General features: G+C 72.0%; 51 protein-coding genes (2 of these 51 only partly in view). 24 read left to right on the top strand and 27 right to left on the bottom strand.

The features are described 5' to 3' along the window. From Val02_RS24175 to Val02_RS24195, 5 genes are all read left to right on the top strand, one after another. On the top strand, positions 1-702 hold the 3' portion of the coding sequence (locus tag Val02_RS24175; RefSeq protein ID WP_203901464.1) for an ABC transporter ATP-binding protein. Its footprint begins 183 nt before the window's first position; 702 of the gene's 885 nt are visible here — the last part of the coding sequence; its start codon lies beyond the left edge, outside the window; the stop codon is at positions 700-702. Continuing rightward, on the top strand, positions 699-1,448 hold the full coding sequence (locus tag Val02_RS24180) for a hypothetical protein (protein WP_203901465.1): 750 nt from the start codon (positions 699-701) through the stop codon (positions 1,446-1,448). Before Val02_RS24175 ends, Val02_RS24180 begins: the two co-directional genes overlap by 4 nt. 31 nt (positions 1,449-1,479) lie before the next feature. Next, entirely contained in the window at positions 1,480-3,156 is a 1,677-nt protein-coding gene (locus Val02_RS24185; RefSeq protein WP_203901537.1) for a sensor histidine kinase, read from the top strand. Between the two features lie 33 nt (positions 3,157-3,189). Then, positions 3,190-3,834 (top strand): response regulator, encoded by a 645-nt coding sequence (locus Val02_RS24190; RefSeq protein WP_203901466.1) that lies wholly within the window; start codon positions 3,190-3,192, stop codon positions 3,832-3,834. Positions 3,835-3,973: 139 nt separating this feature from the next. Then, the gene (locus Val02_RS24195; protein ID WP_203901467.1) at positions 3,974-4,471 is read left to right on the top strand and encodes a CAP domain-containing protein; all 498 of its coding nucleotides are present in this window, start codon (positions 3,974-3,976) and stop codon (positions 4,469-4,471) included. 83 nt (positions 4,472-4,554) lie between these two features. On the opposite strand, the gene Val02_RS24200 is transcribed toward Val02_RS24195, so the two are convergent. Beyond that, positions 4,555-4,770: a TM2 domain-containing protein gene (locus Val02_RS24200; RefSeq protein ID WP_239153307.1), complete on the bottom strand. Its 216-nt coding sequence runs from the start codon at positions 4,768-4,770 to the stop codon at positions 4,555-4,557. 261 nt (positions 4,771-5,031) lie between these two features. Here Val02_RS24200 and Val02_RS24205 point away from each other — a divergent pair, with 261 nt between their 5' ends. Beyond that, entirely contained in the window at positions 5,032-6,336 is a 1,305-nt protein-coding gene (locus Val02_RS24205; protein ID WP_203901468.1) for a multidrug effflux MFS transporter, read from the top strand. Positions 6,337-6,353: 17 nt separating this feature from the next. Here Val02_RS24205 and Val02_RS24210 read toward each other — a convergent pair whose 3' ends face one another. After that, positions 6,354-7,568: a PP2C family protein-serine/threonine phosphatase gene (locus Val02_RS24210; RefSeq protein ID WP_203901469.1), complete on the bottom strand. Its 1,215-nt coding sequence runs from the start codon at positions 7,566-7,568 to the stop codon at positions 6,354-6,356. 24 nt (positions 7,569-7,592) lie between these two features. Further along, positions 7,593-7,907, bottom strand: coding sequence for an STAS domain-containing protein (locus Val02_RS24215; protein ID WP_203901470.1), 315 nt, complete (start codon positions 7,905-7,907; stop codon positions 7,593-7,595). 117 nt (positions 7,908-8,024) lie between these two features. On the opposite strand from Val02_RS24215, the gene Val02_RS24220 reads away from it, so the two are divergent. Beyond that, entirely contained in the window at positions 8,025-8,450 is a 426-nt protein-coding gene (locus Val02_RS24220) for an ATP-binding protein (protein WP_203901471.1), read from the top strand. Between the two features lie 6 nt (positions 8,451-8,456). On the opposite strand, the gene Val02_RS24225 is transcribed toward Val02_RS24220, so the two are convergent. Beyond that, positions 8,457-9,617, bottom strand: a complete 1,161-nt coding sequence (locus Val02_RS24225; protein ID WP_203901472.1) for an FAD-dependent oxidoreductase — start codon at positions 9,615-9,617, stop codon at positions 8,457-8,459. A gap of 98 nt (positions 9,618-9,715) precedes the next feature. Beyond that, a complete protein-coding gene (locus Val02_RS24230) occupies positions 9,716-10,426 on the bottom strand; it encodes an HAD family hydrolase (RefSeq protein WP_203901473.1) in 711 nt (236 codons plus the stop codon). Positions 10,427-10,518: 92 nt separating this feature from the next. Here Val02_RS24230 and Val02_RS24235 point away from each other — a divergent pair, with 92 nt between their 5' ends. The 3 genes from Val02_RS24235 (at position 10,519) to Val02_RS24245 (ending at position 12,758) form a co-directional block, all read left to right on the top strand. Beyond that, positions 10,519-11,481: an alpha/beta fold hydrolase gene (locus tag Val02_RS24235; RefSeq protein ID WP_203901474.1), complete on the top strand. Its 963-nt coding sequence runs from the start codon at positions 10,519-10,521 to the stop codon at positions 11,479-11,481. 112 nt (positions 11,482-11,593) lie between these two features. After that, complete coding sequence (locus Val02_RS24240; protein WP_203901475.1) at positions 11,594-12,247, top strand: GNAT family N-acetyltransferase; 654 nt, start codon at positions 11,594-11,596, stop codon at positions 12,245-12,247. Positions 12,248-12,383: 136 nt separating this feature from the next. Beyond that, positions 12,384-12,758, top strand: a complete 375-nt coding sequence (locus Val02_RS24245) for a hypothetical protein (protein ID WP_239153299.1) — start codon at positions 12,384-12,386, stop codon at positions 12,756-12,758. A 75-nt stretch (positions 12,759-12,833) separates the two neighbouring features. Here the strand turns inward: Val02_RS24245 and Val02_RS47560 are convergent, their stop codons facing one another. Then, complete coding sequence (locus Val02_RS47560; protein ID WP_239153300.1) at positions 12,834-13,931, bottom strand: hypothetical protein; 1,098 nt, start codon at positions 13,929-13,931, stop codon at positions 12,834-12,836. A gap of 174 nt (positions 13,932-14,105) precedes the next feature. On the opposite strand from Val02_RS47560, the gene Val02_RS24250 reads away from it, so the two are divergent. Further along, positions 14,106-17,153 carry a glycoside hydrolase family 9 protein gene (locus Val02_RS24250; RefSeq protein WP_275415606.1) on the top strand — a complete coding sequence of 1,016 codons (3,048 nt, stop codon included), beginning with the start codon at positions 14,106-14,108 and terminating at the stop codon, positions 17,151-17,153. 6 nt (positions 17,154-17,159) lie between these two features. On the opposite strand, the gene Val02_RS24255 is transcribed toward Val02_RS24250, so the two are convergent. The 3 genes from Val02_RS24255 to Val02_RS24265 all read right to left on the bottom strand — a co-directional run bounded on the left by Val02_RS24255 (position 17,160) and on the right by Val02_RS24265 (position 19,645). Next, the gene (locus Val02_RS24255; protein WP_203901477.1) at positions 17,160-18,479 is read right to left on the bottom strand and encodes a WD40 repeat domain-containing protein; all 1,320 of its coding nucleotides are present in this window, start codon (positions 18,477-18,479) and stop codon (positions 17,160-17,162) included. Beyond that, positions 18,476-18,988, bottom strand: a complete 513-nt coding sequence (locus Val02_RS24260) for a SigE family RNA polymerase sigma factor (protein ID WP_203901478.1) — start codon at positions 18,986-18,988, stop codon at positions 18,476-18,478. Before Val02_RS24260 ends, Val02_RS24255 begins: the two co-directional genes overlap by 4 nt. 216 nt (positions 18,989-19,204) lie before the next feature. Further along, the gene (locus tag Val02_RS24265; RefSeq protein ID WP_203901479.1) at positions 19,205-19,645 is read right to left on the bottom strand and encodes an SRPBCC family protein; all 441 of its coding nucleotides are present in this window, start codon (positions 19,643-19,645) and stop codon (positions 19,205-19,207) included. Between the two features lie 88 nt (positions 19,646-19,733). Between Val02_RS24265 and Val02_RS24270 the strand changes: the two genes are divergently transcribed. Further along, positions 19,734-20,696, top strand: coding sequence for a hypothetical protein (locus tag Val02_RS24270; RefSeq protein WP_203901480.1), 963 nt, complete (start codon positions 19,734-19,736; stop codon positions 20,694-20,696). Here the strand turns inward: Val02_RS24270 and Val02_RS24275 are convergent. Continuing rightward, positions 20,693-21,451: a hypothetical protein gene (locus tag Val02_RS24275; RefSeq protein WP_203901481.1), complete on the bottom strand. Its 759-nt coding sequence runs from the start codon at positions 21,449-21,451 to the stop codon at positions 20,693-20,695. The two genes, Val02_RS24270 and Val02_RS24275, sit on opposite strands and share 4 nt — an antisense overlap. A gap of 301 nt (positions 21,452-21,752) precedes the next feature. Then, positions 21,753-22,097, bottom strand: a complete 345-nt coding sequence (locus tag Val02_RS24285; RefSeq protein ID WP_203901482.1) for a winged helix-turn-helix transcriptional regulator — start codon at positions 22,095-22,097, stop codon at positions 21,753-21,755. 87 nt (positions 22,098-22,184) lie between these two features. On the opposite strand from Val02_RS24285, the gene Val02_RS24290 reads away from it, so the two are divergent. Both Val02_RS24290 and Val02_RS24295 read left to right on the top strand, forming a co-directional pair. Continuing rightward, entirely contained in the window at positions 22,185-23,075 is an 891-nt protein-coding gene (locus Val02_RS24290) for a pirin family protein (RefSeq protein WP_203901483.1), read from the top strand. A gap of 19 nt (positions 23,076-23,094) precedes the next feature. Beyond that, complete coding sequence (locus Val02_RS24295; protein ID WP_203901484.1) at positions 23,095-24,033, top strand: NmrA family NAD(P)-binding protein; 939 nt, start codon at positions 23,095-23,097, stop codon at positions 24,031-24,033. A 16-nt stretch (positions 24,034-24,049) separates the two neighbouring features. Here the strand turns inward: Val02_RS24295 and Val02_RS24300 are convergent, their stop codons facing one another. Then, positions 24,050-24,640: a TetR/AcrR family transcriptional regulator gene (locus Val02_RS24300; protein WP_239153308.1), complete on the bottom strand. Its 591-nt coding sequence runs from the start codon at positions 24,638-24,640 to the stop codon at positions 24,050-24,052. A gap of 74 nt (positions 24,641-24,714) precedes the next feature. On the opposite strand from Val02_RS24300, the gene Val02_RS24305 reads away from it, so the two are divergent. Together Val02_RS24305 and Val02_RS24310 are read left to right on the top strand one after the other, a co-directional pair. After that, positions 24,715-25,071, top strand: coding sequence for a cupin domain-containing protein (locus tag Val02_RS24305; RefSeq protein ID WP_203901486.1), 357 nt, complete (start codon positions 24,715-24,717; stop codon positions 25,069-25,071). Between the two features lie 161 nt (positions 25,072-25,232). Then, the gene (locus Val02_RS24310) at positions 25,233-26,216 is read left to right on the top strand and encodes an endonuclease/exonuclease/phosphatase family protein (RefSeq protein WP_203901487.1); all 984 of its coding nucleotides are present in this window, start codon (positions 25,233-25,235) and stop codon (positions 26,214-26,216) included. 26 nt (positions 26,217-26,242) lie between these two features. On the opposite strand, the gene Val02_RS24315 is transcribed toward Val02_RS24310, so the two are convergent. Beyond that, positions 26,243-27,142 (bottom strand): helix-turn-helix domain-containing protein, encoded by a 900-nt coding sequence (locus Val02_RS24315; RefSeq protein ID WP_203901488.1) that lies wholly within the window; start codon positions 27,140-27,142, stop codon positions 26,243-26,245. Between the two features lie 128 nt (positions 27,143-27,270). Here Val02_RS24315 and Val02_RS24320 point away from each other — a divergent pair, with 128 nt between their 5' ends. Next, on the top strand, positions 27,271-27,786 hold the full coding sequence (locus tag Val02_RS24320; protein ID WP_203901489.1) for a hypothetical protein: 516 nt from the start codon (positions 27,271-27,273) through the stop codon (positions 27,784-27,786). Here Val02_RS24320 and Val02_RS24325 read toward each other — a convergent pair. The 8 genes from Val02_RS24325 to Val02_RS24360 all read right to left on the bottom strand — a co-directional run bounded on the left by Val02_RS24325 (position 27,775) and on the right by Val02_RS24360 (position 40,266). Beyond that, on the bottom strand, positions 27,775-28,254 hold the full coding sequence (locus Val02_RS24325; protein ID WP_203901490.1) for a hypothetical protein: 480 nt from the start codon (positions 28,252-28,254) through the stop codon (positions 27,775-27,777). The two genes, Val02_RS24320 and Val02_RS24325, sit on opposite strands and share 12 nt — an antisense overlap. Before the next feature lie 60 nt (positions 28,255-28,314). After that, positions 28,315-30,234 carry a hybrid sensor histidine kinase/response regulator gene (locus Val02_RS24330; protein ID WP_203901491.1) on the bottom strand — a complete coding sequence of 640 codons (1,920 nt, stop codon included), beginning with the start codon at positions 30,232-30,234 and terminating at the stop codon, positions 28,315-28,317. 4 nt (positions 30,235-30,238) lie between these two features. Further along, on the bottom strand, positions 30,239-30,682 hold the full coding sequence (locus Val02_RS24335; RefSeq protein ID WP_203901492.1) for a response regulator: 444 nt from the start codon (positions 30,680-30,682) through the stop codon (positions 30,239-30,241). After that, complete coding sequence (locus Val02_RS24340) at positions 30,679-32,088, bottom strand: sensor histidine kinase (RefSeq protein WP_203901493.1); 1,410 nt, start codon at positions 32,086-32,088, stop codon at positions 30,679-30,681. The genes Val02_RS24335 and Val02_RS24340 overlap by 4 nt, the downstream gene beginning before the upstream one ends. 73 nt (positions 32,089-32,161) lie before the next feature. Further along, the gene (locus Val02_RS24345; protein WP_203901494.1) at positions 32,162-33,430 is read right to left on the bottom strand and encodes an ATP-grasp domain-containing protein; all 1,269 of its coding nucleotides are present in this window, start codon (positions 33,428-33,430) and stop codon (positions 32,162-32,164) included. Then, positions 33,427-36,507: an amino acid adenylation domain-containing protein gene (locus Val02_RS24350; RefSeq protein ID WP_203901495.1), complete on the bottom strand. Its 3,081-nt coding sequence runs from the start codon at positions 36,505-36,507 to the stop codon at positions 33,427-33,429. Before Val02_RS24350 ends, Val02_RS24345 begins: the two co-directional genes overlap by 4 nt. 153 nt (positions 36,508-36,660) lie before the next feature. Beyond that, complete coding sequence (locus Val02_RS24355; RefSeq protein WP_203901496.1) at positions 36,661-37,209, bottom strand: hypothetical protein; 549 nt, start codon at positions 37,207-37,209, stop codon at positions 36,661-36,663. A 105-nt stretch (positions 37,210-37,314) separates the two neighbouring features. After that, on the bottom strand, positions 37,315-40,266 hold the full coding sequence (locus tag Val02_RS24360) for an AfsR/SARP family transcriptional regulator (protein WP_203901497.1): 2,952 nt from the start codon (positions 40,264-40,266) through the stop codon (positions 37,315-37,317). A gap of 161 nt (positions 40,267-40,427) precedes the next feature. Here Val02_RS24360 and Val02_RS24365 point away from each other — a divergent pair, with 161 nt between their 5' ends. Both Val02_RS24365 and Val02_RS24370 read left to right on the top strand, forming a co-directional pair. Further along, positions 40,428-41,645, top strand: a complete 1,218-nt coding sequence (locus Val02_RS24365) for a NucA/NucB deoxyribonuclease domain-containing protein (RefSeq protein ID WP_203901498.1) — start codon at positions 40,428-40,430, stop codon at positions 41,643-41,645. 150 nt (positions 41,646-41,795) lie between these two features. Then, positions 41,796-42,770 (top strand): hypothetical protein, encoded by a 975-nt coding sequence (locus tag Val02_RS24370; RefSeq protein WP_203901499.1) that lies wholly within the window; start codon positions 41,796-41,798, stop codon positions 42,768-42,770. A gap of 105 nt (positions 42,771-42,875) precedes the next feature. Here the strand turns inward: Val02_RS24370 and Val02_RS24375 are convergent, their stop codons facing one another. Next, the gene (locus Val02_RS24375; protein WP_203901500.1) at positions 42,876-44,042 is read right to left on the bottom strand and encodes an outer membrane protein assembly factor BamB family protein; all 1,167 of its coding nucleotides are present in this window, start codon (positions 44,040-44,042) and stop codon (positions 42,876-42,878) included. Positions 44,043-44,205: 163 nt separating this feature from the next. After that, on the bottom strand, positions 44,206-44,571 hold the full coding sequence (locus Val02_RS24380) for a MerR family DNA-binding transcriptional regulator (protein WP_308440020.1): 366 nt from the start codon (positions 44,569-44,571) through the stop codon (positions 44,206-44,208). Between the two features lie 83 nt (positions 44,572-44,654). Here Val02_RS24380 and Val02_RS24385 point away from each other — a divergent pair, with 83 nt between their 5' ends. Further along, positions 44,655-45,398 (top strand): NADPH-dependent F420 reductase, encoded by a 744-nt coding sequence (locus Val02_RS24385; protein ID WP_203901501.1) that lies wholly within the window; start codon positions 44,655-44,657, stop codon positions 45,396-45,398. Between the two features lie 70 nt (positions 45,399-45,468). On the opposite strand, the gene Val02_RS24390 is transcribed toward Val02_RS24385, so the two are convergent. Beyond that, positions 45,469-46,383 carry a hypothetical protein gene (locus Val02_RS24390; protein WP_203901502.1) on the bottom strand — a complete coding sequence of 305 codons (915 nt, stop codon included), beginning with the start codon at positions 46,381-46,383 and terminating at the stop codon, positions 45,469-45,471. Between the two features lie 290 nt (positions 46,384-46,673). Between Val02_RS24390 and Val02_RS24395 the strand changes: the two genes are divergently transcribed. From Val02_RS24395 to Val02_RS24410, 4 genes are all read left to right on the top strand, one after another. After that, entirely contained in the window at positions 46,674-48,410 is a 1,737-nt protein-coding gene (locus Val02_RS24395) for a fibronectin type III domain-containing protein (RefSeq protein ID WP_203901503.1), read from the top strand. 15 nt (positions 48,411-48,425) lie between these two features. Next, positions 48,426-48,989 (top strand): hypothetical protein, encoded by a 564-nt coding sequence (locus Val02_RS24400; RefSeq protein ID WP_203901504.1) that lies wholly within the window; start codon positions 48,426-48,428, stop codon positions 48,987-48,989. A 428-nt stretch (positions 48,990-49,417) separates the two neighbouring features. Further along, positions 49,418-50,926, top strand: a complete 1,509-nt coding sequence (locus tag Val02_RS24405) for a S9 family peptidase (RefSeq protein ID WP_239153301.1) — start codon at positions 49,418-49,420, stop codon at positions 50,924-50,926. 139 nt (positions 50,927-51,065) lie between these two features. Then, positions 51,066-52,571 (top strand): hypothetical protein, encoded by a 1,506-nt coding sequence (locus Val02_RS24410; RefSeq protein ID WP_203901506.1) that lies wholly within the window; start codon positions 51,066-51,068, stop codon positions 52,569-52,571. A 67-nt stretch (positions 52,572-52,638) separates the two neighbouring features. On the opposite strand, the gene Val02_RS24415 is transcribed toward Val02_RS24410, so the two are convergent. The 3 genes in view from Val02_RS24415 to Val02_RS24425 are tightly spaced (at most 43 nt apart) and all read right to left on the bottom strand, a layout consistent with a single transcriptional unit that may run on beyond the window. Further along, positions 52,639-53,658 (bottom strand): hypothetical protein, encoded by a 1,020-nt coding sequence (locus Val02_RS24415; protein WP_203901507.1) that lies wholly within the window; start codon positions 53,656-53,658, stop codon positions 52,639-52,641. A gap of 43 nt (positions 53,659-53,701) precedes the next feature. Further along, a complete protein-coding gene (locus Val02_RS24420; protein WP_203901508.1) occupies positions 53,702-56,194 on the bottom strand; it encodes an ABC transporter permease in 2,493 nt (830 codons plus the stop codon). Then, positions 56,191-56,694: the 3' portion of an ABC transporter ATP-binding protein gene (locus tag Val02_RS24425; protein WP_203901509.1), read on the bottom strand. It continues 258 nt past the right edge of the window; only the last 504 of its 762 coding nucleotides appear in the window; its start codon lies beyond the right edge, outside the window; its stop codon occupies positions 56,191-56,193. The genes Val02_RS24420 and Val02_RS24425 overlap by 4 nt, the downstream gene beginning before the upstream one ends.

A 56,694-nucleotide genomic window follows, 5' to 3' on the forward strand; every position in this document is an offset into this window, starting at 1 on the left:
GGTGTTCCGGTCGAACGGCTCGGCCGGCTCGGCGGCCTCGTCGCGGCCTCGCTCGACGCCGCCACCCTGCCGGCGCAGTGGAGCGCGCACACGGCCGTCACGGTCGCCGCCGGCCTCTCCGGCCTGCCCGTGGCCCGCGCCCGCGAGGTGCTGGAACTGTTCGGCCTCACCGCCGCCGCGCACAAGCGGGTCGGGGCGTTCTCGATGGGGATGCGGCAGCGGCTCGCCATCGCCCTCGCGCTCATCGGCCGGCCGAAGGTGCTGATCCTCGACGAGCCCACCAACGCGCTCGACCCCGACATCGCCCACGAACTGCGCACCTGGATCGCCGCGCACGCCGAGGCGGGCAACGCCGTCCTGATCTCCAGCCACAACCTGCCGGAGATCGAACAGGTCGCGGACCGGATCGTGGTGCTGCACCAGGGCGTCGTCGTGCGCGACGAACCGACGCGGGCGCTGCTGGCGGGCGGCACGGTGCTGATCCGGGTGGACCGCCCCGACGTGCTGGTCGAGCAGCTGTGGCACCGGGGGAGCAAGGCCGAGCACCTGGCCGACGGCACGCTGCGGGTCACCGCCGCGACGACCGACGAGGTGGGCGAACTGGCGGCCGCCGGCGGCCTGGTCGTTCGCGAACTGGTCGGCGAACGGCAGCGGCTCACCGACGCCTACCGGCGGCTCACGGCGGACGGGAACTCCCGATGACGGCCCCGGCCGCGCCATGGCTGCGCCCCGTGCCGTTCACCCGGCTGGCGGGCGTGCAGCTGCGGATCTGGCGCGCGCACCGGTTCGTGGCGGTGGCCGCGGTGCTGTCGGTCGCCGCGGGCGCCGGTGCCGCCGCGCTCGGCGTGGGCCTGCCCGGCGGGCGGCTCACCGGCGGGGTGGTCGCCGAGCGGTTCGCGCTGGCGGAGGCGCTGTACGGGCTGTTCTGGCCGGTGATCGGCGCGGTCGGGGCGGCATCGGCGTTCACCGGCGGGTGGGCCGTGCTCGTGCTGGGCGTCGCGCCCCGGCGGGGGCGCTGGCTGCTGGCCGCGTCGGCGACGTTCCTGCTGGTGGCGGCCGTGGCGACGGCGGCGTTCGTGGCGCTGGGCTGGCTCGCCGTGGTGCTCGCCGGGGCGGGGGCCGACGCGGCGGGGGCCGTGCCGCGGCGGTTCCTGCCGGTGCTGGGCGTGACGCTGCTGCGCGCGGCGGCCGGGTTCCTGCTGGGGGCGGCGCTGCGCAACGTGGCCGTGGCCCTGGTCCTGCTCTACGTGGTGCGGTGGGCGCTGCCGTTGCTGGTCGTCCGATCGGTCGACATCGGGGTCTGGCTGGACCTGGACACCGCGACCGCCGCGCTGGCCACCGGCGACGCCGGCCGGCACCACGGGCTGCCGGTGGTGACGGCGTTGCTGCTGTGGATCGTGGTACCGGCGGCGACGGCCTGGGCGCGGTTACGGTCGTCAGCACAGTGAGCACCCGTTCCGGCCCCGCGGAGGCGTCGTGATGCAGCGTCCGATCACCGCCGCCGGTGTGGCGCGGGCGCTGCGGCTCGCCGAGCGGGGCCGGTGGGTGTCGGTGTGGCGGCTGGGCCTGCCGGCGACGGTGTTCGCGCTCAGCCTCCTCGACGTGCGCGCCCACCCGTTCGACCCGGTGCTCGGGCTGGCCGTCGCCGGGGCGCTGCTGTGCCGGTTCCGCTGGCCGGGCGCCGCGCTCGTCGGGGGCGTGCTCGTCGCGGCGCTCGCCACCGTGGGCGACACCGCCGTGCCCGCGCTGCTCGGGCTGCCGTCGACGGTCTTCCTCTCCTACGCCGCCGGTAGACGGGTGAACGACCGGCGGCGGGCGCTCCTGGTCGCCGCCGCGGCCGTCGCGATCAGCACGGTGCGCGACGTGTTCCTCGGGCTGCGCCAGCCGGAGTGGACGGGCACGGTCGTCGTCGGCGGGGTGCTGTCGCTGGTGCTGATCCTGCTGCCGTTCGCCGTGGGTGTCATCGTCGGCGAACGCGCCCGCACCCTCGAGGCGCTGCACGAGCGCAACGCCCTCCTGGAACGCGCGAACCGCCTCGCCGACCAGCGCGCCCGCATGCAGGAACGGGCCCGCATCGCCGGCGAGATGCACGACCTGATCGGCCACCGGCTCAGCCTCATCACGTTGCACGCCGGCGCCCTCGAACTGCGCACCCGCGACCAGTCACCGGAGATCAGCAAGCAGGCCGACCTGCTGCGCACCACCTCCCGCACGGCCCTTTCGGAACTGCGCGCCGTCCTCGGGATCCTGCGCCTCGACGCCGGCGCACCCGACGACGGCACCGATCAGGTCGGCAGCCGGGCCGACATCGTGGGACTGGTCGCCGAGTCCCGCGCGGCCGGCCTGCCCGTCGACCTGTCGTGGCACGGCACCGACCTGACCGAGGCGGCCGTGCCGCTGCGCCGCGCGGTCCACCGGATCGTGCGCGAGTCCCTGACGAACGTGCACCGCCACGCCCCCGCCGCACCGACGAAACTGTCGGTGGAAATCCGCTCCGGCCACGTTCACCTGGAGATACGCAACGCCCGACGCGGCCCGGGCGCCCCGACCGCCGGCACCGGCCTCGGCCTGACCGGCCTGCGCGAACGGGCCCGGCTGGCCGGCGGCACCCTCACCGCCGGGACCGACGGCGGCACCGGTGACTTCGTGGTCCGCGCGTCGCTGCCGCTGGATCCGGCCGTGGGTCGATCGGACCGGACGGATCTCTCTTTCGACCACGACGACGTGGCGGACCGGCAGATGCCCGCGACCGGTGCCGCGGCGCAGGCTCGTAACTCCGACGGAACCTATCCGAGGAGTGCGCAAGCCATGTCGAAGACAGTCAAGACGTCGATGATCGTCATCGCGGTGCTGGTCCTGCTCGCCTGCGGCGGGATCGGCTACGGCATCTACTACATCGTCAACGTCATGGACGATTCGATCACCGCCGAGACGTACCAGAAGGTGCAGGCCGGTGACAGCCGCGAGCACGTGCGCGACCTCATCAACGGCGACCAGGACCTGGCCCGGGAGTCGGTGAAGGGCACCGAGCCGGCCGCCCCGGAGGGCACCAGCTGCGACTACGCGCTGGCACGGTCGGCGGAGTCGGTCTACCGGTTCTGCTTCAAGGACGGCAGGCTCGTGCACAAGGACGAGATCCCGGTGCCGAAGAAGTAGCCTGGCTGATCACGTGAGCGAAGGGTGCGATCGATGATCCGGGTCCTGGTGGCCGACGACGAGGCACTGATCCGCGCGGGTATCCGCATGGTGCTCGAGACGGCCGACGACATCGAGATCGTCGCCGAGGCCGGCAACGGCGTCGAGGCCGTCGACCTGGCCCGCCGGCACCGGGCCGATGTCGCGCTGCTGGACATCCGGATGCCCGCCCTCGACGGGCTCGCCGCCGCCGCGCAGCTGGCCACGCTGGTGCCGCGGACCCGGGTCGTGATGCTGACGACGTTCGGCGAGGAGGAGTACGTGGCCCGGGCGCTGCGCGGTGGGGCGGCGGGGTTCCTGCTCAAGGACACCCCGCCGGACGATCTCATCGGCGCCGTCCGGGTCGCCGCGGCGGGCGAGGCGATCCTGTCGCCCCGGATCACCCGGCACGTCATCGAGCGGTACGTCGGTCGGGAACAGACCCGCGGGGACGACGCCCGCCGCCGCCTCGACGCGCTGACCGGGCGGGAACGCGACGTTCTCGCCCTCGTCGCCGACGGCGCGTCCAACGCGGAGATCGCCAGGTCGCTGCACATCAGCGAGGGAACGGCCAAGGCGCACGTGAGCCGCATCCTGACGGCGCTCGGCTGCACCAATCGCGTGCAGGCCGCGATCGTGGCGCACGACGCGGCGATGTAGGAGCGCGTGTCCGGACGGGTGCCGTTCGGTTTCGGGGCCGGCCGCGCGCGTGTGCGAGCCTCGGTAGCGGGTCGGTTCCGTCGCGGTGCCAACGGGTGCTACTCCTCGATGGCCGGCGGGTGCGTCCGACGTGTCGGGCATGACTTCACTCGTTCGTCGTATCGGTGCCATCGCCACGCTGTCCGCCGCCCTCTTCGGCGGGCTCGCCCTCGCCGCCGGCACGGCCCAGGCCGCCACCACCCCGGTACCCGACACGACCCTCGAAGCGACCGTCATCAAGCTGACCAACGACGCCCGTCTCAAGAACGGCTGCGCCGCCCTGCGCACCGACGCCAAACTCACCCTCGCCGCCCGCGCGCACAGCGCCGACATGGTCAAGCTCAACTACTTCTCGCACACCTCCAAGACCGACGGCGCGAACTTCGTCACCCGCGCCAAGCGGGCCGGCTACACCGGCGCCATCGGCGAGAACATCGCCTGGGGCTACCGCACCGCCGAAACCGTCACCAAGGGCTGGCTCGACAGCCCCGGCCACCGCGCCAACATCCTCAACTGCAAGGCCAAGGCCGTCGGCGTCGGCCTGGCCCGCAAGGCCGACGGCACCCCGTACTGGACCCAGGTCTTCGGCAGCATCTGAAGCGGCGTCCGGGGCGAACACCGGCCCCGGACACGACGCGGGGCCGGCCGGATCGTCCGGTCGGCCCCGCGCTGCGGGTGGAACTAGCGGGCCAGCGCCAGGCCCTGCTTGTCCTTGAAGCTGCCGACCAGAATCATGATGAAGTCGATCAGGACCCAGATCCCGAGCCCGCCGAACGTCACGATCTGCAGGATCCCGGTGCCGATCTTGCCGACGTAGAAGCGGTGCACGCCGAGCATGCCCAGGAAGAAGCAGAGCAGGGTGGTGACGAGCCAGCTCTTCTGCCCGGTCGCGGTCATGGTGCTCACAATTGTCCTCCATCGATTTTTTGCGCTGATCCGAGAAAATCGGAGCCTAATCTCAGCGGAATCATTGGCAATCCGATTTTTTGCGGGACCCGTCCCGTGAAATCGCCCAACGGATCCTCGGCGTCGAGGAGGCTAGCCACAATCGACGTGACCCGCTACCCGACGCCGACATAGCTAGTGGATTTCCCAGTGATCAGGCGGCCCTCCCGCGTGTGATCACCCTTACCCGCGCGGCGCGGGCGGAAGAACCCGATGCGCCGGCGACTTGTCGAAGGGGTGGCCGACACTCACACCGCGACCGACCCTGCCCGGAACATCTCACCCGGAGAACTGCTCCCGATCGGACGCCGGTTCCGCATCGTTCTGGTCCTCGGCTTTCTCGCCGCCCTGGGGCCGCTGACGATCGACATGTACCTGCCGTCGCTGCCCACGATCACCGCCGACCTGCACGCGAGCGCCGCCGCCGTGCAGCTGACCCTCACCGGAACGCTCGCCGGCCTGGCGTTCGGGCAGCTGCTGATCGGCCCGCTCTCCGACGCCGTCGGCCGGCGGCTGCCGCTCCTGGCCGGGATCGCGGTGCACGTGCTCGCCTCGGTCCTGTGCGTGTTCGCGCCGAACCTGACGGTGCTCGGCACGCTGCGCGTGCTGCAGGGGCTGGGCGCCGCCGCGGCCGCGGTGATCGCCATGGCGATGGTGCGCGACCTCTTCGACGGGAACGCCGCCGCCCGCCTCTTCTCCCGCCTCGTTCTCGTCATCGGGGTGGCCCCGATCCTGGCGCCCACGGTCGGCGGCCTGGTCCTGGGCCGGACGTCCTGGCGGGGAGTGTTCGTGGTGCTGGCCGGCGCCGGCGTCGCGATCATGGTGGCCGCCGCGCTGGTCCTGCCGGAGACGCTGCCGCGGGCCGCCCGCCGCAACGAGGGTGTGCGGGGGACCGCCCGCGACTACGGCCGGCTGTTCACCGACCGGGTGTACGTGGGCCTCGTGCTCGTGGCGGGGCTGGCGATGGCGGCGCTGTTCGCCTACGTGAGCGGCTCCTCCTACGTCTTCCAGGACGAGTACGGGCTGAGCGAACAGCAGTTCGCGCTGGTCTTCGCCGGTGGCGCGGTCGGGCTGATCGGGGCCACGCAGTTCAATGTGCGGCTGCTGCGCCGGTGGACGCCGCAGCGGATCCTGGGGCGCTCGCTCCTGGCCGGCCTCGGGTTCGGGCTGGTGCTGCTGGCGACGGCCGCCACCGGATTCGGCGGGCTGGCCGGCGTCCTGGTGCCGCTGTGGCTCGTGCTCACGACCGTCGGCCTGGCCATGCCGAACGCCCCCGCGCTCGCGCTGTCCCGCCACGGCGAGGCGGCCGGCACCGCGGCGGCGCTGCTCGGCGCGGTGCAGTTCGGCGTGGGCGCGGCGGCGGCGCCGGTGGTGGGGATGCTGGGTGTGGGCGCGCTGGCGATGGCCGTCGTGGTGTTCGGCGGGATGCTGGCGGCCACCGTGGTCTGCTTCGTGGTGGTCCGGCCGCACCGCCTGCCCGTCGAACCGCCCGAGCCGGCCGTCGCCCTGGCGCATTAGCCGCGGGCGTCGCGGCGCTACCCGATGGTGCGCACGGCGAGCACGGCGACGTCGTCGGTGGCCGTGTGCCCGTGCAGGAGCGCCGCCATCGCGGAGGCGCACATCTCGTCCGAGGGCACCGGGCGCAGCGCGGCGAGCAGTGCCTCGATGCCGACCGACAGCAGGCGGGCGCGGCGTTCGACGAGGCCGTCGGTGTAGAGGAACAGCCCGGTGCCGGCGGTGATGCCGGTGGTGACCACGCGGCGCGGCCGGGCGGGGTCGACGCCGAGCGGCAGGTCCGGCCGGATCGCCAGCGGGGCGGCGGGGCGGTCCGGGTGAACCAGGAGCGGCGGGAGGTGCCCGGCGCTGGAGACGTTCAGCACCGCGCGGGCCGGATCGAGGACCGCGTAGACGGCGGTGGCCATCGCGTCGGGTTCGAACAGGCGGACCTTGCGGTCGAGGCGGGTGAGCACATCGCCCGGGTCGAGGGTCTCCAGGGCGTAGGCGCGCAGGGCGCTGCGGATGCGCCCCATCACGACGGCGGCGTGCAGGCCGCTGCCGGCGACGTCGCCGATGGCGATGCCGACGTGCCCGGACGGCAGGGCGAACAGGTCGTACCAGTCGCCGCCGACGCCGACCTCGGCACCGGGTACGTAGCGGGCGGCGATGTCCAGCCCGGCGACGGACGGCAGCCGGTCCGGGAGCAGGCTGCGCTGCAGGGCGACGGCGGTGGCGCGGTCGAGGCGCGACGTGCGTGCCTGGGCGGCGAGGCCGGCCCGGTCGGCGACCAGTCGCAGGAGTTCGATGTCCTCCGGGCCGAACCGGCGGGTCGTCCGGGTGCCGACGTGCAGCACGCCCACGAGTCGACCGGTGCTGATCATCGGCACGCCGAGCATCGAGGCGAGTCCCTTGGCGCGCAGCACGGGACTGACGACATCGGTCGGATGGAGACGTTCGACCGCGACGGGCTCGGCGCGGGCGGCGACCGTCCCGGCGAAGCCCTGCCCGACCGGTACCCGAATGCCCTGACGGACCTCCTCCTCGAGCCCCTTCGCGGCGGTCACCACCAGCTCGGTGCCGCTGGAGTCGAGCAGCAGGACGGCGGCGGTGTCGGCGCGCAGCAGGTCGCAGGTGCGCTCCAGCAGTTCGGCGAGCAGGTCCTCGACACCCAGGTGGGACAGCGCGGCGTCGGTGATGGCCTGCAGCCGGCGCAGGTGCGTACCGGCGTCGGTGTGCAGCACGTCGTCCGTCATCGTCGGGGTCCTACCGAACCGTCGTCACCGCTCGTGTCCGCTGAGGAGGTCCCAGACGCCGGTCATCTCCAGCACCTGCCGCACGAGCGGCCGCGTGCCGCTGATCCGGAACGCCTGGCCGTGTGACTGCGCGCCGCGCTGCCCCTTCAGCAGCGCGTTGATGCCGGCCGAGTCGACGAATTCCACCTCGGTGAGGTCGACCACGACGGTGGCCGCCGAGCCGCCGGTCTGCCCGGCGAACGCGTCCTCCAGTTGGGCGGCGGTGCGCAGGTCGATGTCGCCGCTCACGCAGACGGTGATCGTGTCGCCGCCGTGTCGCAGCGACAGTCCGAGTGACACGACGCCTCCCTGAACGGGTGGGGACCATTGTTGCCTTCGGGCATCCTAGGCGCCGGACCGGCCGTTCGCTGCCGGCGGGAAGCGATTGCGCGCAGCGGGCACGGGTACTATCCGGCCGTGGACGCAGGAGCGGCCGACCCGGCGCGAGGAGGGCGAGAGCCTGCCCGCGAGACGACCCGGGTCACTGTCGCCGACATCGGGGAGCTGCGTCGCCGCCTCATCGCGGCGGCGTGCGCGGCCGGCATGGGACGCGAGCGCGCCGACCTGTTCACCGTCGCGGTCAACGAGATCGTCATCAACGCGGTGCAGTACGGCGGGGGAGCCGCCGACGTCACCATCACCGATCGGGGCGACCGGATCGTGGTCGACGTTCGCGATCAGGGCGGGCTGGCCGCCGTCGTCGTGCCGGCGGCGTTGCCGCCCGCCGACCAGATCCACGGGCGCGGACTGTGGCTGGCCCGGCGGCTGTGCGACGAGGTCACCGTCACGCCCTCAGCCGTGGGAACGCACGTGACGCTGACCGCTGCGCTGCCCGACGGCTGAGCGGCGTCACACCCCGGTGCGTGCGCCGGACACGGTCGGTTCGTAGTCGTACAGGTAGCCCTGAGCCCGTTCGTAGAACGGCAGGACCAGGCGCATCTTCACCGCGTCCAGGTGTCGCTTCACGGCGCCGGGCTTCTTGCCGTCGCGCGCGCCGTCGGCCTGCTTGAGGAGCTTCGCGATGCGCGGACGGCGTTCGGCGTCATAGGCCTCCAGCGCCGCGCGAACCGTCGGCGCGCTCCGCAGCGCCGCGGCGAGCACCAGCGCCCCCTCGACGGACATCGAGGCGCCCTGCCCGACGCCGACCGGGTGGGCGGCGTCGCCGATCAGGACGACGCGTCCGCTGTGCCACGTGCGGACCGGGTCGCAGACGTGCATGTAGGCGGCCGCGAGAACCTTCGTCGTGCCGGCGAGCACGGCCGACGGCACGGCCTCCGGGAACAGCCCGGGCAGGCGCCGCCGCCACTGCGCCTCGTCGACGCCGCGCAGCTGCGGCGCGACCGGATCGGCGATCTGGGCCGCCCACCACGCGGTCCGTTCGTCGACGGTGCTGTGGACGAAGACGCCGTTGCGGCCGAAGGTGAGGTTCCAGACGCCGACCTCCGGATCCTCCAGCGTGGCGATGCCGGCGACCCCGTAGAGCCCCGCGTACCGGGCGCGCGGCGCGGACGGGTCCAGCAGTCCGCGCACCGTGGAGTGGATGCCGTCGGCGCCCACGAGCAGATCGGCGGTGTCGTGCCGGCCGGAGTCGAATTCGGCCGTCACCCCGTCGGGTGTCTCGCGCATGCCGACCAGGCGTTCGCCGGTGACGACCCGCGCGCCGGCGTCGAGGGCCGCCCGCCGCAGGGTGGCCACGAGCCGGCCGCGCATGATGGTGACGCTGCGCAGGGGATCGGCGTCGCGGCGCAGGCGGGGCACGTCGCCCAGCCGGCGTCCGCTCCCGGTGTGGAAACGCATCCGCGCGATGTCGTATCCGGCCGCCTGGACCTCGCGTAGGCAACCGAGCTTCTCCAGCCCGCGCAGGCCGTTGACCGCGAGGCTGAGGTGGCCGCCGACGTCCCCGGCCGGGTCCTCGTAAGCCTCGTAGACGGTCACCTCGTGGCCGTCCTGCCGCAGTGCGAGCGCGGCGGCGGCTCCGGCGATCCCGCCTCCGATCACGATCGTCCGCATGATGTCCTCCCTGGGAGCACCGTGGAAAGGTTTGTATTACCAACTACCTCCATAGTGGTTGGTAATACAAACAATGTCAAGCGGCGCGGACCTCGGGCTCAGGGCCGCGAGTGGGCCGTGGGCACGGCGGCCAGGAGGGCGGGCAGGTCGGCCATGTCGGTGAAGGTGTGGGTGGCCCCGGCGTCCAGCAGCACCTGCGGGGGGTTGTGGGACGGGCTGTCCGGAGGGCAGTAGCCGAAGACCGTGGCGCCGGCGGCCGCTCCGGCGCGGACGCCGGTCGCGGTGTCCTCGATGACGGCGGCGCGGGTCGGATCGACGCCGAGGGCGGCCGCCGCGGCCAGGTAGACGTCCGGGGCGGGCTTGCTGAGCGGTGTCTCCATCCCGCTGAAGATCTTGCCGGCGAAAACGGCGTCCAGGCCGATCTTGGCGAGCTGCAGTTCGACCTTGTGCCGGTCGGCGCCGCTGGCGCAGGCGAGCTTGCCGCGGTACCGGCGGTCGATCTCCCGGACGGCGCCGATCGCGCCGGGGATCGGCAGCAGGCCGAGGGTCAGGGCCTCGTTGCGGCGAACGCGGAAGTTCTCGAGCCACTCGTCGGTCACGGCGAAGCCGGTGTTGGTGGTGATCAGAGCGGTCTCGTCGCGCAGCGCACGGCCGACGAAGAGCCGGAAGCAGTCGGCCTCGGAGACCTGCCAGCCGAGTTCGTGCAGCATCGTGCGCAGCACGGTGTTCGTGATGCGTTCGGAGTCGACGAGCACCCCGTCGCAGTCGAACAGCACGGCGTCGAACGGGCGCTCAGCGGGTTCCACCATGGCGGTGACCATAAAGGTCCGGTCGAGATTCGCGTCGCGGGGCCGCCGCCAAGCGGTCAGGGGGTGACCTGTTCGGTCGGCACGATGGCGGCATGACCGCATCGAACGCACCGTTCAGTCCGACCGACTTTCCCGCGCCCACCCTGGTTTCCGTCAACGGTGTGCGACTCGAGGTCTTCGAGGCCGGCCGGGAGAACGCCGGAAAGCCGATCGTGCTCTGCCACGGCTGGCCCGAGCACGCGTTCTCCTGGCGGTATCAGGTGCCGGCCCTCGTCGCGGCGGGCTACCACGTCATCGCCCCGAACCAGCGGGGCTACGGAAACTCGTCACGTCCCGCCGACGTGACGGACTACGACATCGCGCACCTGTCGGGCGACCTCGTCGCACTCCTCGATCATTACGGCTACGCGGATGCCACCTTCGTCGGCCACGACTGGGGCGCATTCGTCGTCTGGGGGCTGACCCTGCTGCACCCCGACCGGGTCAACGGCGTGGTGGCGCTCAGCCTGCCCTACCAGGAGCGCGGAACGATGCCCTGGATCGAGTTCATGGAGGCCGCGCTCGGCGCCGACTTCTACTTCGTCCACTTCAACCGGCGGCCGGGCGTGGCGGACGCCGTGCTCGACGCGCACCCGGCCCGGTTCCTGCGCAACCTGTTCCGCCGGAACGTGCCCCCGACACCGCCCCGGCCGGGCATGGCGATGATCGATCTCGCCAGGGCGGAGAAACCCCTCGGCGAGCCCGTCATGAGCGACAGCGAACTGGCCGTCTTCGTCTCCGCGTTCGAGTCGACCGGCTTCACGGGCAGCATCAACTGGTACCGGAACCTCGACCGCAACTGGCACCTGCTGGCCGACGTGGACCCGATCGTCCGGCAGCCCGCACTCATGATCTACGGCGACCGGGACACCGTCGTGCGGGCCGAACGGCTGACCGAGTACGTGCCCGGCGTGGAGGTGGTCAGCCTGGACTGCGGGCACTGGATCCAGCAGGAGCAGCCGGACGAGACGAACCGGGCCATCCTGAAGTGGCTGTACCAGCGGGCCGCCCGGTAGAACGAATTCCCTAGTAGGCCCGCCAGAACTCGTTCGCGCGGCCGCTTCAGTGCTGGCGACCGGGGCGCGGGGTCGAGCAGTATGGGCGGCCGCACCAGTTCGAGGGGGAAGAATGCCGTCACCGTGGCCACTGGCTGACCTGCGTATCACCGTCGGCAAGTGGGAGCTGCGCCTGCCGGACGACCGGGAACTCGGCGAGTTCGCCCTGACCGTGGCCGACGAGTACAACATCTCGGTGCCGGCGATGGCGAATCCCAAGGACACCCCGGCGGAACGCACCCGCCGGTTCATGCAGGACCACTGGCGGACGCGGGCGGAGTGGCAGCCGGAGTCGTGGGCGCTCGACCTGTTCGCCTTCGAGGACGGCCGGCCGATCGGGCAGCAGCGGCTCAGGGGCGACCAGTTCGCACTGCTGCGCGAGGTGGTCACCGGATCCGTGGTGCGGCCCGATCGGCGCGGAGCGGGTGTGGGCACGGCGATGCGCGCCGCGGTGCTGCACCTGGCGTTCGAAGGGCTGGGAGCGGAGTTCGCGCAGTCCGGTGCAGTGGCCGACAACGCGGCATCGCTGACCGTCACGTCGAAGTACAGCTACGAGCCCAACGGGATACGCCGCGCGGCCCTCTTCGGCTCGGTGCTGGAGGTGAACATGTTCCGGCTCTCCGCCGCGCAATGGCGGTCGTCGGAGTCCCGGCCGGTCGTCGAGGTGACCGGCCTGGACGGCCTCGAGTCCCTGTTCGGCACCGGCGACCGGGAAGCCGCGAGCTGAGCGGCCACGCGCCGGGCGGGCGCCGAGCGCTGGAACAATCTCGGGGTGGATGTAGCAGGCATGCTCGCCCGAGCCGCGGCCATGGTGCCGGTCGAGGTCGTCAACGAGGCCGGCTTTGATCAACACCGCCGAATGCATGTGGCGCACCGATGTCGCCGCGTGGTGCCACTGGGGTCGCGGGGAGAGCGTCCACGGAGTTTTCCGCGCGGAGTTGCGGCTGCACGCGCCGGCCGACGGAGGGCGGCGGGTGCCGGTGCCGGGCCGGGGCGTTCTGCGGCCGTTGTGGCATCTCGGCGGCCGCACGCCCGCGGGCGATCCCGACCTGCTGGTGGCACGCGTCTGGGTGGAGTCGGCACCGGAGCTGCCGCCGGGGTCGACCGGGTCGGTCCGGTTGAGCCCGCTGTCCCCGATGCTGTGGCGGCACCTGCGCCCGGGCATGACCATCACCATGCACGAGGGCCGGCCCGCGGTGGCGACGGCGACCGTCATCGAGGCGTCGCACCCGGGCTGACGCCGGTGCCGCCCGGCGACCGTCCACTGTGGTCGGTCGCGGGTCGTCAGGGAAATTTTCGAACCGGTCTCGGGCTCAGAGCAGGCCGCGTTCCCGCAAGCGGGCGAGCCGGTCCGGCGGCAGGCACTCGGCGAGGTTGCGCTCCAGGTCGACCACCTCCAGGTCGACCGCGTACACCACGAAGTCGTCGGTGACCGGCAGCGCGTGCGACCAGTTGTGAGCGTTGAGCCGGGCGGCGACGGCGCACAGCAGGCGCCGCCCGGCCTCCGATCCGGCGCAGGCGTCGTAGTCGTTCCCGTCGAGGAGGGTGAGTTCCTGCCGCACCGTGCGCAGCGGCTCCGGTTCGTCGAGGTCGAGGTCCGTCGCGTTGTCGAACTCCGCCGGAGCCCACGCGGCCGTGGCGTCGACCGCGCGCAGCGCGGCCTGTTCGTCCGCTCCGACGATGACGACCTCGAACGACAGTTCCCTCGCCTGGCGGTAGGCGAGTGCGACACCCGCGACGGGGCCGTCGGCCGGCAGCTGCGCCACGGCGGCCAGGGCCGACTCCACGAACCGGCCCTCCAGGTGCCGGCAGGCCGCGTCGAGGTCGAAGCCGTCCGCCGGCCGTTCGTAGCGCACCCATCGGCCCCGGCCCGCGGACTCGACGAGACGAACCAGCCCGCGATCGTCGTGTTCGGCGCTCAGCACGGAACGCGGCAGGCCGTCGTGTTCGACCTCGACCCGACTGATCCGATCGCCGTCGTACGTGTACGACTCCCGGCCCGAACCGGCCCGCGCGACGGCGGCGGCCGTGCGCATCAGACCGCCCTCGTAGGCGTACTCGTGCAGATAGATCGGGCCGGAACGGTCGAAGTGCGCAGCCTCGACGACGTCCTCGCCGTAGCGCAGGAACGTCTCGTAGTACAGCCTGCCGCGCAGGAAGCCGCTGTACTCCTCGACCATCACGAAGCGACCCTCGGCGTCGAACCCGATGCGCAGCACGTCCCGGTCCACCGGCGGACGCGCCCCCAGCCGGCGGCCGGGCCTGAGCAGGTCCCGTTCGAAATGCAGGGGGCGCAGGTCGAGACCGGGCCAGGTGTACCAGTCCCGGCGCGCGACGAGCGCGGTGGCCGCCGCCTTTCGCGCGTCGTACTCCGCGGCGAGCCGGCCGAAACGCGCGGCGAGATCGGGCATGCGCGGGATCGTACGGCGCACGATGATCGTTTTCAGCCGCTTTCACCGTCCCGACGCCGGTCGGCAGGGACTGCGCGCGTCATCGGTCGCGGTGGATTGACGGTGCGGCGCCGGCCTTGCCAGCATCCGGCTGTCCGCCGATCGGCGTGGCATCCTGCCAGGGGAAGGACCGCCGTGACCGGATCTGTCACATGGCGCCGGCGCGTGGCGGCCGTGATCGCCGCCCTGCTGCCGCTCGCCGCCCTGCCGTTCGCCGGCTCCGCCGCGTGGGCGGCACCGACCGAGCACATCGCGAACGGCACCTTCACCGACGGGACGGACCCGTGGTGGGCGAGCGGCACCACGCTGTCCGTTCGGGACGGCAGGCTCTGTGCCGAGGTCCCGGCCGGTGCGGCGAACCCCTGGGACGTCAGCGTCGGACACAACGCCGTGCCGCTGGTCGACGGCGCCCGGTACACGCTGCGGTTCACCGCGCTGGCCAGCAGTCCGGTGACGGTGAAGGCCAACGTGCAGCTCAACGAGGAGCCGTGGACCACCGTCGCCAGCCGCGACGTGGCCCTGACCGCCGAGCCGGGCACCCGCACCTACGAGTTCACCGGCAGCGTCGACTCGGCCAACGGCACGCTCACCTTCCAGCTCGGCGGCGCGGCCGTCGCGTACACGTTCTGCCTCGACGACGTGTCGCTGACCAGCGAGCCGGGCGAGGACCCCGGCGAGGGGCCGGAGCAGATCGACAACGGCGGATTCGACGAGGGCACGCAGGGGTGGTACTCCTACGGCACCACGACCACCGGGGTGACCGACGGCGCGCTGTGCGCCACCGTGCCGGGCGGCCTGGCCAACCCGTGGGACGCCGGCGTCGGCCAGAACGACGTGCCGCTGGTCGCCGGCGCCACGTACACGCTGAGCTTCCGCGCCAGGGGGAGCACGGCGGCGTCGGTCCGCGCCGCGGTGCAACTCGGCGAGGATCCTTACACCACAAGCCTTTCCCAGACGCTGACGCTCGACACCGCGTGGCGGAGCTACTCCTACACGTTCACCGGCGCCGGGGACACCGCCAAGGGGCAGGTCGCGTTCCAGCTCGGCGGCGGCGCCACCGACCTCACGTTCTGCCTCGACGACGTGTCGCTCACCGGTGGCCAGGCCGAGGAGCCGTACGTCCCCGACACCGGACCGCGGGTGCGCGTCAACCAGGTCGGATACCTGCCCGCCGGGCCCAAGGCCGCGACCGTCGTCACCGCCCGCACCGAGGCGTTGCCGTGGCAGCTGCGGAACTCCGCCGGAGCGGTCGTCGCGTCGGGTACGTCCACGCCGCGCGGGGTGGACGCCGCCTCCGGGCAGAACGTGCACACCGTCGACTTCGGCGGCTTCACCCGCACCGGCACCGGCTACACGCTCGTCGCCGACGGCGAGACCAGCCACCCGTTCGACATCTCCGGGGAGCTGTACCGGCAGCTGCGCTCCGACGCGCTGCAGTTCTTCTACATCCAGCGCAGCGGCGTCGCGATCGACGGCGGACTGGTCGGCGCGCAGTACGCCCGGCCCGCCGGACACCTGGGCGTCGCGCCGAACCGTGGCGACACCGACGTGCCGTGCCAGCCCGGCGTCTGCGGCTACCGGCTGGACGTGCGCGGCGGCTGGTACGACGCCGGCGACCACGGCAAGTACGTCGTCAACGGCGGCATCGCCACCGCGCAGCTGCTGAGCACGTACGAACGCACGAAGACCGCGTCGACCGCCCGGTTCGGCGCGGCCCTGGGCGACGGGTCGCTGCGGGTGCCGGAACGGGGCAACCGCGTCCCGGACGTGCTCGACGAGGCGCGGTGGGAACTGGACTTCCTGATGCGCATGCAGGTACCCGCCGGTCAGCCGCTCGCCGGCATGGCCCATCACAAGGTGCACGACCAGGCGTGGACCGGCATCCCGATGCAGCCCCAGGACGACCCGCAGGTGCGCGAACTGCACCCGCCCTCGACCGCGGCGACACTGAACCTGGCCGCGACGACGGCGCAGTGCGCCCGCCTGTTCGCCCCGTACGACACCGCGTACGCCCGCCGCTGCCTGAACGCCGCCCGCACGGCCTATGCGGCGGCCAAGGCGCACCCGGCGGTGTACGCCGACCCCAACGACGGCAACGGCGGCGGCTCCTACGCCGACGGCGACGTCAGCGACGAGTTCTACTGGGCCGCCGCGGAGCTGTACCTCACCACCGGGGAGGCCGGCTACCTCGGCGACGTGAACGCCTCCCGGCACCACACCGCCGACGTCTTCGACCGGACCGGCTTCGGGTGGGGTTCCACCGCCGCGCTCGGCCGGCTCGACCTCGCCACCGTCCCCAGTGGACTGTCCACTGTGGAACGTGACCGGATCCGGCAGTCCGTGCTCGACGCGGCCGGCCGGTACCTGAGCACGCTGCGCGGGCAGGCGTACGGACTGCCGATGCCCGGCGACGCGGGGGCCTACTTCTGGGGCGGCAACAGCAACATCCTCAACAACGCGGTGGTGCTGGCGACCGCGTTCGACCTGAGCGGCCGGGCCGAGTTCCGCGACGGCGCCGTGCAGGCGGTGGACTACATCTTCGGCCGCAACGCCCTCAACCAGTCCTACGTGACCGGATGGGGCGAGCACGCGTCGCGGAACCAGCACAGCAGGATCTTCGCCAACCAGGCCGACGCGCGGCTGCCGCACCCGCCGGCCGGCTCGATCGCCGGCGGCGCCAACGCGGGGCTCGACGACCCCTACGCGGCGCAGCTCCTGCGCGGCTGCAAGCCGATGTTCTGCTACGTCGACCACATCGAGTCCTATGCGACCAACGAGGTGGCCGTCAACTGGAACTCCGCGCTGGCGTGGATGGCGTCGTTCCTCGACGACCAGGGAACTGCGGCGCCGGCCGCGGCCGCCTGCACCGTGCGCTACATCGACTACGGGCGCTGGGCGGACGGCTCCGGCTTCACCGGCCAGGTCGAGATCACCAACACCGGAGGCACCCCGATCGACGGCTGGACCCTCCGGTTCGCCTGGGCCACCGATCCGGTGCTGCGCGAGGCGTGGCTGGGCAAGGCGACCCAGGAGGGCGCGACGGTGACGGTGACGAACGAGTCCTACAACCGGCGCATCCAACCGGGAGCGACGGTGCTGTTCGGGTTCAACGCCACCACCGCGCTCGGGCTCGCCAAGCCGCCGCCGGCGCTGTTCACGCTCAACGGCGCGGTCTGCGGCTGAGCGGCCTCACGCGTTCCTCCGGCGGTAGCGGCGCACCGCGTACAGCGCCGCACCCGCCGCCATGAGGAGCACGAGCGCGCCGGTGTGCGAAGCGAGCCAGTCGAGCAGGCGTTCCCGAAGGGAGGCGGGGGCGGCGCCGAAGCGGTCGAGGAACCCGCGCGCCACCTCCACCCGGTCGGCGCCGGCGGGCACGCGCACGAGCACCGTGCCGGGTCCGTCGGGGCGCAGCGCCACCACCTCCGGCTGCCCGCCGGGGGGTGCGGTCACGTCGGCGCGCCGGCCCGTCGGCGGCGTGAAGGAGGTGCCGCTGTCGCGGAACCGCACCGCCACGGCGTCGCCGTCGCGTTGCCAGCCGAGCAGCCGGGCGCCGGCCACACCCGCCAGCCGCAGGGCGGGTCCGGTGGCCGGCGCGCCGGTGTCCGCGTCGATGTAGGTGAGCGTCAGCGCGACCTGCGGTACGCCGGAGCACGCCGGGGTGCACTCCCAGACGGCGACGCGTCCGTGGCCGTCCCAGGCGCCGGGGCCGGCGAGGGTGTGGCGTTCGTCGAGGGTGGCCATTGTGCGGGTCTGTCCGGTGGTGAGGTCGAGGACGGTCAACGACGACCCGTCCTGGACGACGGCGTGGCGGCCGTCCGGTGCCAGGGCGACGTTCGCCGTCTCGTGGCGCAGACCGAGGTCGTCCACGGCGCCGGTGTCGAGGTGCAGGACCCGCAGGGTCCCTGCGGAGGTGAGCAGCCGGGTGCCGTCCGGGAACCACGCCACCGGTGCGCCCGCCCCGTACCTGCGCAGGTGGCCGGTCGTCAGGTCCAGCACCGTGGTGGCCGCCGCGCCGAGTCCCTCCTGCCAGCTGCTTTCCATGCCCCAGTCACCGGCGACGCGCCGGCCGTCCGGGGACAGGAGCACCGACTCGCCGGCGTCGAACCCGTTGAGGTGCCGCACCGTCCGGTAGGAGCCGTTGGTGCCGACCACGATCGCGCGGTCCTCGTAGCCGCCGCCGAAGAGCCCGCTCGCGCCGAAGCCGCCCGGGCCGGTCACGATGACGGACGCGCCGCCGGGGGGCGAGCTTGTCGCCGTTCCCACGAAAGGAAATGGCGAGTCGATCCGGGACGGGACCGCGGGCCTGCCGTCGGCGGGCGTCTCGGGTCCCGGTCGGGACACGAGAAGCAACGGAAGCGCGAGCGCGAGGGCGGCCAGTGCGGCGGTCACCTGTCGCCGCCGCCGGCGGCGCATCCCGCGCGACCACAGGTCCGCCGGCAGCCGGGCCGGACGCGCCTCGTCGGCGACCGCCGCCAACACCGTTGCGATGGAACGTCCGTCCGCGCTCACGGCGCCACCTCCTGCGTCAGATCACCGGTGAACGTCCGCAGCCGCGCCAGCCCGTCACGTGCCTGGCTCTTCACGGTCCCCACGGAGATGCCGAGGATCTCCGCCGTCTGCGCCTCGGTCAGATCCTCGAAATAGCGCAGCACCAGTACGGCTCGCTGGCGCGGGGCGAGCCTGGCCAGCGCCCGCCGCACCGCCACGGTGTGCACGACGGCGTCGCTGGGATCGGGCGCCGACGTGGCTTCCCCGTCCTGCGGAACCTCGACGGTGCCGCGGCGGCGCTTCCACCAGTCGATGTGCTGGTGGTAGAGCACCCGCCGGACGTACGCGTCCGGGTCGCCGGCCGCCGCCACCCGTTTCCATCGGCCGACCACCCGCATGAGGGTCTGTTGCACCAGGTCCTCGGCGAGATGGTGGTCGCCGGTCAGGAGGTAGGCGATGCGCGACAGGGCGGCGTTGCGGGCGTGCACGTACGCCTCGAACGACACCTGCGGGCCCTGGTCTCGCGACATACCTCAGTACACCTGTCGAAGGGTCGGTTCCGAGGGGTGCGTCGCCGAGAATCGGAAACGTCGGCGCGGGTCCACTGCCGTCGGCGCGACCGGCACCGACGACGCCAGCCCGTCCTGGTCCAACTGCGTGCCCGATCCGTTCGTGGCACCGCACGTGGCCGGTGGCGCGGCCCTGTACCTGGCCGCACACCGATTTTCGCCCGTCGGCCCGTCCGGTCACGCGCCCTGGCTCGTCGCGTACCGGTCCAGTGCGGCGGCCCACATCCGCGCGAACAGCCGGTTCGGGAGGGCGTGCAACAGGAACAGCAGGGCCTTCTGCCGTCGCGGTTCGGTGTTGGCCCATTCGGCGTGGACCCGGCTGCCCCCGCCGTCCCGTGGCGTGATCCGCACGACGCCGGTGCCGCCCCCGCCGTAGCTGCTGTCGACGACCGTCCAGCGAACGACCGACGGGTCGGACCAGTCGTAGCGCGCGACGACCCAGAACGGCGATCGGCGTGAGCTTTCCCGCGCGACGGCCCAGGTGGGTCCCTGTTCACGGACCTCGTACGTCTTCGGATCGAGGGAGCGGTTCCAGGTGCGAAGCCGTTCCTGGCTGAAGTCCGTCAGGGCGCGGTGCACCTGCTCCGGGGACGCCTTGGTCTCGATGTCGAACCGCATGGTGCATCCGATCACCGGCACGACGCGTTCGCAAGCAGGTCCCTCGCGCGGGGTGATTCCCGGCCGGCGTGCTACTACCCTCCGTGGCATGGCCGAGGATCGTGTGTACGGGGTGCGCCTGTTCGTCCCGGGAACTGCGGCGACGACAGCTCAGTGGCAGGGCTCGCTCGCACGCGCCGGCCTGACGCTGGACGGCCGGGTGCTCACCGCGGACAGCCTCGGCTTCGACGCGCTGGTGGAGTGGGTCGAGAACGACGGCTCGTTCGGCCAGGCTTTCGGTTACGGCACCATGTCGCCCGCGGAGCAGCACGCCGTTGCCGGGGCCGGTAGCGCCCTGGTGCTGGACCTGCCGGTGTATCTCGGTGCCGCGGCGGCGGACGTGGCGACACTGATCGCCGCGCTGGGCGACGCCGGGGCGTTGGGCGTGCGGCTCGAGCAGTCGAAGCTCGGCTGGCCCGTCGAGGAGTGGATCCGGGCTCTCCAGGGCGATGACCCGCGGATGCTCTACCGCTGTGCGGTCGTGGTGCTACAGGATCGCGACGGGTTGCGGTCGTGCGGCATGCACGCGTTCGGGTTGCCGGACGCTCAGGTCGAGGCGTCGCCGCTCGAGGCGAACCGGCTCCTCGGCTCGCTCAACGTGTATCAGTTGGCGGAGGATCCCGTGTTGGTCAGCGGCGATTCCTTCACGCCCGACCGGGAGACCCCGCGCCGCCGCCTGGAGCGATGGCCGGACGACGGATACCCGTCGGACAGCGTCTGCCACAACCCTTTCGGGGTCTGGCGTCTGGGCGCCGAAGGCGGTGCGGCGGACTCGCGTGGCGACCTCCGGCCGGTGTTCGTTCCGGCGCTGGTCGCCGTGCTGGCCGCCGCCGAGGAGAAGGCCGGCCGGGCACTTCGCCGCGACGAGGTGGAGCGACTCACCGGCGAGGGCAGCTGCATGATGATGACGCACGCCGACGCGAAGAGCCTCGAACGCGGCCGCGGCTATGCGGACCTCGAACCCGAACTCGCCTGGGCACAGTGGCAGGTCGTGCGCGCATCCCGGGATTAGCCGCCCGGGCAGTTCTCGCTGTCGGTGCGGTTGCACCCGCCCGGCCGGTGCGGTGTCGGGCTCGGCGTCGCGCCGGCGTCGAAGTAGGTCAGGTCCGCGACGACCAGAGCGAAGAGCGGATACCGGGCCCGCGCCGCCTCGACGGCCGCCTCGTCGATCGGGGTCTCCGCGCGAACGGATTCGACGTCGAACGAGGGCGCTCCCGCCAGGGCGGCGGCTTTGAGGGCGACCATCGCGGGATCCACCCAGATGACATCCAGTCCTACGCCGCCGCTCTTCTCGTAGTGTCGGTCCAACGGCTGTGCGGTGGCGAACGGTTCCTCATCGCTACGCGGGGGATGGCCGCGCAGCGCCGTGTCCCATTCGGTCGCGCGGTCGTCGGCCGCACCGTCGACGGCGAGGATCCGCATGGCGGACCGCACACACGTCACCGGCGCATACGGGGCGAACACTCCGAAGCCCGCGCTGCTGCCGCAGGTGTCCTTCAGGCCCGCCGTGACGGGGATGAGCCACGGAGCCAGATTCACCGCATCCGTCACCGCACTGTCGACGGCGACACCCGCCGGCCGAGCCGCACGCGCGACAGCGGCCGAACGGGCGACCTCCGCCGCGTCCGGTGGTGAACTCGCGCGGTTCAACGAGTAGGCGAACCAGCCGCACGCGGCGAGCGCGGCGACCGCGGCGGTCGCGAGCACGATGGCGACCACCTTGAACGCGGCCCCGAGGTGCCCACCGTCACTTCGTGCACCGCCCATGTTGCTGAAGGCTACGAAGGCGCGCGATCGCTTCGGCCGCGGCGCGGTCAACGTTCGGCATCGATCGGTCCTGTTGCGGGAGCAGCGTGACCGCGCCGCCGCCATGGTGACGGCCATGGTGTTGAACGTCGGTGCGGGCACCGGCTCCTACGAACCACCCGACCGGGACGTCACGGCGGTGGAGCCGTCGGCGGTCATGCGGGCGCAACCGGGACGTTCTCGCCCTCGACGCGGCCGGACTCGGCCTCCGTCTGCTCGTCGCCTGAAACCGGCGTGACACGCACACCGGATCGGACGCGGCTCAGGCGTTGCGGTGCCGGAGGTTCCGGCCGCTCCAGTCCGCCAACGGCTGGAGGGCGGCGATCAGCTCCTCGCCGTCGGGCGTGAGGGCGTAGGTGATCCGGACCGGTGTGCTGGGAACGACGGTGCGCGCGATGAGCCCGCGTTCCTGGAGCTGTTTGAGCCGCAGCGTCAACTGCGGGTCCGAGATGCCGGGGACGAGAGCCCGGTACTCCTTGAACCGGCGGGCGCCGCGGGCACCGGCGAGCAGGATCGGCCCGGTCCAGCGGATGCCGATGATGGCGATGGCACGCAGGATGCGGTGGCAGTCGTCCTCGTCGACGGCGGTACTCACGGCTTCGGTCACTTCTCAAAAGTAAGTAGCTTTGGTGGGCTTTGGCAACCTCGGCCGGTCGGCGTGACGCTTCTCCCGACTGAGGAGAGGCAGAGCATCATGACCGCACAGACCCCGCCGGTCGCCCGCCGCGTGAGCCGCGTCGTCGATCCGGTGGAACTGGGCCCGACGCCCATGTCGGCGCGCAGCACACTGATCATCGCGCCCGGCGACGACGCCTGGACCGACCCGTTCCTGCTGATGGGGGAGGAACTGGTCAACCAGCCGGGGTTCGACTGGCATCCGCACCGGGGACTGGAGACGGTGACCCTGATCCTGGACGGCGCCCTGGAGCACGGCGACAGCCTGGGCAACGCCGGTGTGCTCGGGCCGGGAGACGTGCAGTGGATGACCGCCGGACGGGGCGTCATCCACCGCGAGGTCGCCGCCCGCGCCGAGCACGCCCGCGTCATCCAGCTGTGGCTGAACCTGCCGTCGCGTCTCAAGTTCGTCGCCACCGGCTATCAGGACCTGCGGGCCGGCAAGCACGCCGTGCACACCGAACCGGGCGTGCTCGTTCAGGTGATCTCGGGCGAGACAGGGGCGGCACGCGGCCCCGCGGTCAACCACTGGCCGGTCCTCGGCGTGGTGATCACCCTCGACCCCCGAACCGAGTACCGGCAGGTGATCGACGGTGCCGAACGCGCCTTCGCGTACGTCATCGCGGGCAGCGTGCGCGTCGCGGGCCGCACCCTGAGCGCCGGCCGGACCGCCTGGTCCGATCCGGTGTCCGGCCAGGGCGAGCCGAGCACGCTGGCATTGGCCACCGGCGACGCGGACGAACGGACCACGGTGCTGCTGTTCGCGGGGCGGCCGATCGGCGAATCCGTCGTCGCCGCCGGCCCGTTCGTGATGAACACCCGGGCCGAGATCGAACAGGCCTTCCGCGACTTCCACTCGGGGAGATTCGGCAGCATCCCCCGGCACACGCGCCTGCCCGCAGGCGCCTGAGACCGACGAGGAACAGACAATGACGACAGTTCTGGTAGCGGGTTCCACCGGCAGCCTGGGCAGCCTGATCGTGCGGAACCTGCTGGATCGGGGCGCCGATGTCCGGGCGCTGGTGCGGAAGTCCTCGGTGCACAAGCTGCCGACGCATCCCCGCCTGGTGCCGCGCATCGGTGACCTGACCGACGGTGTCGACGCGCTCCGGCCGCACGTCGACGGCGTCGAGGTCGTGGTCTCCGCGGTCCAGGGCGGTCCGGAGATCATCATCGACGGGCAACGGGACCTGCTGCGGGCCGCGGAGCGCGCCGGAGTGCACCGGATGATTCCGTCGGACTTCTCGATCAACCTCTACGGGTACGGCTACGGCGTGAACGTGCTGTCCGACCTGCGCCGCACGTTCGCCGACGAATTCGCCGCGTCGACCGTCGCGCGCACGTCGGTGGCGGTCGGCGCGTTCCCGGAGTATTTCCTCGGCGACGTGCACGAGGTGCTCGACCCCGTGGCCGGCACCTTCTCGGTGTGGGGTGAGGGCACCGTCCCGATCGACATCACCACGATCCCGGACACCGCCGCGTACACGGCCGCGATCGCGCTCGACCCGACGACCGCGGGACGCGACGTGCACGTGGTCGGCCAGCGACTGTCCATGTTGGACCTGCGCGACGAGGTCGAGGCGGCGTCCGGGCGGCGGTGGAACCTCGTGCGCAAGGGCACCCTGCGGGACCTGCGCGCGGAGATCGCCCGCCGGCAGTTCGCGGCGTCCAGCATGTTCGAGTATCTGGCGCTCCAGTACCAGGTCGCCATGTTCGACGGGACGGCCTCGCTGCGCGACGTTCGCAACGCGGACTATCCGGACGTGGTGCCGACCTCGGTGGCGGCCTACCTGGCGGGCGCGGGGGCGGCGCACTTCGCGGTACCCGAGCGGGCCTGGCGACGCGACGAGTGGCCGACAGCGGTCTGAACGTTCCGCCGGGGCTTCAGGGGCGGGTCCCGCCGAGTGCGGCGTCCAGCAGTGCGTGGGCGGTGGCCCGAACCGTCGCGGCGGCCTGCTCCCGGGTGTAGCCGGCGATGTCCACCAGCCAGATGAGCGTCTCGATACCGGTCGCGGAACGGATCGCGATCGCCAGGCGGTGGGCGTCGACGTCGGGCGCGCTCTCGCGCAGCGGCGCCAGGGCTTCGGCGATCCAGCCGATCGCCCGCCCCTGGCGCAGCGCCGGCCGGTCCGCTGCCGGTTCGAGCGACAGCCGCAGGGACGTTCGCAGCTGCGGCTCCCAGGTGAAGTTGTACTCGGTGAACGCGGTCATGAACGCGTCGAGGCGTTCGCGGAGGTCGGTGGGGGCGTCGTCGGGCAGCAGGGTCTCCGGCGAGATGGTCGGGTGGGCTGCCATCAGCAGGCTGCGCTGGTTGGGGAAGTACCGGTAGGCGGTGGTGCGGGAGATGCCGGCCCGTTCGGCGGCGTCCTCCACCTTCGGGGTGAGCCCGGCGGCGAGCAGGTCCCGGGTGGCCGCGACGAGCGCGAGTCGGGTGCGTGACTTCTGTGCCGTCCGTCCGGTCGACTCGTAGGGCATCGCCACCCGCTCATGGTACCGTCGTCCCATATGGGACTGCAGTCCCATGAAGCTGCGGGCATGAGGAGCGCGCGATGAGCCACGACGACCCGACCGTCACGGATCCGACCCTCTACAAAGTGATCTTCGAGAACGCGCGGGTGCGGGTGCTCGAATACCGCGACCACCCCGGCGATCGGACCCACCCGCACCGGCATCCGGACAGCGTGATGGTGACGCTGAGCGCGTTCCGCCGACGCGTCACGGCCGGCGAACGCCAGGTCGACGTCGACCTGGCCGCCGGCGAGGCCCGCTGGGTCGGCGCGCAGGAACACATCGGCGAGAACATCGGGTACAGCGCGTCACACAGCATCTTCATCGAGCTGAAGGAGCCGGACCCGAATCCGACGCCGAACGCCGGGACGCCGCTCGGCCCCAGCGCCCACGGCTGACCGTCGGCCCCGCTTGTACACCGACGCGACGGATCCTGTCCGGCGAACAGGCGGTCACGCAGTGTCAGCCTTGTGATGGCGGTCCGTCGTCGCGGGGCGTTCACTCTGTGTACCGCTGCCGGCGGGACAAGCCCGTCGGCGTGGCGAAGGGTGTGGTCGGGATGGGAACTGTGCGTGTCGCGACGTTCAACGTGGAAAACCTCGACGAGACCCCGCCGGCGCCGGCCCCGCCGACCCTGGCCGAACGACTGGCCGTGCTGCGGCCGCAGATCGTGCGGCTGCGCGCGGACATCGTGTGCTTCCAGGAGATTCACGGCCAGGAACGGCCCGGCCAGCCCCGCGGCCTGCACGCCCTGACCGAACTGCTCGCCGGCACGAACCTGGAGAAGGCGACGCTGGTCTCGACCAAGCCCGACCACGACGCCGTCTTCAACGAACGCAACCTCGTCGTCGCCACCCTGTTCCCGGTCGCCGACGTGGAGCAGATCCACAACGACCTGGTCGCCGAACCGGTCTACCGGCGCCTGACCGCCAACCCGGTCGACACGGCGCCGATCAGCATCGGCGTCGAACGGCCCGTCCTGCACGTGCGACTCACGTTGCCCGACGGGCCGCTGCACATCATCAACGTGCACCTCAAATCGAAGATCCCGACCGACATCCCCGGCCAGAAGATCGACAACTTCACGTGGCGGACCGCCGGCGGGTGGGCCGAGGGATCGTTCATCTCCTCCATGAAACGCATGGCGCAAGCCGTCGAGGTCCGCCTCATCGTCGACCGGATCCTCGACGCCGACCCGAACGCGCGCGTCATCGTCGCCGGCGACTTCAACGCCACCCCGGACGAGATCCCCGTGCTGGCCATCCGGGGCCAGGTCGAGGACACCGGCAACCCCGCCCTCGGGCAACGGGTCCTCGTCCCGATCGAGCACACGATCCCCGAACCCGCCCGCTACACCCTCTACCACCAGGGCCGCGGCCAGATGCTCGACCACATGCTGATCAGTCGCAACCTGCTGGCGCACTACCGCGGTTCAGAGATCCACAACGAGATCCTGCACGACGAATCGGCGGCCTTCGCCGACGACCGCAAGTACCCGGAGTCCGACCACGCACCTGTCGTCGCCACCTTCGACTTCGGATGATCCGCGACGGCAGCCGGTGTGCCGCCTCACCGCACCGGCTGCACGATCTCGGTTTCCCAGGTTGCCGGGTCCGGGCGTTCCCCCGGATCGGTGAGGTAGGTCTCCCACGGCGCGCCCGCCGCGGTCAGTCCCTGGTCGCGCATCCACTTTTCGATCTGTTGGTACGACTCGGGCAGCCCGTCGTACGGTCCCCGGTGGACGGCGACGGCCGCGCGGCCCGCCTCGATGTGGAGGGCCTCGATCCCGTCGTCGAGTACGGTCGGGGCGGGGCCGGCGATGGTGACGCCGCCCTCGATGACGAGCGAACCCATTCCCACCTCCGGATAGCGGGCGAACGGCGGCCCGGCGATAGCGAGTCCGTGCCGCTGGGCGTAGCCGAACACGGCGGGCAGGCACTCGGCGAGCGTCTGCGCGATCTCGTCGCGGGTGATGCGGCGGCGGATGACGAGCGCGTGGATCGCGGGCAGGTCGCGAACCGCGATGTGGAGCGGCACTGTGGAGTTCCTCTCGATGGTGCTGATGCGGTAGAGGGCGATGCACGGCGCTGTCGAAGCCACCGCGGAGGCATGCGTGGCGGCGACCCGGCGGCCGGCGACGTGCAGTCCCCGGGTGCGGTAGCGCAGCGGGCTGTGCCCGAAATGGCGGGTGAAGGTTCTGGTGAAAACCTCGTGACTGGCGAACCCGTGACCGAGCGCGATCGCTGCGACGAGACGCCTGCCGGAGATCAGTTCGGCCGCGGCGCGGGCCATCCGGACCCGGGTCGTGTACGCCTTCGGTGTCTCGCCCGTCAGCCGCCGGAACCGCCGGTGCAGATCGAATCGCGACCGGTGGGCCATCAGCGCCAGTGCCGGCAGCGACACGTCGCCGTTCAGTCGGGAGTTGACTGCGGCGAGAAGTTCGAGGAGTTCACGGGAGGCCCACGGCACGCATGGACGGTACCCCCGGCCGACGCCGCCGCTTGACGATTCTTGCGCCGATCCGCTCGCGGTGTCCGAGTCGTTTCAAGACGAACGCCGCACTCGGCGTCTTGATCTTTGGCGTATATGGTGCGTCAATGCGTTCTCGGGCCTGGATCGCCGCCGGCATCGTGGTGACGGTGCTGGGCCTTGTCGCGTTGGCGTTCGGCTACCCGCTGTCGCCACGTCCGGATCCGGCGCCGGTCGAGGTCTCCTTCCCCGGTTCCTACGCGAAACCGGGCGTCATCCGCGTGACGAAGCCCGGGGCGTACGCGATCTGGCAGGCCGGGAGGACGGGTGGCGACCGGTGCCGGGTCTCCACCGAGAGCGGGGCGCAGGTGCGCGTCGACGAGCCGGGGCTCACGGTGCGGTGGCACGTCGACGAGGACGCCGTCGACCTCTACACGCAGGTCGGCGAGTTCGACGCGCCGGCCGCGGGAACGTACGGCATCTCCTGCACGATCGACGACGCGCCGGGGACGGCGTTCAGTGTGACGGAGGCGCCGAGTACCGGGCTGTCGTTCGCGGCGCTCATCGGGGGATCCGTCGCGGTCGTGCTCGGGGCGGCCGTCGTGGTCGTGGCGTCGGTACGGCGGCGCCGTTCAGCCGGTTAGCTCACCCCGCCGTGGTGTGACCGGTGTGCGGGCAGCGAGGACGGCCCGCAGGCCGCGGCGCATCCTCCTGGACGCGCCCGGGAGTTGACCGAGCCCACGGATCTCCTCCGGGCGCAGCTCCGCACGGCCGGCGAGCGCGAGAGCGGCGGCGTACGGGCGCTTTCCCGGGTGGTGCAGGAGGGTGGTCACCCGCTCCAGGACCGCGAGCAGTATCTGACGGTCGGCTCGCGGGTGGTCGGCCAGCAGCACCAGGAGCGCGTTGAACTCCCAGTCGGTGTAGGCGCCGTCCAGAAGACTCGACAGCTGCCGCGCGCCGGCGCGCGGCTGCCGCGCAACGGCGAGCCGGACGAACGAGTAAGGGCTGCGGGCCAACTCGCCGAGCCCGTCGGCGTCCAGCCGCGGATCGTCCACCACCCGCAGATAGTCCGCCGGGGTCCGGGTGGCGGGCAGGAGCGCGTTCACGTCCATGTTCGCAGCCTGCCATTCGCTCACCCTGTCGGGCGGTCGCTTCGGCTTGGAGAGCGCCGCTTACCGGTGTATCGCCTGCCCGACGTGCTGGAGCAGCCCGCGTTCGTCGAACGGTTTGTGCAGCCGCGGCACGTCGATCGGCAGGTTGGAGGTGCCACGGCCCTCGCCGGTGTAGCCGGACATGAGAACGATCGGGATGCTCGGATAGTCGTTCCGGACGAGGTCGATGAACTCGCGCGCGGGCATGCCGGCCATGACGACGTCGCACAGGATGACGGCGATGCTGTGCGGAGTCTGCGCGAGCGTGCGGACGGCTTCGTCGCGGCTGGCCGTCTCGATGACGGTGTAGCCGCCCCGGGCGAGCATCCGGCGGGTCACCTCGCGCACCGCGGCGTCGTCCTCGACGAGGAGCACGTTCTCCCCGGCACCGCGTCGTACCTCGTCGGCCGGCCGCCCGGCGGTGGTAGAGAGCTTGGTGGTGTCGGCGGCCGGTAGACGGATGGTGAAGCGGGTGCCCCGCTGGGGCTGCGACCAGATGGTGATGGTGCCGCCGGCGTCGGTGACGACTCCGTAGACGGTCGCCAGGCCCAGTCCGCTGCCGGTGCCTTTGCTCTTGGTGGTGAAGAACGGTTCGAAGGCGCGCTGTCTGGTCTCCTCGTCCATGCCGCAGCCGGTGTCGGTGACGGTGAGGATGACGTCGTTGCGATGGTCCGGCCGGTCGGTGAGTCGTTCGGCGCAGGTGGCGATCTCGAGGCGGCCGCCGTCGGGCATCGCCGCGCGGGCGTTGACGACGAGGTTCATGATGACCTGTTCGATCCGGCTGCGGTCGACCGTCACCGGGCTGATCGTCGGGTCGGTGTTGATGACGAATTCGATGTCCTCGCCGATGGTGCGCCGCAGCAGGCGTTCGATGTCGACGACGATCGTGTTGAGGTCGAGGGTTTCCGGCCGGGAGGGTTCCAGCCGGCTGAAGATGAGCAGCTGGCGGGTGAGCGCGGCGGCCTGGCGTGCGGCGGAGGCGATGCTGTCGACGTCGGGGCGGACGGGGTGGTCCGGGCCGAGTTCCTCCTGGGCGAAGTCGGTGTAGGAGCAGATGACGCTGAGCAGGTTGTTGAAGTCGTGCGCGATGCCGCCGGCGAGCTGGCCGAGGGAGTCGAGCCGTTCGGCCTGATGCAGCTGGCGGGCGAGTTCCTCGCGTTCGCGGACCGCCTGGACCACGTCGGTGACGTCGCGCAGGATCCCCTCGACGGCGGTCACCGTGCCGGTGTCGTCGCGGATCGGAATGAGGCGCTGGTCGATCCAGACGGTGTTGCCGTCGGGGCGGCGCCAGCGGGTGGTCGGTGGCCGGTTCGGTGGCATGTGCCACGCGCGGCGCACCTGTTCGCGGTCCTGCGGGTCGACGGCGGCGAAGATCAGTTCGGGGTCGTGGTAGAGGGCCGCGGGGCCGTGGCCGGTGAGGTCGACGATCGCGGGGCTGACGTAGTCCAGGGCCGGTTCCGGCTCGATGCGGTACTTGAAGACGACGTCGCGGAGGTTTCCCGCGACCAGGCGGAACCGTTCCTCCGCGGTGTGCAACGCGGCCTCCGCGCGGCGGCGTTCGCCGCGGACGCGTGCCTCGCCGAGTTCGCGGTCGACCGCCGGCGGGAGCCGGGCGAGGCTGCCCTTGAGAACGAAGTCGTGCGCGCCGGCGCGCATCAGTGCCGCCGCCGCCTCCTCGCCGATCTGTCCGGAGACGACGATGAAGGGGATGTCGAGGTCGCGGTCGCGGACCAGGGAGAGCGCCGCCGCGGCGCTGAACGCCGGCATGCCGTTGTCGGAGATGACGATGTCGGGCGCGCGCGCGTCGAGCGCCTCGGCCATCGCGGCGGCGGTCTCGACCCGGTCGTAGTCGACGTCGATGCCGGCACGGCGCAGTCGCTTGACGACGAGGACGGCGTCGTCGTCGCTGTCCTCGACCAGCAGTAGTCGGATCGGTGGCATGGGATCAGATTCCGGGGCGGCCGTTGACCGGTTGGTTGACCAGCAGCCAGTAGACGCCGAGCATGCGAACCGCTTCGAGGAAGTCGGCGAAGACGACGGGTTTGCGCACGAAGCTGTTGGCGCCGAGGTTGTAGGTGTCGACGATGTCGCGTTCCTCGTTGGAGGTCGTGAGGACGACCACCGGCAGGTAGCGGGTGCGCTCGTGCTGGCGGATGGTGCGCAGGACGTCCAGACCGTTGATCTTGGGCAGGTTGATGTCGAGGAGCACGAGGGCGGGCAGTGGGTTGGCCTGTTCGTCGGCGCCCGGGTGCAGGAAGCGCAGCGCTTCCTCGCCGTCGGCCGCGATCTGGATGCCGTTGGTGATGTTGTTCTTCTTCAGTGCACGCAGGGTCAGCCGCACGTCGTCGGGGCTGTCGTCGACCAGCAGGATCGTGGAGTCGGGATTCATGGCGTTGCCTCCGCGGTGCTGGTGAGCGTGAAGGAGAAGGTGGCGCCCCGGTCCGGTTCGGCGTCGGCGAAGATGTGACCGCCGTGGCGGCGGATCACCCGGGCGACGATGGCCAGGCCGATGCCGGTTCCCTCGAACTCGGCGGCGGCGTGCAGACGCTGGAAGGCGTTGAAGAGCTTGTCGGCGTACTGCATGTCGAAGCCGGCGCCGTTGTCACGGATGAAGAAGATCTCGCCGGTGTCGTGGTGGCGGCGGCCGACCTCGATCCGGGGATCGGTTGCTTTGGCGGTGAACTTCCAGGCGTTGGCGAGCAGGTTCTGCACCGCCAGCCGGAGCAGGTGCGGGTCCGCGCAGGCGTACAGGTCGTCGGCGACCACGGTGGTTACGGCGCGGCCGGGGTCGGCGGCGGCCAGTTCGGCGAGGATCTCCTTCGCGATGTCCGACAGGTTGATCTGTTCGCGGACGAGTTCCACGCGGGTGGCGCGGGAGAGGTTCAGCAGGTCGTCGATCATGCGACCCATGCGCTGCACGTTGTGTTGCAGCCGGTTGAGGTAGTCGCGGCCCTCGTCGTCGAGCACCTCGGCGTATTCGTCGAGGAGGGCTTCGCTGAAGCCGTGCAGGGAACGCAGCGGCGCGCGCAGGTCGTGGGAGACGGAGTAGGCGAACGCGTCGAGTTCGCGGGTCGACGCCTCCAACTCGGCGGTTCGTTCGCGGACCCGGTTCTCCAGGTCGGCGTTGAGCCGTCGGACCTCTTCCTCGGCGTTCTTGCGATCGGTGATGTCGTGCGAGATGCCGCAGACCGCGTACGGCTCGCCGGCGCTGTCCAGGACGGGGAACTTGACGGAGATGTAGGTGCGCAAGCCGCCGTCGACCTCGGCGGACTCCTCGTACTGGATCGTCTTTCCCGAGCGGGCCACCCCGAGGTCGTTGGCGCGCAGTTCGTCGGCGAGGGCGGGCGGGAACACGCCGTGGTCGGTCAGCTGGACCACCTGCTCCCGGCTCACCTTGAACACCCGTTCCCATTCGCGGTTGACCAACAGGTACCGGCCGTTGTCGACGCGTTTCATGTACACCTGCGCGGAGGTGTTGTCGACGAGCTTCTGCAGCTGGTTGTGGCTCGCGGCGGCCTCCCGGAGCGCGGCGTCCCGGTCCCGTCGCAGGCGGGAGGTGAGCCGGGCGGTGGCGAACCCGAAACCGGTCAGCAGACCCAGGAAGCCGGTGACGGTGACGATCCTCGGCAGCCGGCCGAGCAGAACGGCCGCCGCCAGCGCGGCCGCGGAGGCGGCGGTGACCGCGGTGGGCCGCAGCTCGGGCGTGAGCGCGGCCGGCAGCCTGATCGCGAACGGCGACTCAGCGGACGATGCCCGCGAGGCCGGGGCAGGCGGCTGCGTGCCGATCGCTGACATGGCGACCCCCGTCGTGCCGACGACCCGTGCAAAGACACCCTGACGCTACCACCGAGCGGCCGTTTTATGAGCATTAATCATGATCGGCGGCGGTATGGTACTCGATAAGGAGCGTGTGGCGGATGCGCTCGACGAGGCGTAACACGTCGGCGTGGTCGGTGCCGGAGCCGTGCACGATGCCGATGTAGGCGAGGGTCCCGTCGCGCCAGTCGAGCGGGTCCCCGGGGCGTTTGACGGTCTCGACCAGCTGGATGCCGCGTTCCCGGATCAGGTCGTCGGCGCCGTCGAAGCGGCGCAGGACGGTGGCGTTCATCGGGGGAGTCAGGAAGTACTGGAAGGCGTGTCGGCGCCAGAGTTCCGGTGGCGGATCCGCGGGTCGGCCGAGCGCGGCCAGCAGCGCGGCGCGCAGCAGGTCGTAGCCGCGGGCGCGGCGGACGAGGTCGGCGACGTAGCCGCCGAGGCGACCGTTCACCTCGATGATCTGCGGTCCGGACGGGGTGAGTTTGACCTCGACGTGGGTCGCGCCGTGCGCGATGCCCAACGCTCGGATCGCCGCCTCGACCAGTCGCAGCACGGACCGGCGGACGGGTGGGTCCAACGTGGCCGGGACGACGTAGCCCGTCTCGCGCAGCGGCGGGGCGAGCGGGAACTTCCCGGTGATGTCGATGTGGCGGGTGCGGCCGTGCGAGGTGACCGACTCGACGGACACGTAGTCGCCCCACCGCTCGCCGGCGACGGCGGAGTCGCCGGTGAGGAACTGTTCGACCACGTACTCCTCGTCCGGTGGCGCGGCGGCGACGAAGTCCCGCAGCCGGCGGTGCGCCTCGGCGGCGGAGTCGACGCGGCAGGTGCGGGCGCTCGCCGCGCCCCGGCGGGGCTTGAGCACGGCCGGCAGTCCGACGTCGGCCAGCGCCGCGTCGAGCTGTTCGGGATCGCGCAGCAGCCGGCACCGGAGGTGTTCCAGACCCGCCTCGGAAAGCAACCGCCGCTGCAGGAACTTGTCGGTCGCGGCGGCCGCCGCAGCCGGGCTGAGGAAGGTCAGCCCGTGCCGGTGGGCCAACGCCGCGGTGCGCACCAGCTGCCGTTCGCTGAACGTGGTGATCCCGGCGAGGGTGCCCATGCGCGGATCGGCGGCGATGTCCTCGTTCGACAGATCGGTGATGTCCCAGACGTCGGCGAGCCCGTCGAGGTCGGCGACGACAGCACGCACGTAGGCGCTGCCGCGGTCGCCGAGGAACACGATGCGGGCCAGGCCGCGAGCGGCGGCGAGAACGCTCATCGGGGTCGCCGCGCCGAAGTCCAGGACCACCCCGACCAGCGGGAGGCCCTCGCCGGCGGTCATCGCGGCGGCGGCGGGAAGTACCCCGCCCGTTGGAAGAACGCGACGTAGCGCCCGAGCAGGTCGGCGTCGACCGCGGGCATCGCCGCGTCGAGGCCCGCCACCGCGTCGCGCGCGTGTTCGCGACCGAACCGCGGGAAGTGCTCGGCCAGGTACATCTCCTTGACCACCAGGCCGCTGCGCGGACTGCGATCGACCCACAGCGGCACGAACGGCGTGAACGGATGCCCCGGGTGGTCGCAGACATGTCGCACGGCCTCGGCGACCCACTCCTCGAACGGCACCCGCCGCACCGGATAGCCGTGCGCGCGCAGCACGTCCACCATGTCGTCGAGGCTTGCCGGGCGCGGGTTCGTCAGGTGGTAGGTGTGTACGGAGCGGGTGCGGGTCAGCGCGATGTGCACGATCTGCGCGGCGAGCACGTCGACCGGCACCAGGTCCAGCGGCATGTCCACGGCGGGGCTCAGCCCGGTGTCCACGATGAGGCGGAACAGCGCGCAGGTGGCGTTCTCCAGGTTCCACGCCCCGTGCGTGAGGTCGCCGGCGACCTCGTACGGCCGGTGCACGGCGACCGGCAGCCCCGCGTCGGCGGCCCGCCGCAGCACGGCCTCGGCGACCCACTTCGCCTCCGTGTAGCCCATGTACAGCTGTTCCGGATGGGCCAGGGGAGTGTCCTCGGAGACCTCCCGCACGCCGGCGGCGCCGAAGCCGGCGAGGACGGCCAGCGTCGACACCGCGTGGATCGGCACACCGCGCGGCGCGGCCAGCCGGACCAGTTCCCGGGCCCCGCCGACGGTCACCGGCGCCAGTTGGCTGTACGGGTAGGTGAAGTTGACGTAGGCGCCGCAGTGCAGGACGAGATCGACCGAGTCGGCACAGCGGTCGAACGCGCTGCCGGACAGGCCGAGCAGCGGCCGGCCCAGGTCGCCGACCAGCGGGGTCACCCGCCCGGCCGGCAGGTCGCCGAGCCGGTAGAACTCCTGCGCGGCACTCAGCCGTCGCCGGGCCGCCGCGTCGTCGGCGGCGCGGACCAGGCACACGATCTCCGCGTCGGTCGTGGTCAGCAGCCGCCGCAGCAGGTGACTGCCGAGAAATCCGCTGGCTCCGGTCAGCAGGATCCGCGCGTCGGACCGGCGTGGGTCGAGCGGCGCCGGTGGCCGGTTCGCAGCGCGGACCGGCGTGTCGAGGCGGCTCTCGCGGGCGAAGTCGACGTCCGCGCCGGCCCCGTCGCGGCGCAGGGTTCCGGCCCGCGCCTGTTCCACCGCGACCGCGCAGGCCCGGAGGGAGGGATCGGCGAGCAGCCGCGCGGTCAGGAACCTGCCCTGGGCCGGATCGATGCCGAACATGGTGTGCAGCCGAGCGAAGATCCGTGCGGCGGTCAACGAGTTGCCGCCCAGTTCGAAGAAATTGTCGTCGGGAAGGACCTCGTCGACATCGAGCGCCTCGGCCCACAACCGGGCCAGGCCCGACTCGATCGCGGTGAGCGGACGGTGCCCGTCGTGCGGTTCGCCGCGGCCGTCGGCCAACGTGTCGGCCAGCGCCGCACGATCGACCTTTCCCGTGGAGGTGAGCGGGAAGCGCGGCAGCGGCACCAGCCGGGTGGGCAGCATGAACTGCGGCAGCGTCTCGGTCAGGCTGCGGTGCACCTGATGCGTCGACACGGACTCGTGCGCCTGCGCGGGTACGTAGAAACCGGCGATCGCGGTCGTCCGGCCACGCTCGCCGAGCGCGACCACCGCGGCGTCGGCCACCCCGGGGCAGCCCGACAGCGCCGCCTCGATCTCGTCCAGCTCGATCCGGAAGTCGCGGAACTTGACCATCCGGTCCCGCCGGCCGAGGAAGTCGATGGTGCCGTCGGGCAACCAACGCGCCAGGTCACCGGTGCGAAACCGCTGCGCCCCGGGCCGGTGCCAGGACGGGTCCGGCCGGAACCGTTGCGCCGTCAGGTCCGGGTCGTCGAGGTAGCCGAACGCCACCCCGTCGCCGCCCACCCACAGTTCGCCCTCGACGCCGACCGGTGCCGGCGTCCCGTCGTCGGTGAGGATGTGGCAGGTCGAGTTGGCCACCGGGCGGCCGATCGGGATCCGCGCCGTGTCCGCGGGAAGGTCGCCGATCCGGTGCGTCGTGGAAAAGGTCGTGTTTTCCGTCGGGCCGTATCCGTTGACAAAATTCTCGGGGGAACTTGCGGAGAGTACCCGACGCACGAGTTGCGGATTGAGTACGTCGCCACCGGAGATCAGGTACCGCAGTCCGCCGAACATATCCGGGCGCAGCCGCGCGCAGTGATGGAATACCCCGGCCGACAGCCAGGTGACGGTGGCGCCGGAATCGTCGATCAGCCGCGCCAATCGATCCGGTTCCGACAATGCCTCCGGCGGCACCACCACGATTCGCGCGCCGTTGAGCAGCGCGCCCCAGATTTCGAACACCGCCGCGTCGAATGAGAGGTGCCCGGTGTGGGTCAGCCGGTCCTCGGGTCCGATGCGGACGAAGTCGGTACCGAGCACCAGCCGGCACACCGCGCGATGCGCCACCGCCACCGCTTTCGGCGTCCCGGTGGAACCCGACGTGAACATCACGTAAGCCCGTCCGCCGCCACCGACCGGCACCACCGGTCGATCCACCGGGGGCCCGTGCTCGGACTCGGCCACGGCGAACGTCGCAGGCCCGTCCAGCACGCTTTCCGCACCAGGCGTGGCGACCAGCCGCCGCATGCCGAGCCGGGAGGTGAGGGCCCGCAGCCGCCCGACCGGATCATCGATGTGCAGCGGCACGTAGCAGGCGCCGGCCCTGAGGATGCCGAGCATGCCGACGACGGCTTCCAGGCCCCGTTCGCCGATCAGGCCCACCGGCTCACCCGACTCGACGCCGGAATCGGCGAGCCGCGCCGCGAGCCGGCCGGACCACCCGTCCAATTCGGCGTACGACACCCGCCGGCCGGAATCGACGACGGCGACGGCGGACGGCGCGCGCTTCGCCTGTCGAACGAACAACTCCGCGATTGAGTTGTCGTCGGGATACGGCCGCGCGGTGCCGTTCCACGAAGAATCGGCCCGCACTACCTCCGAAGCGTCCGGCATGGCTACCACCGTCCTTGAGCACCTGACTCCATTGAAGCTCACGGCGGCGGCAATTGCCCGGCAACTTTGCTGTTCAGTTATTCGAGACTATCGTTCGCATTCGCGTTTGCCATTTGACTGCACGGCAAACGCGAATGCGTTACCGAACGACCGTCAGACCAGGCAGCCCACCCACTTCGGGGGCACGTAGTACTGGGCCTCGTGCAGGACCCCGAGTTCGTCCACGGCCTGGAGGAACGCCAGGCCGTCGTAGTAGGCGCCCGCCTGGTAGCAGGGTATCGGCTTGGTCAGGCAGAGCAGCTGGGTCGTCTCGATGTCGGCGCAGACCGCGAACGAGCCGGGTTCGGGATAGCCGTAGTTGTTGTGCCAGCGGACGATGTCCACGACGGCCCCCAACGACCGGGGCACCCCGCCGACACAGTCGAGGAAGACCGAGAAGATCACCGAGTTGCCGCTGCGGTACGGCCCGGCCGGGAAGACGTAGCAGGTGATCGTGGTCTCCGTCGAACTGCCGGCGGTCGGCTTCTTGCCCAGGACGAGCGGTGCGCTCAGGCCCGGTGTGGTGGCGCGGCGGTCGTCGACCCCGGCGCCGGGGCCGTCGGTTCGCGGCGCGGCCGTCGCACCGCTCGGCGCGGCCAGCACCGTGGCGACGAGAAGTGCGGCGGCGGTGATGTGTGCCGCGCGACGTAACACCTGATGCATGCGGGCTCCTCTCCACGTTCGCGGCCCGACCCGGAACGGGCCGGTGCCGAGCGCCATCAACGCACGCGGATCTGGAAGCGAACTGGACGCGGCTTGGACGCCCGTCTAGCGGACGCCGCCGGCCGGTGCCCGTCGCGCCCGCGCGATGCCGGCGTGCGCGCGTTCCTGCTCGTCGCGGTCGCCGGTGGCGGTGGCGATCGACAGCGCGGCGGCGTAGCGGGCCACGGCGTCGGCGGTGTGGCCGGTGGCCGTCAGCACGTCGCCGAGGTGGTTGAGCGCACTCGCCTCGCCGTAGCGATGCCCGATCGAACGCAGGATGCGGATCGCGTCGTTCAGGTCGCCGACCGCCCGCGCGTGCTCGCCCCGGATCCCGTGCACCCGGCCCAGGTTCGACAGGGCGATGGCCTCGCCGTAGCGGTGCCCGGCCGTCCGGAACACGTCGCGGGCCGCCGCCAGGTGCCCGGCCGCCTCGTCGTGGCGCCCGAGGTTGGTGCACACGTTGCCGAGGTTGGACAGGGCCATCGCCTCGCCGACGGCGGCGCCGGTCTCGCGGAACAGCGTGGCCGCGCGCGACAGCTGTTCGTGGGCCTCGTCGAGGTGGCCCGGACGGGTGTTGGCGTTGCCGAGGTTGACCAGCGTGGAGGCCTCGCCGTAGCGGTCGCCGGCGCGGCGGTAGGCGGCCAGCGCGGCGCGCTGGTGCGCGGCGGCGTCCTCGTCGCGGCCGAGCCGTTCCAGGACGATGCCGAGGTTGGAACGGGCCCGCGCGGCGGCGAGCCGGTCGCCGCAGCGTTCCAGGACCGCGACCGCCTCGCACAGGTGCGCCTCGGCGAGTTCGTAGCGGCCGAGCAGGCGATGCACGGCGCCGACGTTGGTCAGCGCGACGCCGTGGCGGGCCGGGTCGTCGCGGCCGCGCGCCGCTTCGAGCGCGTAGCCGTGCAGCGCCTCGGCGTCGGTGTAGCGGCCGCCCTCCAGGTGCCGGTACAGCGTGGCCGCCAGGTCGGCCGGGTAGCGGGGTCGGCCGTGTTCCAGCGCGGCGGCGGCGGTGGCGACGAGGCCGGGCAACTGGGCGTCCAACCAGCGGCGGGCGCAGTCCCCGTCGGCGAACGCGGGGCCGCGCGCCACCGCCGGGCGGTGCGCCCGTTCGGCCGGGTGCAGCCGGTCCATCGCCGCCGCGGCCGTCCCGAGCAGGTGGTCGAAGAGCCGGTCGAGCGCGGCGCCCGGATCGTCGTCGGTGGCCAGTTCGGCGGCGTACGCGCGCAGCAGGTCGTGCATGACGTACCGGCCGGAGCCTGCGGCGCGCACGAGGTGCTTGCGGGCCAACAGTTCGAGGTTTCGTGCGGCGTCGTCGCGGGCCACGTCGGCCAGTGCGGCGGCGGCGTCGACGTCGAACGTGGGGCCGGGATGCATCCCGAGACAGCGGAACAGCCGGGCCGCCCGCGGCGGAAGCTGCCGGTAGGACCAGGAGAACACCACCCGCACCGCCGCCCGCACGTCGCCGCCCGGGTCCAGCAACCGCAGCCGCCGCTGCCGGTCGGCGAGCTCACGCACCAGGCCGGACAGCGGCTCACTCGGCCGGAACGCCGCCAGTTCGGCCGCGACCCGCAGGGCCAGCGGGAGGCGTGCGCACTGGCGGGCCAGCGCGGCGGCGGCCGCCGGCTCCCGGTCGACGCGCGTGCCGACGAGCGAACGCAGCAGCGCCAGCGCCTCCGGTTCGGGCAGCAGGTCGAGCATGAGCCGGCGGGCACCGTGCAGGGCCACCAGGCCGCCGAGGCTGTCCCGGCTCGTGATGAGGAGCGTGGCGGTGCCGGTTCCCGGGAGGAGAGGCCGGACCTGGTCGATGGCGGCGGCGTTGTCCAGCAGGATCAGCAGGCGACGGCCCGCTGTTTCGGCCCGGTATCGGGCGGCCCGGCGGTCGAGGTCGACCGGGACGTCGGCGGCCGGGACGCCGAGGGACTCCAGCAGGTGCCCGAGCGCGGCCCCGGCCGGGACGGGCCGGCGCGGGTCGTAGCCGCGCAGGTCCACATAGAGCCGCCCGTCGGGGAACCGGTCGGCGGCACGGTTCGCCCACTGCACGCCGAGCGCGGTCTTGCCGACCCCGGCGGTGCCGCAGATGATGCCGATGCGCACCGCCGTGCCGCCCCCGGCGCTCCAACTGTCCAATGTGGACAGCTCGGCGGTGCGCCCGGTGAAGCCGGCGACCTCGGCCGGGAGCTGGTTGACCGGCGGCGCGGCGGCGGTGCCGGCGGGCGGCGGATCGACCGGCGCGGCCGGCGCCTCGTCGAGCACGCTCAGGTAGGCCGCCACGAGGTCCGGTCCCGGACCGACGCCCAGCTCGTCGGCCAGGTGCCGGCGCGCGACGTCGTAGGCCGCGAGCGCCTCCGCCCGCCGGCCGCCGGCGTGGTAGGCCCGGATCAGCCGCGCGTGCGCCGCCTCGTCCAGCGGGTGCGCCGCGGTCTCCTCGCGCAGCAACGGCAGGATCCGCTCGGCGCGCTCCAGGCCCAGCATCACGTCGGCGTAGCGGGCCAGCGCCGCGCGGCGTTCGTCGAGCAGCGAGCGCACCGTCGGATGCCCGTTGAGCGCGGGCACGTCGGCGAACGGCGGGCCGTGCCACATGTCGAGCGCGTCGGCGAGGCGGGCCGCGACACCGCGCGGATCGTCGTGCCGTTCGGCCCGCGTCGCCGCGTCCAGCAGTTGGTGGAACCGGTCCAGGTCGACGACGCCGTCCGGCAGCCGCAACGCGTACCCGGCCCCGACCGACGGCAGCATCGCGCTGGGGGCGTGGGCGCGCCGGCCCGGTTCGAGCAGCCGCCGCAGATGCTTCACGTGGGTCTGGATCACGTTGGTGGCACTGGCCGGCGCGTGCTCCCCCCAGAGCGCGTCGACGATGCGCGAACGCGGCACCGGCCGTCCGGCGGCCAGTACGAGCAGGCCGAGCACGGCACGACGACCGGCCGGACCGAGCCCGATCTCCGTGCCGTCGCGCCACAACCGGGTGGGGCCGAGGACCTGGATGGCGAGCAATCCGCAGCCTCCCAACGCGACGACGTCCGATGCCATTCTCGGGCGGCGTCCAGTTCGATTCCAGATCGAAGGGCGTCATTCCCAAAGGGTGGTGCCGCCGCGCCGACTGCGCCGCACCAGTCGGGCGCCAGATTGCGTCCAGAACGGCTCCCTAACCTGGGCACACTTTGACCACTCTCGATTCCGGGAGGTCCACGGTGAACCCGACCGCGCGTCGAAAAGTCCTGTCCGCAACGGCATTACTCGGTCTCCTCGCCGCACTGGTGCCGGCCACGCCCGGCTCCGCCGCCGGCGCGGATGCCCTGCCCGACGTGCCCGCCGAGGCGGTCGCGGCCGCCACCGCGGCGGGAACCGGGCCCGTACTCACCGAAAAGTGCGCGGCCGAACGGCAGCGGACCGTCGAGGCGGCGAAGACCTCGGCCGCGACCGGGACGGCCACCTGTTCGGACTACAAGACGGCGGCCACCCGAACATCCGGCGTGGGGCTCAACACCCCGGTGCCCAGCAACTGCCCCCGCGACCAGTGGGGCTACACCCGCACCACCGCCTGCCTGGACACCACGGTCGGGGTCGTCGTCTACATCGTGCGGACCGGGCAGATCATCGGCGGGTTCGACCTGCAGGTCCTCACCTGGACCAACCTCTCGCCGGTGTCGCACTTCTGGCAGCAGGAGGCCAAGTTCACCATGCTGGTGGCGTGGGGACAGATCGCCGGCACCTTCATCCGGGGCGACGCCTGGTGCACCGGCTCCTGCACGGGCAGCCCGTACTTCCCCGACCAGTGGTTCTACACCCTCACCGCGACCGCCTCGGCGTCGGTGAGCGTCACGGCGACGCTCGGCCCCAGTGACGCGTTCGCGAAGACCAGCATCGCGTTCTGGTTCGTCAACCCCACGTGGCTCTACGGCAGCACCAACGCCCTCGTCGCGAGTCCCTCGCAGGCCCGCTGCGACACGTTCTACGGCAACGTCGCGCCCGGCTGCGTCTTCCCGCACGTCCGGCCGATCTACAACGTGTACAGCTTCGAGAAGCCGAGCTTCGCCCGGCACGTGGCCCTCGCCATCGGGTACACCCGCCGCAACGTGCTGACCCGCATGACCAGCGAGGAGAACGCCCGCAACAACGGCAACCGGGCGTGTCCGGGAGATCTCCCCAAGCCGACCGGCTACAGCTGTGACGAGTACCCGTTCCGGTCCACGTACGAGGGCGCGTACACCGGCGGGTACACCTACGGGCGCACCTTCGAGGGCTGCCAGATCAAGGCGGTCGAGATCCGACAGGTCGGCGACACCGGCGGATACAACATCTGCATGATCCCGGTATCGGAGAACAGCGGCGGCGGCGGCGATCTCGGCGCCTTCTACCGCAGCAACCGGGTGCTCGACGGCGAACAGTTCGAGGTCGTCGTCAACTGAATCCCCGACGGGGGTCGGCGGGCGGTGGCGGCGAGGACACGGCGGTCCTTGTCGCACCGCCCCCGGCGGATGTGCGGAGTCGGCTTTCCGTCGCAAGCACGGGAGCCGAGTCGAACCCGCTGGGCGACGGGGCGTCCATACTCGGAAGCTGTGACGGCGGCCGCGCGGCGTTGGTGGCGCACTCCGGCGGCCACCACGGTGGGATCCGTGGTGGTCTGCCTGCTCGTGTTCGGCGCGATGACGGCCGTTACCCGCGCTCTGGCCGCCGATCGGGCGTTCGTCGCCGGCCCGTTGCGCGGCTGGGTGGCGGCCGTGTCGCTCTCCCTCGTCGTCTGGGCCGCCGTGTTCGGCCGGGGCGTGCGGGCGTTGCGGCGGCTGGACGCGCCGTGGCGCCGGGAACGCCGCTGGTGGGCCGGCCACGCCGCGGCCTACTCGATCCTGGTGGGTGTCGTGCTCGGCGTCCTCGCGCTCAACAACGCGAATGCCACCCTCCGGGTGCCGTTGCACGGCGCGGCCAACCTGAGCCGGGTTCTCATCCTGTGCGGTGCGATCGCCGCCGCGCCCTGGGTCGCGATGGTGTGGCTGGCCCACGAACGGGTTCACGAGATCCGCGGCGGCCTCGAGACGATCACCTCGCCCGAGCCGACCGACGCCCTGGAACCGGCCATGCTCGACGGGCCGGCGATCGCCGAGACCACGCGTTCGACCCTGGACGTGTGGTCGACGATCGAGCGCTGCGCACTGGCGCTCGCGGTCGTCGTGTCCATGGCGGTGCTCGACAGTGCCGCGCTGCGGATCGCCCTGGTCGGCTCCGGGCGCCTCGACCCGCGGCTGTTCCCGCCGCTCGTCGTCCTGCTCTACGGGGCGTTCTTCGCGGCGGTGCTGCTCATCGCGGTGCTGCCGCTGGTGCTGGCCTGGCGGGCGCTGGCGTTCGCGCTCGTCGACCGCGCTCTCGGCGAGCCGTTGTGCGGGGTGCCCGGCGAGGCGTGGCTGGCGCTGCGTGGGCGGTTCGAGAGCCATCTGCGCATCGACGCGACGATCCTGCGCCGGCCGATCACCGCGCTGAGCCTGCTGTCGCCGTTGGCGCTCGCGCTGGTGACGGCGTTCGTGCCGCGGCTGTCATGATCTCGGTCGGACGGTCGAGGGGCAGCGGAGGAGAAGACCGATGGGACGCGGGCCGGTGCGGCGGGCCGTGGCGCTGGTCGAGGAGCTTCCGGGCCGGTGACCGGCTCAGCGGACGATCGACCGGAGCGTGTCCCCGTCGGTCACCAGGATCGAGTCGTCGGTGATCACCGGCGGTCCGGTCAGATCCTTCGTGCCGGCCCGGTAGGCGGCGCTCCGGGTCCCGCTCTTCGCCGACAGGATGAGCAGTTGGCCGCCGGCGGCCGGGGCGTAGACCGAACCGTCCGACACGGCCGGCACCCCGGTCACCTTGGTCTCCGTGAACTCCCAGAGCCGGCGGCCGTTGTGCGGGTCGAGCGCGCGCAGGCCACCGTCATGGCCGAGCACCACCAGCACGGTCTGATCACCGGCCAGCCCGGTGGTCGGGTCGAGCGGCGCGCTGACCACCCAGTCGACCGTGCCGGTCCGCGCCTGCATCGCGACGAGGTTCCTGTCGACCAGGAAGAAGACCCGGTCGCCGCTCGCCAGCGCGGCCGGTTTCGTGAATTCGACCGCGCCGGGCAGCGTCAGCGCCACGACGCCCGAGGCGGCGTCGACCGCGAGCCACTCCTCACCCGCGGTGGCGCCGGGCGCGCTGCGCGAATTCGCGCGGCTCAGCCACACCCGGCCCGCGGCGAGCGCCGGCGTCGACGTCTCCACGTCACCGAGCGCCAGGGTCCACCGGCGGGATCCGGAAGCCGTGTCGACGCCGTGCAGCACCGTCGCGCCGGCGCGGTCCGAGCGGGCGACCGCGACGACCGTCCCGCCGTCGCGCACCGGAGCAGTGGCGAAACTCTGGTCGCCGGTGGCCGCGTAGGACCAGACGACCTTGCCGGACCCCGGATCGAACGCGACCAGATGCGGCGACCGGTAGGCCACGACGACGGTGCCGTCGCCGGCGGCCGGGGTGAACGACGGGTCCCACGCACCGGGGATCGAGTCGGTCGTGTTGTTGCTGAAGTTCCAGCGCTCGCGGCCGTCGGCCCGATTCAACGCCGTCACTCCGCCGCCTGTGCCGACGAGCACCTTCCCGGTGAGCGACGGCGCCGCGCGGATGCCCGTGTAGGACCAACGCACGTCACCGGGGCGCGCCCGGTTCGCGCGGGCCACCGCGTACCCGCCGGCCCCGAGCGCCACGGCGGCCCCGCCCAGCAGCAGCGCCCGGCGTCCGATCGGCCTCCGTTCCGCTGCCGGACCGTCCGACTGCCGGGCCGGGGGATCGTCTGTCGCGTTCATGGGGCGTCGTTCTCCTTGCCAGGGATCGGAGGTGCCCCATCATCGAACGAGCGGCCGGTGACCGGTGTCGTGGTTGGACAACGTTGGACAAGGCCGCTGTTCGACTCGCCGTGGGAGCGTCCACAATGGACCCGACAGCGCGGTCGGCGGCCGGTCCGGACGTCTAGGTGTCGCACGTCCAGGTGGGATCCGTGGCGATGGCGATGACTTCGTCGAGGCGCACCCGGGCCTGGGTCATCGCGTCGATCTGCGCCTCCAGCCTCTCCCGCTCGGCGTCCAGCAGGGCTCGCAGGCGCGGGAGGCATTCGGCCTCGAGCAGCGGCAGCAGATCCGCGATCACCCGGCTGGAGAGGCTGGCCGAAAACCCGCGCCGGATCAGCGCCACCCGCGCGACGGCCGACTCGGCGTAGCGGCGGCGGCCCGCCGGGTCCCGTTCGGCCGTCAGCAGGCCCTGCTCCTCGTAGTAGCGCAGCGAACGCACGCTCGCACCGGTGCGGGCCGCCAGCTCGCCGATGCGCACTATGACCACCACCACATCGTCGAGACCTCACATCAATGGCAGCTCCTAGCGTAGCCACCGCAGCCCTTTCACCCCTGCGGAGGAGCAGTCACATGACCGGAACGCTCGGCATCATCGGCAGCGGCACCATCGGTTCCGCCATCGCCCGCAGCGCGGTCGGCGCCGGCTGGCACGTGGTGATCAGCAACTCGCGCGGGCCGGAGAGCCTCGGCGACCTGATCGCCGAACTCGGCCCGTCCGCCCGCGCCGCCACCCCGACCGAGGCGGCGCGGGCGGGCGATCTCGTGGTCGCGACCATCCCGCTGGCCAACTACGAGCAGCTCCCACGGGAGGCGCTCGCCGGCAAGACGGTGATCGACACCATGAACTACGCACCGGCCGTCACCGGCTGGGCGCGCCCGGAACTCGACGCCGACGAACTCACCTCCAGCGAACTCGTGCAACGGTTCCTGTCCCGCTCGTCCGTGGTGAAGGCGTTCCACGACGTCAACGGCAGGCTGCTGCGCGAACTGGCCCGCCCGGCCGGCGCCCCGGACCGCACCGCGTTGCCGATCACCGGCGACGACCTCGCCGCCAAAGCGCGGGTCGCCGAGCTGATCGACGACTTCGGGTTCGACACCGTCGACGTCGGCGGCCTCGCCGAGAGCTGGCGCATCGGGCCCAACACGCCGCTGTACTTCGAGGTCTTCGTCGGAGCGGTCCCGCCGGGCCTGAGCCTGCCGGAGATCTACGCGTGGCTGGCCACCACCCCGCTGATCCCGACCCCGGCGGCCACGGTCGCCGAACTGGCCGCCACGACCGCGCGTCAACCGGCAGGCTTCCGGGTCGAGCTTTGAGTCCGACAGGTGATCGCGGTGGTCGTTCCCACGGATAGGTCTGTCGGGTCGCAACAAGATCGGGTCGGGGTCACTCCCCGCCGTCGTCGAGCCGCTTGCGGCGGTCGAACAGCGACCGGATCGGACGGTCGATCCAGAACGGCACGTAGGCGGGCGGGAACTGGACGAGCCGGACCTGCCACCATCCGTCGGCCCACGTGGTGGTGTTCGTGCTTCCCCACGAGCCGTATCCGGAACTGGCCGACTGCCACCCGCCGACGACCTGCCGGGCCTGGAGCAGCGGGGCGAGCCCGGTGCGGACGGGCGGCCCGAGCAGCTCCTGTTCCTGCCAGTCCTCGGTGGTGTGCGTGACGCCCAGCCCGGCGGAGTACGCGTGGCTGTACGTGACGCGGCTCCGCCGGAGGCTGAACACCTGGATCATGCCGAACCCGATCCCGACGACCACCGCCCACAGCACCGCCAGCGGCACGACCGGCCAGCCGTGCACCCGCGTGGGCACCCAGAACAGCACCACGGCGGCGAGGAGGCCGACGTACCGGGCGAACACGGCCAGCAGCACGTACCCGACCCAGCGGGCGATCAGCAGTGCCCGTCGCCGCCCGCCCGGAAACAGCGGGTTGGTCGCGCCCGTGCCGCGGCGCCGGGCGACCGTCTGGAGCACCCGCGCCCCGATGAGCCCGACGGCGAACGCGGCGAGCACCGGATCGGGGCGCGCCCGGTCGAGGCCCTGCGACGCGTAGTACACCGCGGCCCCGGCCAGCCCCGCGCCGCGGGCCGCCCACGCGGCCACCTCGATCATCCGTCCGGACGACGCCGCCGCCCGGGCCGGTGGGCCCGCCACGAACCACCACGCCGCCAGCGCACCGGCCAGCACCGGGCCGGTGGTGTCGGCCGGGTCGCCCTCGAACTGGCGGAACAGCACCACGAGGAGGGCGACCGTCGCGGTCACCGCGGCGGCGGTGCGCACGAATCGACGGAGCAGCATTCCCTGATTCTCGGCGCTACCGACCGCGGACGCGAGCGGATACCCCGGCCGCCCGAGGGTCCACAGTGGACAATGCGGTGAGCGCGCGGAGTCGACTTTCCGCATGGCCGACCTCCGGGCGATCGGCGTCGACGACACGCCGCCCAGCCCTGCGGACCACCCCTGCTACGAGGATTGAGCGTCCCTGAGCCGCTCCGGAATCGCGGTTGAACCCGCCTTGAACTCCGGCCGGCATCGTTCCCTCCGACCGGGCCGCCAAGGAGGCCGCCCGTCGCTGGGGAGAGCACAGGATGAACTGGAAGAAGGCGGCGAAGCCGCTGATCGGTGTCGGCGTGGGCGGAGCGGTCCTGGTCTGGGGCGCGGGCGTCGCGCTGGCCGGCCCGGGGGCCCCGACGGCGCTCACGATCACCCGAAACCCCGAGGACGGGGCGTCGGTCACGGTCTCGTGGGCGCCGGTGGAGGGCGCGACGAGGTACAACGTGAAGGTCGTCGACGACGCCGCCGAGAAGGTCTCCGTCGTGTCGGGGGACACGACGTCGTTCGCGATCAGCAACATCGACGGCTGCAAGCGCCTGAAGGTCAGCGTCAGCTCCCGCGACGACTCCGGCAAGGGCGCCAGCTCGAAGACCGAGTGGATCGACACCGCCGCGCCCGGCCTGGTGACCAACCTGAAGGCGACCCGCAGCGCGGACGGCAACCAGGTCACGATGACCTGGGACCCGCCGGCCAACACCGGCGCGGCCGAGATCTACGAGTACCAGACCTACGGCAACAACTACCTCCAGCGGGTGCCCGGCACGGCGCGCTCCATCACCTACTCCGTGGCGCACCTGCAGAACAAGGACTTCTCCGGTTCGGTCACGGCGCTCAACCACTACGGCTCCTGCAAGTGGGCGCCGGTGGAGAACAAGGTCTCCGGGAAGACCCTCCAGAGCTTCAAGGTCACCCGTGACCCGGGCGACCCCCGCAAGGTCCTGCTGAGCTGGGGCAAGCCCGGCAAGGCGCTGTCGCGCTACAGCGTGCGGGCCTACTTCGACAAGGCCACGTCCGCCTGGACGTACATCCCGGCCGAGGCGACCAGCTTCACCTACACGATCCCGGCCGAACTTCCGGCCGAGAAGGCCGTCGAGATCACCTTCGTCCCGAACTTCGCCGACGGCACGAACGGGACCTGGGAGACCTGGAAGCTCCCGAGCCTGGACGAGGGGACCATCAAGCCGAAGGTGGTCGTCGAGCACCAGTGGAGCCGCCTGTTCACCCGGCTCGACATCGCGGCCGGTGACTACGCGGCGTACCCGAGCGTGTTCATGCGGGCCGTGACCGCCGAGGGCTACCGCAACGAGGAGTGGATGGTCCCGGGCAGCAAGACCCTGGCCATGCACGACCTGCCCAAGGGCGTCTACACGGTGACCGTCGGCGGCGCCAACGAACTGGGCGAGGAGGAGTGGAGCCGGCAGACGGTGGCGATCGGCGGCGACGAGGTCTTCACCATGGGCGCGTTCAACGCCTACGCCGACGAGGTGAAGTGGAAGGACGGCAGCTCCACCTATGTCGAGATGACCACGCAGCCGGTCGGCAGCCAGGACCTGACCGTCGGGTTCACGCCCACCGCCGACTTCGCGGTTGCGCTGCGCGCCAACCCCACGCCGTCCTACGCCGACCGGTTCAACGGGCTGGTGCTGCGCAGCGAGGCGAACCACGTCGAGACGGTCAACGGGCAGCAGATCGCCGCCCGCGGGTTCTCCCTCGTGAAGGTCTTCGAGAACAACGAGTGCGGCAAGCAGCTCGCCGGCGCGTTCGCCCCGGCCGGGGTGACGGCCACCTCCCGGATCGTGGTGAGCGTCGTGGGCAACACCCTCACCGCCACGGCCGACGGCAAGGTGGTGCTGGCGGTGTCCGACCTCGCGGCGGCGAACCGGGCCAACTGCGGCGGCTCGATGCCGACCGGCGACCGCTTCGGGTTCCGCAGCAACTGGGACCAGCCCATCGACGACTACACGAACGTCACCTTCCGGACCGGAGCCTGACAGTAACGTGGAGTAGTGAAGAGGTTCCTTCTGGTAGTCGCCATCGGGGCGGGTGTTGCGCTGGGGGGCTGTGGGGACGATGAGGCCCCCACCGCCACCGGCACGACCACCCGCCCCGCCGGCGCGTCGGCGACCCGATCCGTTCCGGCCGCCACAGCCGTCGCCCCGAAACTCGGCAATCCGCTGTCCGTCGCCGAGTGGAGCGGCCCCCTGGAGGTGACCGTGCACAGCTACCGGCAACCGCTGCCCACCCCGGCCCCGACCCCGAAGTCCGCCGGCCACCAGTACGCCGCGATCGACGTGCAGGTCTGCAACCGCACCGAGTCACTCGTGCAGATGGTGGGCCCGAAACCGTTCGCGCTGACCTTCGCGAGCCGGGCCCCGCTCGCCCCGTACAACTTCGCCACCGGCGACTTCCCGTCGCCGGCGTTCCCGAAGGAGCACTCACTCGCCGGCGGCGCCTGCGTGCGCGGCTGGATCCCCTTCGACGTCCCCGACGGCCGACCCACGGGGATCCGGTACAGCGAGAGTTCGCAGGCTCCCGGTGGCGGGAAGGCATACACCTGGCCCGTCGGTTGAGTGCCACCTAAAGTAGTGCGGTGCGGCCCGGCGATCTCGCGAAAATCCGATCTCCGGACACGCCGGCGCTCTCTCCGGACGGTTCCCACATCGTGTTCGCCCTCAGCTTCATCGATCTGCGGGCGGACGGGTACCGATCGCAGCTCTGGACGGTGCCGAGCGTCGGTACCGCGGGGCCGAGGAAGCTGACGGATGGCCCGTCCGACACGGAGCCCGCCTTTTCGCCGGACGGACGATGGTTGGCGTTCTGCCGGGCCGTCGGTGGCGGTGCGCCCCAGCTGTGGGTCATGCCCGCCGGTGGGGGAGCGGCCCGATGCCTGACCGACACGGCACTCGGTGTTTCCGCTCCGTTCTGGAGTCCGGATTCGTCGTTGATCACTTTCCGGGCCAGGGTTCCGGAACCCGGCCGCTACGGGACAGTGGAGGGCGTGGGTCCGGAGCGTGAGGGCCCGCGGCGGATCACCTCCCTCGCGTACCGCGAAGACGGCCTGGGATATTTCCGGGATCGGCCGGCGCATGTCTTCGTCGTCGACCCTCATGTCGAACTCCCCTCACCGGTACAGATCTCACGCGGCCCTTACGACCACGGGCGCGCCACGTTCAGCCCGGACTCGAAACGGTTGGCCTTCGTCGCGGCCCGACACGAACGCGCGGGCGAAGACCTTCGTGTCGACGTCTGGACCTGCGCGGTCGACGGCTCGGACCTGCGCGCGTTGACCGCTGGCGGCCTGCGCGCCAGGACGGTGCAGTTCACGCCCGACGGCAGGAACGTCTGCTTCGTGGCGAAAGAGGTCGTCGACGAAGCACCGTCGTTCCGCTCGTACGGCGTCTGGCTGGCTCCGTCCGACGGATCGGCCGGTCCTCGGGAGCTCACCGACCCGGCGGACACCCATGTGCTCCCGTGGGCCACCGAACCGATCGCGGCGGTGGCCGATGGCGTCGTGTACGCGAACGAGCGCCGCGGTGCGGTCGAACTGCTGCTGGCCCCGTACGACGGAACCACGCCGCGGACGCTCATCGGCGGAAGGCGGCAGGTGTACGGGTTCGCGGCCGGTCGTGACCTGACGATGCTGGTCGCCGGCGTCGGCAGCGACACCTGTTCCGGTGAACTGGTGGTGAAAGCCGCGGGGAACGACGAGCGAAGGGTGACGGATTTCGGTGCGTCGCTGCGCGGCATCCGATTGGCACCGATGGAGGAGATCACCGCGACGGCTCCCGACGGCTACCCCGTACACGGGTGGACCGTGCGTCCGGCCGGCGCGGGGCCGCACCCGGTGCTCCTGCTGATTCACGGTGGACCGCACGTGCAGTTCGGATGGGAGCTCTTCGACGAGGCCCAGGTCTACGCCGCATCCGGATACGCCGTGGTGATGGGCAACCCGCGCGGCTCGTCCGGTTACGGAAGAGCACACGGGCAGGCCGCCGCACGGGATTGGGGTACCGCCTCGGTGGCGCCCGACCTGCTTTCCCTCCTGGACGAGGCGCTGCTCGACGGCGACCTTGACGCGGGCCGGATCGCGGTGATGGGCGGCTCCTACGGCGGGCTGATGACGGCGTGGCTCGCCGCGCACCACGGCAGCCGCTTCAAGACGGCGATCGCGGAGCGCGGCACCTACTCGTTCGACAGCTTCGCCGCCACCGCCGATCACGGCTGGGAGATAGCGTATGACCTGGATCCGAGTCGATGGGCCGGCTGCAGTCCACTGACGTACGCCGACCGAATCAGGATCCCGACGCTGATCATCCACTCCGAGCAGGACCTGACCTGCCCGTTGGAGCAGGCGCAACGGCTGTTCTCCGCTCTGAAGCGGGCGGGGACTCCGGTCGAGTTCGTCATCTTCCCGGGCGAGGGGCACGGCCTGTCCCGATCGGGCCTACCGAGTCATCGACTCGCGCGGTTCGATGTGATTCTCGAATGGCTGGCGCGTCGTCTCTGACGGACCGCGGCCTTTCCGACCCGGACCGTCCCTTGTGGACGATCGGCGAATTGTCGCCGCGTACGGGCTGAAGAGTGGTCGATGGGGTATGGCACGGCACGGGACAGGTTCATCCGGACCGCCCTTTGAAGGGAGAACCGTGCACACACCAGCTTCGCTCCCCACCGATCGCCTTGCCCGAGTACCGCTGAGCCGGCAGGCGTTCCTCCGACTGGCCCTCGCCGGCACCGCGGCCGGCGTTCTCACCGGCACCCGGCCGGAAGCCGCCGCTGCCGCCGCCGCGACACCCGCACCACAGCTCGGTATCGCGCCGGGCAACGACGCCCGCACCAATCGCGACAACCTCGTACGGGCGTTGACCAACTCCACCGCGTCGGTGTTCTTTCCGCCGGGGGACTATCGCCTCGACAACAGCGCCGCGGCCAACGACGGTCGTTCGGCTCTGCTGATCGAGAACTTCGCCGGCACGTTGGAGATGCAGAACGGGGCCGCCGACAGCACACCCACCGCCCGACTGGTGTTCACCGATCCGCGCCAGGGCGGCCTGTACCTGCACTATGCCCGCTACAGTCCCGGTGCGACGCTCATCGGGGTCCACGCCACGTACGCGGCCCTGCCGACGATCCGCGAGGAACACTCGAAGGGGAACATCACCTTCGACAACGCGATCAGCCCCACCGTGCGGCGGCTCAACGTGCGCGGCTCGACCGGTGGCGGCCTCGTGTTCTGGGTCTGCCGCACCCCGTCCGTCGATGACGCCGTCGTCGCCGACACGATGGCCGACGGCGTGCACTTCGCCAACTGCCAGGACGGCTACGGCAACAACATCAGGTGCAAGAACACCGGCGACGACGGCATCTCGTTCGTCAGCTACACCGGCGGCCCCGCCAACACCGGCGGCCTCCTCACCAACTCCTCGGTGACGGATTCCCGGACGCGTGGCATCACCGTCATCGGCCAGAGCGACGTGACCGTCGACCACTTCGGGGTCAACTGGAGCGCCGTCGCCGGGCTGCTGGTCGACCGGGACGGATACGCCGACCGCACGCCGCGAAACGTGGTGTTCCAGAACGGATTCGTCTATCACGGCGGCGGGGTCACCATCCCGGCGAACCCCACCAACCGCTACGGCATCGAACTCGCCGACGGCGACGAGGTCCGCCTGCACCACATCACCGTGCGGGACTCCCACAGCCGGGCGCTCACCAGCACCGCCACCGGCACCGTTCGGATCAGCCGGCTCGCCATCGAGAACGCCGGCAAGTCCGGCGTCAACCTCACCAACGGGCGCCACTACATCACCGACGTCGACGGCGAGCCGGGAATCACGGTCACCGGCAGCGACAACGCCGGCTTCGTCATGACCGGCAGCGAACTGCTCCGCTACGACACCATCGTGGTCGCCGACGCGTCCCGGACCGACAACCTGCGCCGCGCGTTCGACTTCAACGGCAACAAAGACATCCAGGGCGGCACGCTGAGAGTCATCGACGACAAGAACCCGGCCACCGGGTACATCGTCGGAGCCTACGGCGCGAACACCGGCCACCTGGGCCGCATCGAACACCGGGCGCCGCACCCGCCGGCCGGCGTTCCCCGGGTGCAGAACCAGTCCGGCTCCTCCCTCACCTACGTCCTGGCCTGACGCGAAGCCGGTGCGGCCCTCCGACGGGGCCGCACCGGGCACCCGCGCCCGCCGGGGATCCGCCCGGTCAGGCGGGCTCGAAACTCGACGGCAGGTCGGGAAGTGAACCGCCGCCCCACGTGGCGAGCTCCTCGGGCAGCCAGGACGTCACGATGCCGAGCAGTTCGACCGTGTCGAGCGCTTCCGCGTCCGGATCCTGGTGGTCACCCGCCTGCTCCAGGAAGACCAGCGCGTCGCGACCCTGGATCTCCCACGACAGCAGCCCCGAGTCGACCATCGCGTTCACGACGTCCGCCGTCACCAGCGCCTGAGCCAGTTGCGGCACCGCGGTGTCTACCCCGACCTCGACGCCGTCGCCGTCGCGTCGAACCGATAGCCGGATGTGCGGCAGGGCCACCTCGAGATGCACGGCGCAGATGGTGATACGCCGTTGCTGCCAAGCCTTCGCGGGCGCGTGCGGCACCGCTACGTAGGCGTCGGCGATCGTGAAGCGGTCCTCCTCGTGCACACCCGACACCACCGCGAACGCCTCCCGCAGCGTCGGCTTGGCAGGCGCGTTCATCGATGCGGCGAGCGACTCGAACGGCGCCGCCCGCGGCGGGTCCAACGTCCACCGCGTGGTGAGGGACGGCAACTCCTTACGTATCGACAGATCCCGCTCCGCCGCGAATCGCTGCCGGCGGGCGACGATCCGGTTCTTCTCGATCGTGCGCAGTCCCGTCGGAACGGCGTAGTACAGCGCGGTGAGCAACAGGTACGCGACGACCGCGACCGGCCACGGCACCCACTGGACCGTCCAGCCCGCGAAGAGCGCCGCCGCCAGACCGAGGAACGCCGGCGTGTGGCCCTGAAGGGACGTCCCGTTGGCGGCGTGCCGCCCGGTCCACACGTGACCCCGCGGGGTCTCCGCCCTGTTCAGTCCCATGGCGAACAGGAGGTTCACCCCGCCCAGCACCAGCACCACGAAGGCGCTGATCAGGCTGGCTCGCGCCCAGTCGCCCCCGCCGTCGTCGACGAGCTTGAACCACAGGCCGACCACCGCGGCGAACATGACCGCGGGCAGGCAACCCCAACCGCTGTATGCCATCAACGTCCGATCTCCTTGTCGATGAGGGTTTCCGGGTGATGGATCATTCGCGCGCGGCGACCAGACCGGCCGGCCGGTGCCGGAGCAGGAAAGCGGCCGGGATCGTGCTGGCCAGCAACGCCGTCACCAGGCAGCCGAGCACGATCGCCCCGAGCTGGCCCCACGGCGCGTCCACCTCCACCGACGGCGCCGCCCCGCTGAGCCCGTTCCGCGTCGCCAGAACGGTGACCGCGGTGACCACCGTCGCCAGCAGCGCGCCGACCCCGGTCACCAGCACGGCCTCCACCCCGATCAGCCGGATCACCTGACCCGGCGTGGTGCCGCCGAGCCGCAGCAGGGCCAGTTCGCGGGCCCGGTCCCGGGTCGCCATGACGAGGGTGTTGGCGATCGCGATTCCGGTGTACAGCAACGCCATGCCGATGACGGCGATGGTCCCGAGCCGGTTGGTGCGGTCGCGTCGCGCGGACGCGGCCGACAGGTATTGCGCGGTGCGGATCAGGGCCCCGCCGCCGGCGGCCGCCACCGCCGCCACCGGACCGGGATCGGCGCCGGGCGCCAGCCGCACGTACACCGCGTCGGCGAGCGAGCGCGTGTGCGCGTCGCGCAGGGCCCACGGCAGCAGGACCGTCTCGTCGAGGTCGAGCTGCTCGGGGAGGACCGCGACCACCCGCAGGCGTACCGGCGTCGAGTCGCCGAGCCACAGTTCCGCCGTCTCGCCGAGCCGCCAGGTCCCGCTCGGCACGGCGGCGGTGTCGGTACCGGTCAGGTCGGCCAGGCTGCCGGCGACCACCGGCAGGTCGAACACCGCGGCGAGGTCGGGGCCGTGGACGTACCGCCCGGTCCAGTCCTTGGGTTCGTCGCTCTCGCGTACGTAGACCGGTGTCTCGGTGACGGGCACGGCGGCGCCGACGCCGGGCACCGTCCGCAGGGCCGCGACGGTGGAGTCGGCGATCCCTTCAGCAGCCGTGGGAACGACCGTCGCCTCCGCCGCGATCCGTTCCCGGGCGGCGCTGTCGGTAGCCGTGGCCAGGGTGGCGAACGCCGCCATCGTGGAGCCCGCGATGCCGACCGTGACGAGGATCGGCGCCGCGGTGGCGGCCGTCCGGCGCACGGCGGTACGCGCGCCGTGTCCGGCCAGTACGCCGATCGGCCCCAGCAGCGCGCCGAACGGCGCGGCGAGCAGCCACACCAGCGGCGGGACGAACAGCGGTGCGAACATCGCGCAGGCGGTGATCAGGAACATCGCCGCGACGATGGCGAGCGCGACGGTGTTGTCCGAACCGGCGTCGGGGAAGACGGCGAGAATCGGCAGCGTCGCGGCGATCGCGCCGAGGCCGACCAGCCAGCGGGCGGGTGTCATCGCACGCCGGTCCAGCGCGGCCTCGCGCAGCGCCTCGATCGGCCGGACCAGACCGGCCCGCCGCGCGGCGAGATACACGCCGGTCAGCGCCACCAGCAGCCCGCTGCCGAAAGCCGCCGCCACCGGCCAGAAGATGAAGTGCGCGGTGAACGTCGGCGGCGCGAACCCGCTGTCGACCAGCCACCGCGCGAACCTGGGCGCCAGCGCCGCACCCGCCGCGGCACCGACCCCGGCGGCGAACGTTCCCACCAGAAGCGCCTCGACGAGCACCGTCCAGCGCACCTGGCGCGGGGTGGCGCCGGCGGCCCGCAGCAGGCCGAACTCCCGGCGCCTCGCCGCGACGGCGTACGTGAACGTGCCGGCCACCACGAAGATGGACACGAACCCGGCCATGCCACAGCTCGCCGCCAGCAGCGCGATCGTCTCGGTGAGCTGCTGGCTGTCCGGGTACGGCTCGGCACCACGCCGGCCCGCACCGACGAGCACCCGGACGCCGCCGTCCCCGCCGACGACGGCCCGGACCCGTTCGGCCAGCGCCGCGGCCGACCCGCCCGCCTTCGCGGTCAACGCGATCGCGGAAACCTTGCCACCGGCAAGTTCCGCGGCAACTCCGTCCACTGTGTACAGCGCGGCCTGGGCCGGGCTGCGCACCACCCCGCTGACCGTGAACGGCATCGGACCCCGGGCGGTCGACACGGTGATCCGGTCGCCGGGGCGGTGCGCGGTGGGCGCGCTGAGCACGATGTCGGTACGTGCCTCGGGCGGCCCACCGGCGACCCACGTGTAGGCGTGCAGTCCCGCCGCCGACCACGGGTGGGCGGTGTCGCCGGGCGCGCCGGCGGTGGCCGCGTACCCCGCGTGGTCCACCACGACGGTGGCGTCCACAGTGGACAACCGGGCCGGCAGGTCCGCCGGGAGCGGCCGGATCTCGGGCGTGCGCACCGACGCGGTTTCCCGGTCCTCGCCGGAGCCGGTGGTGACACTGGCCTCGTTGGCACCCGCGACGACGACGTCCGCCCCGGTGTACCACCGCGTGGGGCCGTCGCCGGCGCCGACCGTGCTGGCGAGGGTGAGCGCCATCATCGTCAGCAGGGTCACGCCCAACGCGAGCGCGATGAACGTGCCGACCAGGCCCGACAGGTGGGCCCGCATCGTCTGCCAGGCGACCGCGATCACCACACACCTCCGCTGCTCTCCAGATGCGCCATCCGCTCGGCCACGGCGCGGGGCGTCGGATCGTCGAGTTCGCCGGCCACCCGGCCGTCGGCGAGGAACACCACCCGGTCGGCATAGGAGGTCACGTACGGGTCGTGGGTCACCATGATGATCGTCTGACCGCCGCTGTCGACCATCCGCCGCAGCAGGACGAGCACCTCCCGCCCGGTCGTCGAGTCCAGCGCGCCGGTCGGTTCGTCGGCGAACAGCACGGCCGGACGGGTGACCAGCGCCCGGGCGATCGCCACCCGTTGCTGCTGCCCGCCGGACAGCTCCGCGGGCCGGTGCCGGGCCCGGTCGGCCAGCCCGACCGACTCCAGCACCGCCCGGATCTCCCGCCGCTGCGGCCGCTTCCCGGCCAGGCGCAGGGGCAGCGCCACGTTCAGCTCGGCGGTCAACGACGGCAGCAGGTTGAACGACTGGAACACGAAGCCGATCCGGTCCCGCCGCAGCTTCGTCAG

Origin of the sequence: Virgisporangium aliadipatigenens (assembly GCF_016863615.1) — a bacterium.
Taxonomy (GTDB): Bacteria; Actinomycetota; Actinomycetes; order Mycobacteriales; family Micromonosporaceae; genus Virgisporangium; species Virgisporangium aliadipatigenens.

What these genes read in the sequence shown, in the direction of transcription:
- Val02_RS24295 (WP_203901484.1), top strand. Translation starts at nt 23,095, where the DNA reads ATGACGACAGTTCTGGTAGCGGGTTCCACCGGCAGCCTGGGCAGCCTG.
- Val02_RS24375 (WP_203901500.1), bottom strand. Translation starts at nt 44,042, where the DNA reads ATGAACGCGACAGACGATCCCCCGGCCCGGCAGTCGGACGGTCCGGCA.
- Val02_RS24345 (WP_203901494.1), bottom strand. Translation starts at nt 33,430, where the DNA reads ATGACCGCCGGCGAGGGCCTCCCGCTGGTCGGGGTGGTCCTGGACTTC.
- Val02_RS24310 (WP_203901487.1), top strand. Translation starts at nt 25,233, where the DNA reads ATGGGAACTGTGCGTGTCGCGACGTTCAACGTGGAAAACCTCGACGAG.
- Val02_RS24205 (WP_203901468.1), top strand. Translation starts at nt 5,032, where the DNA reads ATGCGCCGGCGACTTGTCGAAGGGGTGGCCGACACTCACACCGCGACC.
- Val02_RS47560 (WP_239153300.1), bottom strand. Translation starts at nt 13,931, where the DNA reads ATGCCCGATCTCGCCGCGCGTTTCGGCCGGCTCGCCGCGGAGTACGAC.
- Val02_RS24360 (WP_203901497.1), bottom strand. Translation starts at nt 40,266, where the DNA reads ATGGCATCGGACGTCGTCGCGTTGGGAGGCTGCGGATTGCTCGCCATC.
- Val02_RS24340 (WP_203901493.1), bottom strand. Translation starts at nt 32,088, where the DNA reads ATGTCAGCGATCGGCACGCAGCCGCCTGCCCCGGCCTCGCGGGCATCG.
- Val02_RS24200 (WP_239153307.1), bottom strand. Translation starts at nt 4,770, where the DNA reads ATGACCGCGACCGGGCAGAAGAGCTGGCTCGTCACCACCCTGCTCTGC.
- Val02_RS24305 (WP_203901486.1), top strand. Translation starts at nt 24,715, where the DNA reads ATGAGCCACGACGACCCGACCGTCACGGATCCGACCCTCTACAAAGTG.
- Val02_RS24230 (WP_203901473.1), bottom strand. Translation starts at nt 10,426, where the DNA reads ATGGTGGAACCCGCTGAGCGCCCGTTCGACGCCGTGCTGTTCGACTGC.
- Val02_RS24260 (WP_203901478.1), bottom strand. Translation starts at nt 18,988, where the DNA reads ATGTCGCGAGACCAGGGCCCGCAGGTGTCGTTCGAGGCGTACGTGCAC.
- Val02_RS24325 (WP_203901490.1), bottom strand. Translation starts at nt 28,254, where the DNA reads ATGGACGTGAACGCGCTCCTGCCCGCCACCCGGACCCCGGCGGACTAT.
- Val02_RS24390 (WP_203901502.1), bottom strand. Translation starts at nt 46,383, where the DNA reads ATGCTGCTCCGTCGATTCGTGCGCACCGCCGCCGCGGTGACCGCGACG.
- Val02_RS24335 (WP_203901492.1), bottom strand. Translation starts at nt 30,682, where the DNA reads ATGAATCCCGACTCCACGATCCTGCTGGTCGACGACAGCCCCGACGAC.
- Val02_RS24180 (WP_203901465.1), top strand. Translation starts at nt 699, where the DNA reads ATGACGGCCCCGGCCGCGCCATGGCTGCGCCCCGTGCCGTTCACCCGG.
- Val02_RS24270 (WP_203901480.1), top strand. Translation starts at nt 19,734, where the DNA reads ATGGCCGAGGATCGTGTGTACGGGGTGCGCCTGTTCGTCCCGGGAACT.
- Val02_RS24185 (WP_203901537.1), top strand. Translation starts at nt 1,480, where the DNA reads ATGCAGCGTCCGATCACCGCCGCCGGTGTGGCGCGGGCGCTGCGGCTC.
- Val02_RS24290 (WP_203901483.1), top strand. Translation starts at nt 22,185, where the DNA reads ATGACCGCACAGACCCCGCCGGTCGCCCGCCGCGTGAGCCGCGTCGTC.
- Val02_RS24350 (WP_203901495.1), bottom strand. Translation starts at nt 36,507, where the DNA reads ATGCCGGACGCTTCGGAGGTAGTGCGGGCCGATTCTTCGTGGAACGGC.
- Val02_RS24265 (WP_203901479.1), bottom strand. Translation starts at nt 19,645, where the DNA reads ATGCGGTTCGACATCGAGACCAAGGCGTCCCCGGAGCAGGTGCACCGC.
- Val02_RS24415 (WP_203901507.1), bottom strand. Translation starts at nt 53,658, where the DNA reads ATGGCATACAGCGGTTGGGGTTGCCTGCCCGCGGTCATGTTCGCCGCG.
- Val02_RS24395 (WP_203901503.1), top strand. Translation starts at nt 46,674, where the DNA reads ATGAACTGGAAGAAGGCGGCGAAGCCGCTGATCGGTGTCGGCGTGGGC.
- Val02_RS24240 (WP_203901475.1), top strand. Translation starts at nt 11,594, where the DNA reads ATGCCGTCACCGTGGCCACTGGCTGACCTGCGTATCACCGTCGGCAAG.
- Val02_RS24355 (WP_203901496.1), bottom strand. Translation starts at nt 37,209, where the DNA reads ATGCATCAGGTGTTACGTCGCGCGGCACACATCACCGCCGCCGCACTT.
- Val02_RS24195 (WP_203901467.1), top strand. Translation starts at nt 3,974, where the DNA reads ATGACTTCACTCGTTCGTCGTATCGGTGCCATCGCCACGCTGTCCGCC.
- Val02_RS24385 (WP_203901501.1), top strand. Translation starts at nt 44,655, where the DNA reads ATGACCGGAACGCTCGGCATCATCGGCAGCGGCACCATCGGTTCCGCC.
- Val02_RS24275 (WP_203901481.1), bottom strand. Translation starts at nt 21,451, where the DNA reads ATGGGCGGTGCACGAAGTGACGGTGGGCACCTCGGGGCCGCGTTCAAG.
- Val02_RS24210 (WP_203901469.1), bottom strand. Translation starts at nt 7,568, where the DNA reads ATGACGGACGACGTGCTGCACACCGACGCCGGTACGCACCTGCGCCGG.
- Val02_RS24245 (WP_239153299.1), top strand. Translation starts at nt 12,384, where the DNA reads ATGTGGCGCACCGATGTCGCCGCGTGGTGCCACTGGGGTCGCGGGGAG.
- Val02_RS24300 (WP_239153308.1), bottom strand. Translation starts at nt 24,640, where the DNA reads ATGCCCTACGAGTCGACCGGACGGACGGCACAGAAGTCACGCACCCGA.
- Val02_RS24235 (WP_203901474.1), top strand. Translation starts at nt 10,519, where the DNA reads ATGACCGCATCGAACGCACCGTTCAGTCCGACCGACTTTCCCGCGCCC.
- Val02_RS24225 (WP_203901472.1), bottom strand. Translation starts at nt 9,617, where the DNA reads ATGCGGACGATCGTGATCGGAGGCGGGATCGCCGGAGCCGCCGCCGCG.
- Val02_RS24190 (WP_203901466.1), top strand. Translation starts at nt 3,190, where the DNA reads ATGATCCGGGTCCTGGTGGCCGACGACGAGGCACTGATCCGCGCGGGT.
- Val02_RS24320 (WP_203901489.1), top strand. Translation starts at nt 27,271, where the DNA reads ATGCGTTCTCGGGCCTGGATCGCCGCCGGCATCGTGGTGACGGTGCTG.
- Val02_RS24330 (WP_203901491.1), bottom strand. Translation starts at nt 30,234, where the DNA reads ATGCCACCGATCCGACTACTGCTGGTCGAGGACAGCGACGACGACGCC.